At 73.4% G+C, this 55,211-nt stretch carries 54 protein-coding genes and 2 tRNA genes (1 of these 56 running past the window's edge); 28 read left to right on the top strand and 28 right to left on the bottom strand.

Translation table 11 applies throughout. The features are described 5' to 3' along the window. Positions 1–1,462, top strand: the 3' portion of a protein-coding gene (locus tag EOE48_RS22810; RefSeq protein WP_127733185.1) for a monovalent cation:proton antiporter-2 (CPA2) family protein. 296 nt of this gene lie to the left of the window's left edge; the window shows 1,462 of its 1,758 coding nt (coding positions 297–1,758); the start codon falls outside the window, past its left edge; the stop codon is at positions 1,460–1,462. 18 nt (positions 1,463–1,480) lie between these two features. On the opposite strand, the gene EOE48_RS22805 is transcribed toward EOE48_RS22810, so the two are convergent. Further along, complete coding sequence (locus tag EOE48_RS22805; RefSeq protein ID WP_127733184.1) at positions 1,481–1,963, bottom strand: peroxiredoxin; 483 nt, start codon at positions 1,961–1,963, stop codon at positions 1,481–1,483. 143 nt (positions 1,964–2,106) lie between these two features. Between EOE48_RS22805 and EOE48_RS22800 the strand changes: the two genes are divergently transcribed. Further along, positions 2,107–2,742, top strand: coding sequence for a YqgE/AlgH family protein (locus tag EOE48_RS22800; protein WP_425463684.1), 636 nt, complete (start codon positions 2,107–2,109; stop codon positions 2,740–2,742). Positions 2,743–2,760: 18 nt separating this feature from the next. Here the strand turns inward: EOE48_RS22800 and EOE48_RS22795 are convergent, their stop codons facing one another. Continuing rightward, positions 2,761–3,714 carry a hypothetical protein gene (locus tag EOE48_RS22795; RefSeq protein WP_127733182.1) on the bottom strand — a complete coding sequence of 318 codons (954 nt, stop codon included), beginning with the start codon at positions 3,712–3,714 and terminating at the stop codon, positions 2,761–2,763. A 419-nt stretch (positions 3,715–4,133) separates the two neighbouring features. Between EOE48_RS22795 and dnaK the strand changes: the two genes are divergently transcribed. The 3 genes from dnaK to EOE48_RS22780 all read left to right on the top strand — a co-directional run bounded on the left by dnaK (position 4,134) and on the right by EOE48_RS22780 (position 8,290). Further along, positions 4,134–6,065, top strand: a complete 1,932-nt coding sequence (dnaK, locus tag EOE48_RS22790; protein WP_127733181.1) for a molecular chaperone DnaK — start codon at positions 4,134–4,136, stop codon at positions 6,063–6,065. A gap of 167 nt (positions 6,066–6,232) precedes the next feature. After that, positions 6,233–7,411 carry a molecular chaperone DnaJ gene (gene dnaJ, locus EOE48_RS22785; RefSeq protein ID WP_127733180.1) on the top strand — a complete coding sequence of 393 codons (1,179 nt, stop codon included), beginning with the start codon at positions 6,233–6,235 and terminating at the stop codon, positions 7,409–7,411. Positions 7,412–7,657: 246 nt separating this feature from the next. Further along, positions 7,658–8,290: a class I SAM-dependent methyltransferase gene (locus tag EOE48_RS22780; protein WP_127733179.1), complete on the top strand. Its 633-nt coding sequence runs from the start codon at positions 7,658–7,660 to the stop codon at positions 8,288–8,290. Positions 8,291–8,320: 30 nt separating this feature from the next. Here the strand turns inward: EOE48_RS22780 and EOE48_RS22775 are convergent, their stop codons facing one another. The 6 genes from EOE48_RS22775 to EOE48_RS22750 all read right to left on the bottom strand — a co-directional run bounded on the left by EOE48_RS22775 (position 8,321) and on the right by EOE48_RS22750 (position 12,930). Further along, a complete protein-coding gene (locus EOE48_RS22775) occupies positions 8,321–9,364 on the bottom strand; it encodes a hypothetical protein (protein WP_127733178.1) in 1,044 nt (347 codons plus the stop codon). A gap of 64 nt (positions 9,365–9,428) precedes the next feature. After that, positions 9,429–10,157, bottom strand: a complete 729-nt coding sequence (locus tag EOE48_RS22770) for a recombinase family protein (RefSeq protein WP_127733177.1) — start codon at positions 10,155–10,157, stop codon at positions 9,429–9,431. A gap of 15 nt (positions 10,158–10,172) precedes the next feature. After that, positions 10,173–10,445: a hypothetical protein gene (locus EOE48_RS22765; RefSeq protein WP_127733176.1), complete on the bottom strand. Its 273-nt coding sequence runs from the start codon at positions 10,443–10,445 to the stop codon at positions 10,173–10,175. After that, a complete protein-coding gene (locus tag EOE48_RS22760; RefSeq protein WP_127733175.1) occupies positions 10,442–11,080 on the bottom strand; it encodes a nucleotide-binding protein in 639 nt (212 codons plus the stop codon). Before EOE48_RS22760 ends, EOE48_RS22765 begins: the two co-directional genes overlap by 4 nt. Before the next feature lie 57 nt (positions 11,081–11,137). Next, positions 11,138–11,638 carry a CinA family protein gene (locus EOE48_RS22755; RefSeq protein ID WP_127733174.1) on the bottom strand — a complete coding sequence of 167 codons (501 nt, stop codon included), beginning with the start codon at positions 11,636–11,638 and terminating at the stop codon, positions 11,138–11,140. Beyond that, positions 11,635–12,930: a bifunctional 2-C-methyl-D-erythritol 4-phosphate cytidylyltransferase/2-C-methyl-D-erythritol 2,4-cyclodiphosphate synthase gene (locus EOE48_RS22750; RefSeq protein WP_127733173.1), complete on the bottom strand. Its 1,296-nt coding sequence runs from the start codon at positions 12,928–12,930 to the stop codon at positions 11,635–11,637. Before EOE48_RS22750 ends, EOE48_RS22755 begins: the two co-directional genes overlap by 4 nt. Before the next feature lie 243 nt (positions 12,931–13,173). Between EOE48_RS22750 and dusB the strand changes: the two genes are divergently transcribed. The 9 genes from dusB to EOE48_RS22705 all read left to right on the top strand — a co-directional run bounded on the left by dusB (position 13,174) and on the right by EOE48_RS22705 (position 24,989). After that, the gene (gene dusB / locus EOE48_RS22745; RefSeq protein WP_127733172.1) at positions 13,174–14,178 is read left to right on the top strand and encodes a tRNA dihydrouridine synthase DusB; all 1,005 of its coding nucleotides are present in this window, start codon (positions 13,174–13,176) and stop codon (positions 14,176–14,178) included. Between the two features lie 47 nt (positions 14,179–14,225). Continuing rightward, complete coding sequence (locus tag EOE48_RS22740) at positions 14,226–15,329, top strand: two-component system sensor histidine kinase NtrB (RefSeq protein WP_187371515.1); 1,104 nt, start codon at positions 14,226–14,228, stop codon at positions 15,327–15,329. A gap of 2 nt (positions 15,330–15,331) precedes the next feature. Next, positions 15,332–16,786: a nitrogen regulation protein NR(I) gene (ntrC, locus tag EOE48_RS22735; protein ID WP_127733170.1), complete on the top strand. Its 1,455-nt coding sequence runs from the start codon at positions 15,332–15,334 to the stop codon at positions 16,784–16,786. 659 nt (positions 16,787–17,445) lie between these two features. After that, positions 17,446–17,883 (top strand): Ros/MucR family transcriptional regulator, encoded by a 438-nt coding sequence (locus tag EOE48_RS22730; RefSeq protein WP_127733169.1) that lies wholly within the window; start codon positions 17,446–17,448, stop codon positions 17,881–17,883. A 154-nt stretch (positions 17,884–18,037) separates the two neighbouring features. Further along, the gene (locus EOE48_RS22725; RefSeq protein WP_127733168.1) at positions 18,038–20,329 is read left to right on the top strand and encodes a sensor histidine kinase NtrY-like; all 2,292 of its coding nucleotides are present in this window, start codon (positions 18,038–18,040) and stop codon (positions 20,327–20,329) included. Positions 20,330–20,429: 100 nt separating this feature from the next. Continuing rightward, the gene (gene ntrX, locus EOE48_RS22720) at positions 20,430–21,800 is read left to right on the top strand and encodes a nitrogen assimilation response regulator NtrX (RefSeq protein WP_127733167.1); all 1,371 of its coding nucleotides are present in this window, start codon (positions 20,430–20,432) and stop codon (positions 21,798–21,800) included. Positions 21,801–22,050: 250 nt separating this feature from the next. Further along, the gene (gene hfq, locus EOE48_RS22715; RefSeq protein ID WP_048429571.1) at positions 22,051–22,305 is read left to right on the top strand and encodes an RNA chaperone Hfq; all 255 of its coding nucleotides are present in this window, start codon (positions 22,051–22,053) and stop codon (positions 22,303–22,305) included. Between the two features lie 115 nt (positions 22,306–22,420). Continuing rightward, on the top strand, positions 22,421–23,818 hold the full coding sequence (gene hflX / locus EOE48_RS22710; protein ID WP_127733166.1) for a GTPase HflX: 1,398 nt from the start codon (positions 22,421–22,423) through the stop codon (positions 23,816–23,818). A 10-nt stretch (positions 23,819–23,828) separates the two neighbouring features. Then, positions 23,829–24,989, top strand: coding sequence for an AAA family ATPase (locus EOE48_RS22705; protein WP_127733165.1), 1,161 nt, complete (start codon positions 23,829–23,831; stop codon positions 24,987–24,989). 173 nt (positions 24,990–25,162) lie between these two features. Here EOE48_RS22705 and EOE48_RS22700 read toward each other — a convergent pair whose 3' ends face one another. Genes EOE48_RS22700 through EOE48_RS22690 form a run of 3 tightly spaced genes read right to left on the bottom strand, consistent with a single transcriptional unit; the run spans position 25,163 to position 27,423 of the window. Next, a complete protein-coding gene (locus EOE48_RS22700) occupies positions 25,163–25,768 on the bottom strand; it encodes a Uma2 family endonuclease (protein ID WP_127733164.1) in 606 nt (201 codons plus the stop codon). Between the two features lie 57 nt (positions 25,769–25,825). Continuing rightward, a complete protein-coding gene (locus EOE48_RS22695; RefSeq protein WP_127733163.1) occupies positions 25,826–26,953 on the bottom strand; it encodes a carboxylate-amine ligase in 1,128 nt (375 codons plus the stop codon). Positions 26,954–27,003: 50 nt separating this feature from the next. After that, positions 27,004–27,423: an RNA polymerase sigma factor region1.1 domain-containing protein gene (locus EOE48_RS22690; RefSeq protein WP_127733162.1), complete on the bottom strand. Its 420-nt coding sequence runs from the start codon at positions 27,421–27,423 to the stop codon at positions 27,004–27,006. 238 nt (positions 27,424–27,661) lie between these two features. Here EOE48_RS22690 and EOE48_RS22685 point away from each other — a divergent pair, with 238 nt between their 5' ends. Further along, positions 27,662–29,050 (top strand): cytochrome P450, encoded by a 1,389-nt coding sequence (locus EOE48_RS22685; RefSeq protein ID WP_127733161.1) that lies wholly within the window; start codon positions 27,662–27,664, stop codon positions 29,048–29,050. Here EOE48_RS22685 and pip read toward each other — a convergent pair. The 6 genes from pip to EOE48_RS22655 all read right to left on the bottom strand — a co-directional run bounded on the left by pip (position 29,001) and on the right by EOE48_RS22655 (position 33,299). Then, a complete protein-coding gene (gene pip, locus EOE48_RS22680) occupies positions 29,001–29,987 on the bottom strand; it encodes a prolyl aminopeptidase (RefSeq protein WP_127733160.1) in 987 nt (328 codons plus the stop codon). The genes EOE48_RS22685 and pip overlap by 50 nt on opposite strands. A gap of 131 nt (positions 29,988–30,118) precedes the next feature. Next, positions 30,119–30,310, bottom strand: a complete 192-nt coding sequence (locus EOE48_RS22675; protein ID WP_127733159.1) for a hypothetical protein — start codon at positions 30,308–30,310, stop codon at positions 30,119–30,121. Positions 30,311–30,598: 288 nt separating this feature from the next. After that, positions 30,599–30,895, bottom strand: a complete 297-nt coding sequence (locus tag EOE48_RS22670) for a hypothetical protein (protein WP_127733158.1) — start codon at positions 30,893–30,895, stop codon at positions 30,599–30,601. A 238-nt stretch (positions 30,896–31,133) separates the two neighbouring features. Then, complete coding sequence (locus EOE48_RS22665; protein WP_127733157.1) at positions 31,134–31,319, bottom strand: YegP family protein; 186 nt, start codon at positions 31,317–31,319, stop codon at positions 31,134–31,136. Between the two features lie 79 nt (positions 31,320–31,398). Continuing rightward, positions 31,399–32,346 carry a helix-turn-helix transcriptional regulator gene (locus tag EOE48_RS22660; RefSeq protein ID WP_127733156.1) on the bottom strand — a complete coding sequence of 316 codons (948 nt, stop codon included), beginning with the start codon at positions 32,344–32,346 and terminating at the stop codon, positions 31,399–31,401. A gap of 194 nt (positions 32,347–32,540) precedes the next feature. Continuing rightward, positions 32,541–33,299, bottom strand: coding sequence for a DUF502 domain-containing protein (locus tag EOE48_RS22655; RefSeq protein ID WP_127733155.1), 759 nt, complete (start codon positions 33,297–33,299; stop codon positions 32,541–32,543). Positions 33,300–33,379: 80 nt separating this feature from the next. Here EOE48_RS22655 and EOE48_RS22650 point away from each other — a divergent pair, with 80 nt between their 5' ends. Beyond that, positions 33,380–34,240, top strand: a complete 861-nt coding sequence (locus EOE48_RS22650; RefSeq protein WP_127733154.1) for a DUF6925 family protein — start codon at positions 33,380–33,382, stop codon at positions 34,238–34,240. Positions 34,241–34,340: 100 nt separating this feature from the next. Here EOE48_RS22650 and EOE48_RS22645 read toward each other — a convergent pair whose 3' ends face one another. The 6 genes from EOE48_RS22645 to EOE48_RS22620 form a co-directional block, all read right to left on the bottom strand. Beyond that, the gene (locus tag EOE48_RS22645; RefSeq protein WP_127733153.1) at positions 34,341–34,538 is read right to left on the bottom strand and encodes a DUF2283 domain-containing protein; all 198 of its coding nucleotides are present in this window, start codon (positions 34,536–34,538) and stop codon (positions 34,341–34,343) included. Positions 34,539–34,562: 24 nt separating this feature from the next. Continuing rightward, the gene (locus EOE48_RS22640; protein WP_127733152.1) at positions 34,563–37,274 is read right to left on the bottom strand and encodes a valine--tRNA ligase; all 2,712 of its coding nucleotides are present in this window, start codon (positions 37,272–37,274) and stop codon (positions 34,563–34,565) included. A gap of 182 nt (positions 37,275–37,456) precedes the next feature. Beyond that, positions 37,457–37,996: a PopZ family protein gene (locus tag EOE48_RS30535; protein ID WP_127733202.1), complete on the bottom strand. Its 540-nt coding sequence runs from the start codon at positions 37,994–37,996 to the stop codon at positions 37,457–37,459. 189 nt (positions 37,997–38,185) lie between these two features. Further along, complete coding sequence (locus EOE48_RS22630; protein ID WP_127733151.1) at positions 38,186–39,583, bottom strand: TolC family outer membrane protein; 1,398 nt, start codon at positions 39,581–39,583, stop codon at positions 38,186–38,188. A gap of 265 nt (positions 39,584–39,848) precedes the next feature. After that, on the bottom strand, positions 39,849–40,505 hold the full coding sequence (locus EOE48_RS22625; RefSeq protein ID WP_127733150.1) for a protein-L-isoaspartate O-methyltransferase family protein: 657 nt from the start codon (positions 40,503–40,505) through the stop codon (positions 39,849–39,851). Between the two features lie 158 nt (positions 40,506–40,663). After that, positions 40,664–40,737, bottom strand: a tRNA-Cys gene (locus tag EOE48_RS22620). A gap of 234 nt (positions 40,738–40,971) precedes the next feature. Between EOE48_RS22620 and EOE48_RS22615 the strand changes: the two genes are divergently transcribed. Continuing rightward, positions 40,972–41,047: transfer RNA gene (locus EOE48_RS22615), tRNA-Asn, on the top strand. Here the strand turns inward: EOE48_RS22615 and EOE48_RS22610 are convergent. Together EOE48_RS22610 and EOE48_RS22605 are read right to left on the bottom strand one after the other, a co-directional pair. Next, on the bottom strand, positions 41,006–43,360 hold the full coding sequence (locus tag EOE48_RS22610) for a xanthine dehydrogenase family protein molybdopterin-binding subunit (protein ID WP_246154718.1): 2,355 nt from the start codon (positions 43,358–43,360) through the stop codon (positions 41,006–41,008). The genes EOE48_RS22615 and EOE48_RS22610 overlap by 42 nt on opposite strands. A gap of 290 nt (positions 43,361–43,650) precedes the next feature. Then, positions 43,651–43,947 carry a hypothetical protein gene (locus EOE48_RS22605; RefSeq protein ID WP_127733149.1) on the bottom strand — a complete coding sequence of 99 codons (297 nt, stop codon included), beginning with the start codon at positions 43,945–43,947 and terminating at the stop codon, positions 43,651–43,653. A 311-nt stretch (positions 43,948–44,258) separates the two neighbouring features. Here EOE48_RS22605 and EOE48_RS22600 point away from each other — a divergent pair, with 311 nt between their 5' ends. From EOE48_RS22600 to EOE48_RS22575, 6 genes are all read left to right on the top strand, one after another. Next, a complete protein-coding gene (locus EOE48_RS22600; protein ID WP_127733148.1) occupies positions 44,259–45,236 on the top strand; it encodes an aliphatic sulfonate ABC transporter substrate-binding protein in 978 nt (325 codons plus the stop codon). Between the two features lie 80 nt (positions 45,237–45,316). Further along, a complete protein-coding gene (modA, locus tag EOE48_RS22595) occupies positions 45,317–46,123 on the top strand; it encodes a molybdate ABC transporter substrate-binding protein (protein WP_127733147.1) in 807 nt (268 codons plus the stop codon). A gap of 160 nt (positions 46,124–46,283) precedes the next feature. After that, positions 46,284–47,126 (top strand): transporter substrate-binding domain-containing protein, encoded by an 843-nt coding sequence (locus EOE48_RS22590; RefSeq protein ID WP_127733146.1) that lies wholly within the window; start codon positions 46,284–46,286, stop codon positions 47,124–47,126. Between the two features lie 17 nt (positions 47,127–47,143). Continuing rightward, complete coding sequence (locus EOE48_RS22585; RefSeq protein WP_127733145.1) at positions 47,144–47,848, top strand: aspartate/glutamate racemase family protein; 705 nt, start codon at positions 47,144–47,146, stop codon at positions 47,846–47,848. A 34-nt stretch (positions 47,849–47,882) separates the two neighbouring features. Further along, positions 47,883–48,542, top strand: coding sequence for an amino acid ABC transporter permease (locus EOE48_RS22580; protein WP_127733144.1), 660 nt, complete (start codon positions 47,883–47,885; stop codon positions 48,540–48,542). A gap of 11 nt (positions 48,543–48,553) precedes the next feature. Beyond that, a complete protein-coding gene (locus EOE48_RS22575) occupies positions 48,554–49,402 on the top strand; it encodes an amino acid ABC transporter ATP-binding protein (RefSeq protein ID WP_127733143.1) in 849 nt (282 codons plus the stop codon). Positions 49,403–49,409: 7 nt separating this feature from the next. Here EOE48_RS22575 and EOE48_RS22570 read toward each other — a convergent pair whose 3' ends face one another. After that, entirely contained in the window at positions 49,410–49,643 is a 234-nt protein-coding gene (locus EOE48_RS22570; protein ID WP_127733142.1) for a hypothetical protein, read from the bottom strand. Between the two features lie 180 nt (positions 49,644–49,823). On the opposite strand from EOE48_RS22570, the gene EOE48_RS22565 reads away from it, so the two are divergent. The 4 genes from EOE48_RS22565 to EOE48_RS22550 all read left to right on the top strand — a co-directional run bounded on the left by EOE48_RS22565 (position 49,824) and on the right by EOE48_RS22550 (position 53,591). Beyond that, complete coding sequence (locus EOE48_RS22565; protein ID WP_127733141.1) at positions 49,824–50,066, top strand: hypothetical protein; 243 nt, start codon at positions 49,824–49,826, stop codon at positions 50,064–50,066. Positions 50,067–50,516: 450 nt separating this feature from the next. After that, positions 50,517–50,765 carry a hypothetical protein gene (locus EOE48_RS22560; RefSeq protein WP_127733140.1) on the top strand — a complete coding sequence of 83 codons (249 nt, stop codon included), beginning with the start codon at positions 50,517–50,519 and terminating at the stop codon, positions 50,763–50,765. 125 nt (positions 50,766–50,890) lie between these two features. After that, positions 50,891–51,694 (top strand): pentapeptide repeat-containing protein, encoded by an 804-nt coding sequence (locus EOE48_RS22555; protein WP_127733139.1) that lies wholly within the window; start codon positions 50,891–50,893, stop codon positions 51,692–51,694. A 217-nt stretch (positions 51,695–51,911) separates the two neighbouring features. Beyond that, entirely contained in the window at positions 51,912–53,591 is a 1,680-nt protein-coding gene (locus EOE48_RS22550; RefSeq protein ID WP_187371514.1) for a sensor histidine kinase, read from the top strand. A gap of 23 nt (positions 53,592–53,614) precedes the next feature. On the opposite strand, the gene EOE48_RS22545 is transcribed toward EOE48_RS22550, so the two are convergent. Both EOE48_RS22545 and EOE48_RS22540 read right to left on the bottom strand, forming a co-directional pair. After that, positions 53,615–54,064, bottom strand: a complete 450-nt coding sequence (locus EOE48_RS22545) for a pyridoxamine 5'-phosphate oxidase family protein (RefSeq protein ID WP_127733137.1) — start codon at positions 54,062–54,064, stop codon at positions 53,615–53,617. Between the two features lie 27 nt (positions 54,065–54,091). After that, the gene (locus tag EOE48_RS22540) at positions 54,092–54,799 is read right to left on the bottom strand and encodes a pyridoxamine 5'-phosphate oxidase family protein (protein ID WP_127733136.1); all 708 of its coding nucleotides are present in this window, start codon (positions 54,797–54,799) and stop codon (positions 54,092–54,094) included. A 131-nt stretch (positions 54,800–54,930) separates the two neighbouring features. On the opposite strand from EOE48_RS22540, the gene EOE48_RS22535 reads away from it, so the two are divergent. After that, positions 54,931–55,211: GntR family transcriptional regulator (locus EOE48_RS22535; protein WP_425463683.1), on the top strand; the 281-nt coding region annotated here is incomplete at its 3' end.

The raw sequence follows: 55,211 nt of genomic DNA, 5'->3' as shown, positions 1-55,211 counted from the left end.
CGGCGCCTGCATCGCCGCCCTGACGCTGGTCGGGATCGGCCTCGGCTTCTCGCCGGCGGTCGCCTTCGTGGCCGGCACCGGCTTCGTGCTGACCTCGACCGCGATCGTGATGCAGCTCCTGGAGGAGCGCGGCGCGCTCTCGACCCCGAAGGGCCAGCGCATCGTCGCGATCCTGCTGCTGGAGGATCTGGCGATCGTGCCGCTGCTCGCGGTGGTGGCGCTGCTGGCGCCCGGCGGGGCCGGAACGACCGGGACCGAGCGCGCCGTGGCGGTCCTCATCGCGCTGGCTTCGGTCGGCGCCCTCGTGGCGGCCGGGCGCTGGCTGCTCAACCCGCTGTTTCGCCTCCTCGCCGCCGCGAAGGCCCGGGAGGTGATGACCGCGGCGGCGCTGCTCGTCGTGCTCGGCGCCGCGCTGGCGATGCAGCTCGGCGGCCTGTCGATGGCGATGGGCGCGTTCCTGGCCGGCGTCCTGCTGTCCGAATCGAGCTTCCGCCACCAGCTCGAAGCCGACGTCGAGCCGTTCCGCGGCATCCTGCTCGGGCTGTTCTTCCTCGGAGTCGGGATGTCGCTCGACCTCGCGGTGATCGCGGCGAATGCCGGCCTGATCCTCGCCAGCGTCGCCGCCTACATGGCGGTGAAGAGCCTCGTGATCTACGCGGTCGCCCGGGCCCTGCGCGCCGCGCACGCCGAGGCGCAAGAGCGCGCGGCCCTGATGGCGCAGGGCGGCGAGTTCGCCTTCGTGCTCTACGCCGCGGCGGCCGGCGCCGGGATCCTCGACGCCACGACCAACGCGGTCCTGACCGCGACCGTGATCCTGTCGATGGCGGTGACGCCGCTCATGGTGATCGCCTTCGACCGCCTCGGGCCGAAAGCCGCCCCGTCGACCGACGGCGTCGAGGCGCCGGAGAACCTCGCCGGCAGCGCGCTGATCGTCGGCTTCGGTCGCTTCGGGCAGATCGCGACCCAGCCGCTGCTGTCGCGGGGCTGCTCGGTCTCGATCATCGACACCAACGCCGAGAACATCCGCCTCGCCGAGTCGTTCGGCTTCAAGGTCTATTACGGCGACGGCACGCGGCTCGACATCCTGCGGGCGGCCGGGGCCGGGACGGCGCGGGCGATCCTGGTCTGCGTCGACGACGGCGCGACCGCCACGCGGATCGCCGAGATCGCCCGGTCGGAATTCCCGCTGGTGCCGGTCCTGGCCCGCGCCCGCGACCGCGAGCACGCCATCGCGCTGATCGAGGCGGGGGTCGCCTACCAGATCCGCGAGACGGTCGAGTCGGCCCTGGCGCTCGGCGAGCGGGCGCTGGTGACGATCGGCGACGACCCGGACGCGGCCGGGGAGGTGATGGAGGAGGTCCGCCGCCGCGACGCCGAGCGCCTCGCCCTCGAGACGGTCGGCGGGATCTATGCCGGCCGCGAGCTGATCCGCGGCAACGCGCAGGCGCACCGGGCCGGCTGAGGCCGGCCCGGTATCGGCTCAGAGCGACTTGAGCAGGGTCTCGGCGCCGGACAGCTCGGCCTTCGAGGGGGTGTCCTCGACGTTGAGCACCCGCACCACGCCGTCGTCGACGAGCATCGCGTAGCGCTTCGAGCGCACGCCGAGGCCGAAGCCGGTCCCGTCCATGTCGAGGCCGAGCGCCCGGGCGAAGTCGCCGTTGCCGTCGGCGAGGAACTCGACGCCCTCGGCCGCGGCGCTCTTCGACCAGGCGTCGAGCACGAACACGTCGTTGACCGCGGTGACCAGGATCGCGTCGACGCCGCGGGCGAGGATCTCGTCGCGCTTGGCGACGTAGCCCGGCAGGTGGTTGCGGTGGCAGGTCGGGGTGAAGGCGCCGGGCACCGCCACCAGCACCACGCGGCGGCCCTTGAACAGGTCGTCGGTGGTCTTGGCGGCCGGGCCGTCCGGCGTCATCGTGCGGAAGGTCGCCTGGGGCAGCGCGTCGCCGACCTGGATCGTCATGGGGCTCTCCTGAGGAAATGGGCGGGCAGGCAGGGTCCGGGCTTAGCGTGGCGGTTCCCGGGTGTCGAGGCTCGGCCCCGGCGCGGGAGCGGCGGGCTCCGGCGCGCGTTTCCGGGATGGACAACGCCGGATCGGGGCGTAGCATGGTTCGTATGCGCAGCAGACCGCTTCAGGACGCCGCCTCCGGCGGAGGGCCGGCCCCCACCTATCTCGACGGGCAGCTCCTCGTCGCCATGCCGGGCATGGCCGACGAACGCTTCGCCCGCTCGGTCATCTACCTGTGCGCGCACTCGGCCGAGGGGGCGATGGGGATCATCGTCAACAAGGCGGCCGCCGACCTCAACATGCCCGATCTCCTGGTCCAGCTCGACATCATCGGCCAGGACGACGCCATCCGGCTGCCGAACCGGATCGGCCACATGCCGGTGCTGATGGGCGGTCCCGTGGAGGCGAGCCGGGGCTTCGTGCTGCACTCGCCCGACTTCCACATCGACCAGTCGACCCTGCTGATCGACGAGGGCATCTGCCTCACCGCCACCGTCGAGATCCTGCGGGCGATCGCCCACGGCCAGGGGCCGGCGAGCGCGGTGCTGGCGCTCGGCTATGCCGGCTGGCAGGCCGGCCAGCTCGAGAGCGAGATCCAGGCCAACGGCTGGCTGCACTGCCCGGCCGATCCGGACCTGATCTTCAACCCCGCCCTCGACTCCAAGTACGACCGGGCGCTGCGCACCATCGGCATCGAGCCGGCGATGCTGTCGGCCAGCATCGGGCACGCCTGACGGATCACGGCTCCACGGTCACTGGTCCGCGGCGCCCTCGAAGCCGCCCGGATTGGCGCCCTCCACCGTCGGAGCCGGCCGGCGCCGGGCCGGGCGCGGGGCGGCGCTGGCGGTCGGGGCCGCACCGGCCATGCCGAGCCGGGCGGCGAGCGCCAGGGCGCGGCCCTCGGTGAAGCGCACGTGGCAGTAGCCGTGCGTCCCCTCGCGGACGTAGGAGCGGCACATCAGCTCGCGGTCGGACGAGAACGCCGCCTGCTCGGTCACGATCGGGCGCACGTCCTCGCGCCGCGCCCGCTGGGTCATCACCTTGTAGTTCTCGCGCACCGCCTTGTCGGCGACGCCGCGGGCGGTGTCGAATTCCTGCGCCCGCGGAACCAGGGCGGCGGCGCCCGGCCCCCACAGGCCCTTCGGCGTCGCGGCGCAGTCGGCGGCCTGGAACACGCAGGTCTCGGATTCGGCCCCGCTGGTGACGAGGACGCTGCCGTCGAGAAGGTCGAACCGCAGCGGGCAGACCGCGTCGGCGCTGGTGAGGCGGGTGACGCCCTCGGCCCGGCCGCCGTCGTTGAGGACGATCGGGCTGCCGCCGGCGAGGGGCACCTGACACGATTCGGTCGGCTGCGAGACCTTGGTTCCGGCGAGCGTGATGCGGGCGCTGAAGCCGGCGGCGCCGCGCTCCAGCCGCAGGGAGCCGGCATTGCCGTTCTGCTGCAGGTCCTGGCCGAGCACGCTGTCGTCGGAGGGCGCCTTGAGCACCACGGGCTTGGGCGGCGCCGGCGGCGCCGGGGCGGGGCGGGGCGCGTCGGCCGGGGGCGCCTCGCCCGGCGCCCGGCCGCCGGGCACCGGGGCCGGCGGCACCGGGGGACGGGCGGCCCTGCCGATCCCGAACAGCTCCTCGAAGAAGGACTGCGCCGCGGCCGGGCCCGGCACCGCCATCAGGACGGCGAGGAGGGGGAGGAGGCGGAAGGGCTGCATCAGGCTCGGGCGCGTTTCCAGGCTTCGGGGCGGGCGGCTGCCCCCGTTGCGGGCCTCGGGGCCGAGGCCGGAGCGCCGCCCGAGGCGGGCGGGCCCGGCCGGTCCCTAAGCCGCCATCGGCGGTCTGTCACATGGTTTGCGCAGGAAATGACGCGATTCCAAGGCAGAAGCGCCACCCGCCGGCCTCCCGCCCACCGGCGCAAAGCCGGCTGGAACGAGCCCGCGGCCTCGCCTTGCGGCCCCTGAAGGGCCTTCTTATATCGGGTCCGGCACGGGCAGCGCCCTCGATCCTCGCTCTCAGCCGGATCGGGGTCCGGACGCAGCCCGCACCGGTTCAAGCACTCATTCGGAACCGCCATGGGCCGAGCTGCTTCGGGGCTCGGCGGTCTGCTTCAAGAACACCAACGAGGGATCCCACCATGGGTAAAGTGATCGGTATCGACCTTGGCACCACCAACAGCTGCGTGGCCGTGATGGAAGGCACGCAGCCCAAGGTCATCGAGAACGCGGAAGGCGCGCGCACCACCCCGTCGATCGTCGCCTTCACGGACGACGGCGAGCGTCTCGTCGGCCAGCCGGCCAAGCGCCAGGCGGTGACGAACCCCGAGCGCACCTTCTTCGCGATCAAGCGTCTCATCGGCCGCACCTTCGACGACCCGATGACGCAGAAGGACAAGGGCCTCGTCCCCTACAAGATCGTGCGCGCCGGCAACGGCGACGCCTGGGTCGACGCCGACGGCAAGCAGTACTCGCCGTCGCAGATCTCCGCCTTCACCCTGCAGAAGATGAAGGAGACCGCCGAGTCGTATCTCGGCGGCCCGGTCACCCAGGCGGTCATCACCGTCCCGGCCTACTTCAACGACGCCCAGCGCCAGGCGACCAAGGACGCCGGCAAGATCGCCGGCCTCGAGGTGCTGCGCATCATCAACGAGCCGACCGCGGCGGCGCTCGCCTACGGCCTCGACAAGAAGAAGTCCGGCCTGATCGCGGTCTACGACCTCGGCGGCGGCACCTTCGACGTCTCGGTCCTCGAGATCGGCGACGGCGTGTTCGAGGTGAAGTCGACCAACGGCGATACGTTCCTCGGCGGCGAGGATTTCGACAACCGCATCGTCGAGTACCTGTCGGCCGAGTTCAAGCGCGAGCAGGGCATCGACCTGACCAAGGACAAGCTCGCCCTCCAGCGCCTCAAGGAGGCGGCCGAGAAGGCCAAGATCGAGCTGTCCTCGGCGACCCAGACCGAGATCAACCTGCCCTACATCACCGCCGACGCGAGCGGGCCGAAGCACCTCGCGCTCAAGCTCAGCCGGGCGAAGTACGAGTCCCTCGTCGACGACCTCGTGCAGCGCACGATGGAGCCGTGCCGCAAGGCGCTCAAGGACGCGGGCGTCACCGCGGCCGAGATCGACGAGGTGGTGCTGGTCGGCGGCATGACCCGCATGCCGAAGGTGCAGGAGGTGGTGAAGACCTTCTTCGGCAAGGAGCCCCACAAGGGCGTCAACCCGGACGAGGTCGTGGCGATCGGCGCCGCGGTGCAGGCGGGCGTGCTCCAGGGCGACGTCAAGGACGTGCTACTCCTCGACGTGACCCCGCTGTCGCTCGGCATCGAGACCCTCGGCGGCGTGTTCACCCGCCTCATCGACCGCAACACCACCATCCCGACCAAGAAGTCGCAGGTGTTCTCGACGGCGGAGGACAACCAGAACGCGGTCACCATCCGGGTCTTCCAGGGTGAGCGCGAGATGGCGGCCGACAACAAGCTGCTCGGCCAGTTCGACCTCGTCGGCATCCCGCCGGCGCCCCGCGGCCTGCCGCAGATCGAGGTGACCTTCGACATCGACGCCAACGGCATCGTCAACGTGACGGCCAAGGACAAGGCGACGGGCAAGGAGCACCAGATCCGCATCCAGGCCTCGGGCGGCCTGTCCGACGCCGACATCCAGCGCATGGTCCAGGAGGCCGAGGCCAACGCCGCCGACGACAAGAAGCGGCGCGAGCTGGTCGAGGTGAAGAACCAGGGCGAGAGCCTCGTCCATGCCACCGAGAAGTCGGTGAAGGAGTACGGCGACAAGGTCTCCGAGGCCGACCGCGCCGGCATCACCACGGCGATCGACGCCCTGCGTCAGGCGCTCGCGGCCGAGGACGTCGAGACCATCAAGTCCCGCACCACGGACCTGATGCAGGCCTCGATGAAGCTCGGCGAGGCGATGTACGCGGCGCAAGGCGCGGCGGCGGCGGCCGGCGAGGGCGCTCCGGGCGCCGGGGCCGGCACCGGCGAGGCCAAGAAGGACGACGTCATCGACGCCGACTTCCAGGAAGTCGACGACAAGGACCAGAAGAAGCGGGCGTAACGGCCGCTCGCGGCGGGCGCAGGACTTGCAGGTCCTGACTTGCAGGTCCCGCGCCCGCGGCTCTTGTTCAGGAACCCGACGCGACCGCGATCCCCGGGACGAGCCGTGCCGGGGATCGCGCCGCGTCATCGAGAATGACGACCCGAGCGGGGGTTTGGGGACGGGGAATGTCGAAGCGCGACTATTACGAGGTGCTGGGCGTCGCGAAGACGGCGAGCGACGGTGAGTTGAAGGTGGCCTTCCGCAAGCTCGCGATGGTCCACCACCCCGACCGGAACCCCGGCGACAAGGAGGCCGAGCTCAAGTTCAAGGAGCTCAACGAGGCCTACCAATGCCTCTCCGACGGGCAGAAGCGCGCCGCCTACGACCGCTTCGGCCACGCCGCCTTCTCGCAGGGCGGGGCGGGAGGACCCGGATTCGGCAACGAGTTCGGCGACTTCATGTCGGACATCTTCGACACCTTCTTCGGCGACGCCCGCGGCGGGCCCGGCGGCGGTGGCGGCGCCCGGGCGGGTCGCGGCGGCGGCGCCTCCGGCCGCGAGCGCGGCGCCGACCTGCGCTACAACCTCGAGATCACCCTCGAGGAGGCGTTCTCCGGCAAGACCGAGACGATCCGGATGCCGACCGCTGTGACCTGCGAGGTCTGCGGCGGCTCGGGCGCCAAGGCCGGCTCCAAGCCCAAGACCTGCGGCACCTGCGGCGGCTACGGAAGGGTGCGGGCGGCGCAGGGCTTCTTCGCCATCGAGCGCACCTGCCCGACCTGCCTCGGCCGCGGCGAGATCATCGAGGATCCCTGCACCGCCTGCAGCGGCGCCGGGCGGGTGACCCGGGAGCGCTCGCTCTCGGTCAACGTGCCGGCGGGCGTCGACGACGGCCTGCGCATCCGGCTCGCCGGCGAGGGCGAGTCGGGCCTGCGCGGCGGCCCGGCGGGCGACCTCTACATCTTCCTGTCGATCAAGCCGCATCCGTTCTTCCAGCGCGACGGCGCCGACCTCTTCTGCCGGGTGCCGATCTCGATGGTGACGGCGGCGCTCGCCGGCGAGATCACCGTGCCGGTGATCGACGGCTCGAACACCCAGGTCCGCATCCCGGCCGGAACCCAGACCAACAAGCAGTTCCGCCTCAAGGGCAAGGGCATGCCGGTCCTGCGCTCGCGCGACGTCGGCGACCTCTACATCCAGGTCTTCGTCGAGACGCCGCAGAACCTCACCCGGCGCCAGCGCGAGCTGCTGCAGGAATTCGACCAGCACGGCACCGCCGCCGACAACCACCCCGAGAGCACCGGCTTCTTCTCCCGGGTGAAGGAGTTCTTCGACGGCCTGAGCGGCGGCGCCGGCCGGAGCTGATCCGGCACCATTCCGCCGGGTCGCGACGGACCGGCGGAATGTTGCGCGTTCCCGCCGCAACCGTGGGCGCTCCGGTGCGTTCTACGCCGCAGGGCGCCGGAGCCCTCCTTCAGGCACGACCGCTTGTGGCCGCCGGGCATCTCGGACGGGTGGGGATTTTCCCGCCGCCGCACCCAGGCTTGACGGCAGCATTCGTTTAGCCGACAGGCGTTCCGTCCTGCGCGTGTTTCTCAAGGGTCTCGGGTCTTGCCGCTGCCTCGCCGAACGAATGCCAAAGCGGTTGCGGTCTCGCGCAGCGCCTTTCCCGAGCGGCGCGACCTTCTGGAGGACGAGGCGCGCTTCCTGCGCTCCTGGTTCGAGCGCCCGCTGGTCACCGGCGCGGTGACCCCGTCGGGGAAGATGCTGGCGCGGACCATGGCGTCCTACGTCGATCCGCAATGCCCCGGGCCGGTGATCGAACTCGGTCCCGGCACCGGCCCGGTCACCGATGCCCTGGTGCGCCGCGGCATCAGCCCCGACCGGCTGGTGCTGGTCGAGTACAATCCCGACTTCTGCGAGTTGCTGCGCCGCCGCTTCCCCGGCGCGCGGGTGCTGCGCGGCGACGCCTACAACCTGCGCGACACGCTGGCCGGCCTCCTCGACGAGCCGGGCTGCGCCACGATCTCCAGCCTGCCGCTGTTCACCAAGCCGATGGAGCAGCGCCTCGGCCTCCTGCGCGACGCCCACGACCTGATGCACCCGGACGCGCCGTTCATCCAGTTCACCTACGCGGTGGTGCCGCCGATCCCGGAGCGCTCCTCGGCCTACACGGCGAGCCGCTCCAACAAGGTCTGGCTCAACCTGCCACCGGCCCGGGTCTGGGTCTACCGGCGGCCCTGACGGCCGCGGCAGCGGCAGCGGCCCCTGCCGTCAGCGCCCCTGCTGGCCGATCGCCGCGAGCACCTTGGCGTTGAGGCTGAGGTCGAGGTCGACGAGCGGGAACACCGACTTCACCTTGCGCAACCGGTCGGCGAGCTGGAGCACGCCGGCCGGGATCGGCCGCGGCTCCGGCGGAGCCGCGTCGAGGCCGAGCGCGTCGTAGACCATCGCGGCGTAGTCGTCCCAGTGCTGCTGGTGCCCGACCACGTCGAAGCGCGACAGGGTCTCGATCGCGCCGACCCAGTGCTTGGGCGCGAAGGCCTCGTCGGGCCGCGCGCAGGCCAGGGCCCGGGTCATCGGGTTGGCGAGCCAGGCGAAGCTCTTCTGCTCGATCTGGTCGAACGCCTTCTTCATCGCGGCGGCGTCCTCGAGGTTCAGCTCGACCGCGAACAGGCACGGGTCGAGGACGTGCTCGACCCGCCACCATTGCGAGCGGTCCTCGGCCACCTGGGCGAACCGGCGCAGCCACAGCAGGCGCTTGGCCAGCTCGACGTAGGGATCGACCACCAGGATCGTGCGCAGGAACTCGTTCTTGCTGACGAGGTCCTCGTAGCGCTTGAACAGCACATTGCCGTGCAAGTACAGCGAGTTGGTGTACTGCACGTCGAAGACACAGCGCAGGACGTCGTGGTGCATGGCGTCGAGGCCGAAATACGACGCCTGGAACCGGGCGTGCAGGTCGTCGCGCAGCCCGTTGGCCTGGTCGATGGTGTAGTCGAGCGCCAGCAGCCGGCGCGGCGTCGCGCCGAGCAGGTCCGAGCGGCTGTAGAGCAGCACGTTGGTGTCGGTGTCGTGGATCTCGACGTGCCGCGCCCCGGAGAGGTCGGGGCAGGTCTCGCCGTTGAGGTCGAACCCGCACCGCCCGGTGGCGTGCCAGCCCCACTCCTTGAGCTGGGTGAAGTCGACATGCGCCTCGATGGTGCGATGCCGGCTCCGGTCGAGGCTCACGCGGATGCTCGGGACCTTCCGCATGTCGACCGGCGCGACCCAGAGATTGATGTGGCTCGGGGTAATCGCGTTGATGTGGAACAGCATGGTCCGGCTTGTACCAGCGATGGGGGAGGCTGACAGCCAGGAGGCGCGAAAAACGGGGTCCGGTTCACTCGCCCGCCGTCGGCGGTCGCGGGTCCGGCGCGGGGAGCGCCGGGGGCAGCCGCTGCAGGACCCGCTGCACCTGCAGCGCGCTCCAGGTCCCGCCGCGGGCCGCCGGGATGCCGCGCGCGTCGAGGGCGGCGGCGATCTGGCCGGGCGACCGCGCACCCTCCCGGCGCACCTCGGCGATGATCGGCGCGAGGTCGGCGGCGCGGTCGTTGCTGAGCTGCGTGCGCCGGGCGCGGCCGCGGATCCGGCCCTCCTCCTGCCGCGACAGGTTCTGCGGGCTGCCGAGCCGGACGCCCCGGGCCTTGGCGGCGGCGAGCGCCTTGCGGGTCCGGTCGGAGACGAGCCCGGCCTCCAGCTCGGCCACCGCCGCCATCTGGGTCAGCAGGAAGCGGCCGGTCGGCCCCTCGATCTGCGGCAGGTCGCAGAACCGCACCTCGATCCCGGCCTCCAGCAGCGAGGACAGGAACGCCACCGAGCGGGTGAGGCGCGAGACGTTGGCGACGATCAGCACCGCGCGCATCGCCCGGCAGCGGGCGAGGGCGGCGGCGAGTTCGGGCCGGTCGGCCCGCTTTCCGCTCTCGACCTCGATGAACTCGCCGACGAGGTCCCAGCCCCCGCCGGCGAGGTACTCGGCGACCGTCCGGCGCTGGGCCTCGAGGCCGAGGCCGGAGACCGCCTGCCTGCCGGTGGAGACGCGCAAATACGAGATGAAGCGGGTCTGGGCCATGGCGGTGCCTCGGGCTCAGCTCGCGGGCTTGGAGCCGATCTTCAGCGCCTCGACCGAGGGATGGCCGTGCTTCCGCAGGGCGGCGTCGATCCCCTCCATGATGACGTCGTGGATCTTCACGTCGCGGGCGAAGGCGATCTCGCGCAGCCGGCGGTGCACCTCCCGGGGCAGGTAGATCGAGGTGTGCACGATGTCGGGCCGCGCCCGGCGGGCCGGCGCGGCCTTCTCCGGCTCCGGCGCGCCGTTCGGCAGGTCGAGGCCCCCGATGATGCTCGGCCGCTTGGTCATCTCGCCTTCGCCTTCCTGTCGATCCAGTTCCACAATGCGCGGATCTCGCCGGCCGCCTTGCCGGCCGGCGCGTATTCGGTGACGCCCCGGCCCGCGGCCATGGCGTCCTGGTGGTCGGCCCGCAGGGTCAGGGCCGGCTCGGCCAGGACGCCGAACATGCCGAGCCCGTTCGCCGCCTCGGCGGCGCGGCCCGAGCGGCCGGGCGGGCACTGGTTGAGCACGAAGGCGAAGCGGTCGCGCATCCCGAGCCGCAGCAGCGCCTCGATCGTCGGCATCGTCGCCTGGAGGTCGAGGCGCGACGGGCGGGCGGGGACCAGGGCGAGGTCGGCGGCCTGCATCGCGAGGTTGCCGCCGGTCGAGGCGATGCCGGCGGTGTCGAGCACCGCCAGGGTGAAGCCCCGGCCCTTCAGCGCCGCGAGGATCGCCGGCAGGTCGGCGAGCCGGTCGGGGCCGAGGCGGTCGACCGCCGGCGCCTCGGCCTCGCGCGCCTCGCCCCAGGCCGAGAGCGAGCCCTGCGGGTCGAGGTCGAGGGCGACGACGCGCTCGCCGGCCTGCGCCGCGGCAGCCGCCAGGGAGGCGGCGAGCGTCGTCTTGCCGGCTCCGCCCTTCTGGGTGACGAACACGACCGTCCGCATGATCCCCCGCGCGATGCTGTCGCGTCGTCGAGCCGTGATGCTGTGCCGTCGAGGGTGCTAGACCTCGGCCAGGGCCGTCTCCAGCAGGCCCAGCGCCTCGGCGACGGCCCGGCGCCGGACCTCGCCGCGGCCGAGGTCGCCGTAGCGGCATTCGAGGTGCCGGGTCGCCCGGCCGGCGGCCAGAAGGCCGAAATGCACCAGCCCGACCGGCTTGGCCGCCGACGCGCCGCCCGGGCCGGCGATGCCGGTGATCGCGAGCGCCACGTCGGCGCGCGACTGCGCCAGGGCGCCCTCGGCCATCGCCCGCGCCACCGGCTCACTCACCGCGCCGTGCTCGGCGATCAGCCCGAAATCGACGCCGAGCACCTCGGCCTTCGCTTCGTTGGAATAGGTGACGAAGCCGCGCTCGACCACCGCCGAGGAGCCCGCGACCTCGGTGAGCAGGCCGGCGAGCAGGCCGCCGGTGCAGGATTCCGCCGTGACGATGCGGCGCTGGCGCTCGCGATAGGCGGCGATCAGCACGCCCGCCCGGGTGACGAGGGCCGCGTCGGCGATCACGCGGCGGCTCCCGCCGGAGCGGCGCCCGCGAGGGGGGCGTCCTCGGCCGGCAGCCGCAGGGTCGCGGCGGCCTGGGCGGCGAGCCCCTCGGCGCGGCCGACGAAGCCGAGCTGTTCGGTCGTGGTCGCCTTGATCGACACCGCCGAGACCGGCACCCCGGCGACCTCGGCGATGCGGGCGCGGATCGCCTCGCGGTGCTGGCCGACCCGGGGCGCCTCGGCCAGCACCGTGACGTCGAGGTGGTCGATCACGCCGCCGCGCTCGCGCACCCGGCGCACCGCGTCGGCGAGGAACCGGTCGGAGGAGGCGCCGCGCCAGCGCGGGTCGCTCGGCGGGAAGTGCACGCCGATGTCGCCGTCGGCGAGGGCGCCGAGGATCGCGTCGGTCAGGGCGTGCAGCACCACGTCGCCGTCGGAATGGGCGAGCACGCCGCGATCGGCCGGGATGCGCACGCCGCCGAGCCAGACGTGGTCGCCCTCCGTGAAGGCGTGGACGTCGAAGCCGGTGCCGAGGCGGGTCAGGAGGGTCATGGCGGATCCGTCGGATGCGGGCGAGGGCAGGGCGGCGGGACCGGCGGGCGCCGAGAAGACGGGCGCCGAAAAGGCGCGGTCCGCCTCGTCGAGGTCCGACGCCTGGGTGATCTTGCGGTTGCGCGGGTCGCCGTCGAACACGAAGACCGGCAGCCCGGCCCATTCGGCGAGGGCGCCGTCGTCGGTGAAGCCCTCGAGCCCCTCGGCCGCGGCGGCGCGGTGGGCCTCGACCAGGGCCGCGAAGGCGAAGGCCTGCGGGGTCTGGACCGCCCGGAGCGCGTCCCGCGGCGGCGTCCCGCGCACCCGGCCGTCGGGATCGACGATCTTGATCGTGTCGGTCACCGCGACCCCCGGGACCGCGGCGCGGTGGGCGCGGGCGGCCGCGATCGCCCGGTCGATCAGCGCCCGGTCGACGAAGGGGCGGGCGGCGTCGTGGACGAGGACGTGGTCGGGCGCGCCGGCGCCCGCGAGGGCCTCGAGCCCGGCCCGCACCGAGATCTGCCGGGTCGCGCCGCCCTCGACCGGCGCGGCGAGGCGGGAGCGGACCGCCTGCGGCAGGTCGGCGAGGCACTCCCCGTAGAACGCCGCGGCGTCGCCGGCGATCACCGGCTGGATCCGCGCGATCTCCGGATGCGCGGCCAGCGCCGCGAGCGTGCGGGTGAGGACCGCCTGCCCGGCGACCCGCCGGTACTGTTTCGGGGTGCCGCCGCCGACGCGGATGCCGCGTCCCGCGGCGACGACCACCGCGGCAGTCTGTGACATGGATGCGGACGCCTCTCGGGCCTTCTCCGTCACGGCGCCGTCGGCGCTCCGTCACGAAAAATGCGGGATACGGTGTAACCTGGGGCGGGGCGCATTCCAACCTGCCGCCCGCTCCGGGCGCTCGGCGGGGCCTCGGCCCCGGGACGCCCGCTCCTTACGGGCGGCTCCGCGCAAAATCAAATCGGTGCGCCGCTCCCGAACAGTGCTTGCGTCCGGACGGCTTTTGGCTATTTGCTAGGCACAATGACGATTGAACATTATTTGAGCGGGAAGGGGACGCGGGATCGGCTGGCAGCGCTGCCGCCCGCCGTCCTGCTGGCACCCCTGTCCGGCGTCACCGACCTTCACCTGCGCCGCATCGCGCGCCGCCTCGGCGCCACCGCCGTCGTCTCCGAGATGGTGGCGGCGGAGGATCTGGTGCGCGGCGATGCCGAGTCGCGCCTGCGCGCCGAGGGCGAGGGCGTGCTGCCGCACGTCGTCCAGCTCGCCGGCTGCGACCCGCACTGGATGGCCGAGGGCGCCCGCCTCGCCGAGGCCAACGGCGCCGACGCGATCGACGTCAACATGGGCTGCCCGGCCAAGACCGTCACCGGCGGGCAGGCCGGCTCGGCGCTGATGCGCGACCTCGACCACGCCGAGCGGCTGCTGGCGGCGGTGCGCGGGGCGGTGCGGGTGCCGGTCACCGTCAAGATGCGGCTCGGCTGGGACCACGCCTCGCTCAACGCGCCGGACCTCGCCCGGCGGGCGGAGCGGCTCGGCTACGCCGCCGTGACGGTGCACGGCCGCACCCGGCAGCAATTCTACACCGGCCGGGCCGACTGGGCGGCGATCCGCGCGGTCGCCGGGGCGGTGGCGATCCCGGTCGTCGCCAACGGCGACATCGCGAGCCTCGACGAGGCCCGCGCCTGCCTGTCCGCCTCGGGGGCCGCCGCGGTGATGATCGGGCGGGCGGCGGTCGGCCGGCCCTGGCTCGTCGGGGCGGTCGCCGCCGGGCTCGCCGGACGCCCGGCCCCGGCGCTGCCGCCCGGCGAGCGGGCGGCGCTGGCCGCGGAGCATTACGAGGGCCTCCTCGCCCTCTACGGCGCCCGGATGGGGGTGCGCCATGCCCGCAAGCACCTCGCGGCCTATGCCGACCACGGCGGCGGCCTCGACGCCGGCGAGCGCCGCGCCCTCGTCACCACCACCGAACCCGCGGAGGCCCTGCGCCTGCTCGGCCGCGCCTTTTCCCCGGCGGCGCTGGCGGCATGACGGCCGATGTCCAGTCCCGCCGCCCCCGAACCCGGAGAGCCGACGCGATGAGCGCGCCGACGAGCGAGCTGATCATCAACGCGCTGCCGCTGCCGGTGCTGACCATCGGCCCGGACGAGCGCATCCTCCAGGTCAACATGGCGGCGGAGCACTTCTTCGACCATTCCCGCCGCCTGATGCAGCGCCAGCGCCTGCGCGACATCATCCCGTTCTCCTCGCCGATCATCGCGCTGGTCGCCGAGGTGCGCCGGCGCCGGGCCAGCGTCAGCGAGTACCGGGTCGATCTCGGCCTGCCGCGCTCCGGCCAGGAGCGCAGCGTCGACGTGTTCGCGACCCATCTCGACGACGACACCGTGGTGCTGATGCTCCAGGAGCGCACCATCGCCGACAAGATGAACCGCCAGCTCACCCACCGGCAGGCGGCGCGCTCGATGGTGGCGCTCGGCGCGATGCTCGCCCACGAGATCAAGAACCCGCTCGCCGGCATCCGCGGCGCCGCCCAGCTCCTCGAACAGTCCGGCAGCGAGGACGACCGCCTGCTCACCCGGCTGATCTGCGACGAGTCCGACCGCATCGTGCGCCTCGTCGAGCGGATGGAGCTGTTCGGCGACGAGCGCCCGGTCGAGCGCGGCGCCGTCAACGTCCACGGCGTGCTCGATCAGGTGAAGCGCTCGGCCCAGTCGGGCTTTGCCCGCCACATCCGCTTCGTCGAGAACTACGATCCGTCGCTGCCGCCGGTGCTCGGCAACCGCGACCAGCTCGTCCAGGTGATCCTCAACCTGGTCAAGAACGCCGCCGAGGCGGTCGGGGCCGACGCGGTCGACGGCGAGATCACCCTCTCGACCGCCTTCCGCACCGGCCTGCGCCTGCAGGTGCCGGGCTCGCGCGAGCGGGTCAGCCTGCCGATCGAGGTCGCGGTGCGCGACAACGGCCCGGGCGTCCCGCCCGAGCTGCTGCCGGACCTGTTCGACCCCTTCGTCACCACCAAGGCGCAGGGGTCGGGCCTCGGCCTCGCCCTCGTCGCCAAGATCGTCGGCGACCACGGCGGCATCGTCGAGTGCGATCCCGCCCCCCGCCGCACCACCTTCCGCGTGCTCCTGCCGATGTCCCACGCCCGCGACGGACGTGAATCGGCGCCGGATTCCGAGTGACCATGCCCAACGGACACATCATCGTCGCCGACGACGACGCCGCCATCCGCACCGTGCTCAACCAGGCGCTGTCGCGCGCCGGCTACGAGGTGCGCTCGACCGGCAACGCCGCCACCCTGTGGCGGTGGGTGGCTCAAGGGGAGGGCGACCTCGTCATCACCGACGTGGTGATGCCCGACGAGAACGCCTTCGACCTCTTGCCGCGCATCAAGCGGGTGCGGCCGGACCTGCCGATCATCGTGATGAGCGCCCAGAACACGTTCATGACGGCGATCCGGGCCTCGGAGCGCGGGGCCTACGAGTACCTGCCCAAGCCCTTCGACCTGAAGGAGCTGATCGCCATCGTCGGGCGCGCCCTGTCGCGCCCCCGCGGCACCGCCGCCCCGGGCGCCGCGCCGGAGAACGAGGACATCCCGCTCGTCGGCCGCTCGCCGGCGATGCAGGAGATCTACCGCGCGCTCGCCCGGCTGATGCCGACCGACCTCACCGTGATGATCACCGGCGAATCCGGCACCGGCAAGGAGCTGGTCGCCCGCGCGCTGCACGATTACGGCCGGCGCCGCTCCGGCCCGTTCGTGCCGGTCAACATGGCGGCGATCCCCCGCGACCTCATCGAATCCGAGCTGTTCGGCCACGAGAAGGGCGCCTTCACGGGCGCCACCGCCCGCTCGGCCGGGCGCTTCGAGCAGGCCGAGGGCGGCACGCTGTTCCTCGACGAGATCGGCGACATGCCGATGGAGGCCCAGACCCGGCTGCTGCGGGTGCTCCAGCAGGGCGAGTACACCACCGTCGGCGGCCGGGTGCCGATCAAGACCAACGTCCGCATCATCGCGGCGACCAACAAGGACCTGAGGATCTCGATCCAGCAGGGCATCTTCCGCGAGGACCTGTTCTTCCGCCTCAACGTCGTGCCGCTGCGCCTGCCGGCCCTGCGCGAGCGCTCGGAGGACGTCCCCGACCTCGTGCGCCACTTCTTCACCCTGGTCGAGCGCGAGGGCCTGAGCCGCAAGCAGCTCGACAACGACGCGATGGAGCGGCTGAAGCGCTACCGCTGGCCGGGCAACGTGCGCGAGCTGGAAAACCTCGTGCGCCGCCTCGCCGCCCTCTACCCGCAGGAGACGATCACCGGCCCGGTGATCGAGGCCGAGCTCGACACCCTGCCGCTCGCCGCCCCGGCCCAGGGCAACGCCCGCAAGACCGGCCCGGACGGGGAGGGGCTGTCGGCGGCGGTGGAGCGCCACCTCGCCGACTACTTCTCGGGCTATCGCGACACCCTGCCGCCGCCCGGGCTCTACCACCGCATCCTGCGCGAGATCGAGGGGCCGCTGATCGGCGCGGCGCTCGCCGCGACCCGGGGCAACCAGATCCGCGCCGCGGAACTGCTCGGGGTCAACCGCAACACCCTGCGCAAGAAGGTCCGCGACCTCGACCTGCAGGTGTTCCGCACCCCGCGCTGAGCCGGCGAGCGCCCCTATCGCGGGGTGCCCACGGACCCGACGGGCATGCGCCGCCGCGGCGGCAGCCAGCTGCAATCGTCGTTCGCCGCCCGGTCGGGGCAGGGGTGATACTCGTCGACCAGCCCGCCGGCGGACAGGAGCGTCCATCCGTGCGCCGTGAGCCGGGGAGCCGGCCCCGCCACCGTTCCGTTGCCGCGCCGCGCGCGCCGCGCGCCCGCCGTCCTCCTGGTGATCTTCGACATCTCCGTGCCGCGCCTCGGTTGTCCGCCGTTCTGTCGTGCCGCAACGATTGGGTGGCCGCGCCGCGCGCCCTGTCAACACGCCCGCCCGGCCCCTGAGACGGACAGACAAGAAGTTCGGACGCTCGGACGCATCCGCGCGGGCGCGGCGGACGCCTGTGGCCGAAAGCCGTCATACGAAATCCGGATGATCGCTTCGCGACGCGGATTTCGACTCCGCTCGGGCGCCGCGCCGCGGCGCGCGCCCGACGCACCTGCCGTAGAGGACTGTGGCGAGATGCCGTGCATTGTTCGCAGGCACATGACCGGGCGAACTGCGGGATCGAAATAATGACTGTCCGATGAGGCGGCAGCTTGCAGCTTTCCTTAAGTCGTATATGATAATCGGGACTCGGAAGCCGCCTCATCCCAGGAAAAGACATGGACCCGCACGATCCCGCCGATCCATCCGCGACCCTCGCGCTGGTCTCCGACATCGTGTCCGCCTACGTGGCGAACAACAGCGTCCCCATGGGTGATCTTGCCGGCCTGATCCAGGGTGTGCACGACGCGCTCGCAAGACTCGGAACCGAGCCCGCACAGGCCGCCGAGAAGCCGGTTCCACCGGTGCCGATCCGCAAGACGATCACTCCGGACTACCTCATCAGCCTCGAGGACGGTCAGCGCTACCGCACCCTCAAGCGCCATCTCTCCGGCCGCGGGCTCACGCCCGAGCAGTACCGCCGCAAGTGGGGCCTGCCGCCGGACTACCCGATGGTCGCCGCCAACTACGCCGCCCAGCGCTCCGAACTCGCCAAGAGCATCGGGCTCGGCCAGAAGCCGGTTCCCCGCCGCTCCCGGTCGACCGAGGCGGCCTGAGCGACGCCGGTTTCCGCATCGCGAATCGATCCTGCAGGGATCGCCAAGCGATCAACCGGAAACCGTCTGACGCCGCGAGGGACCCGGACCGCTCTCCTCGTCGGCGGCCCGACCCGTATTAATTTCGCCACACTGTAGTGGCCTCGCATCATGAATGCTGTTCTCCCGCCGCATCCGTGATTCGGGCCCGACCGCCGCCCCGGAGGCCGCGCCCCCCCGGGGGCCGGGCTGGTTCGGGGCCCTCGTGGCCGTGGTGGCGCTGGCGCTGGCGCTGGCCACCTTCCTGATCCTCGTCGGTGCGACGCCGATCACCCCGGTCCATCAGGTCGTGGTGGCGCTGCTGCTCGGCAACGTCGCCCTGGTGATCGGCCTGATCGTGGTGATCGCCTGGGAGGCGCGGGTGTTCCTGCGCGCCCGGCGCGGCAACGCCGCGGTCGCGCGCCTGCACACCCGCATCGTCGGCCTGTTCAGCCTCATCGCGACCCTGCCGACGATCCTGCTCGCCGTCGTCGCCTCGATCACCCTCGAACGCGGCCTGTCGCCCTGGTTCTCCGACCGGATGCGCAACGTCGTGCTGATGTCGGTCGACGTCGCCGACGCCTACCTCACCAACCAGTGCCAGAGCCTCGCCCGCGAGGCGCGCATCCTCAGCGACGACCTCACCCGCGCCCGCCCGGCCTTCGAGGTCGAGCGGGTGTGGTTCGAGGCGTTCCTGACCACCCGCGCCGCCGCCCTCGGCCTGCCGGTCGCCCGCATCATGCGGTCGCCCGAGGAGACCGTGGCGCGGGCCAACATCGACGTGCTGACCAACCCGCCGATCCCCTCGCAGGCCGATTTCGAGGACGCGGCCAAGTCCCCCGACCCGACCTGCCTGCTGCCGCGCACCGGGCGGATCTTCGGCGCGCTGCTGAAGCTGCCGGCCTACGGCGACGCCTTCCTGCTGATCGAGCGCGAGGTGACCCGCCTCGCGGTCGAGTTCCCGGGCGTGTCGCGGGCGGCGGCGACGGAGTTCCTCACCATCGATGCCGGGCGGCGCAGCGTGCAGATCGCCTTCGCGACGATGTTCGCCCTCATCGCGTTGATCGCCCTGCTGTCGGCGGTGTGGTTCGGGCTCAACTTCGCCAACCGCTTCGTCGCGCCGATCCGCCGGCTCATCAACGCCGCCGATCAGGTCGCGTCGGGCAATTTCTACGCCCAGGTGCCGTTCCGCAAGACCGAGGGCGACCTCCAGCACCTCGGCGAGAGCTTCAACAAGATGACGCAGGAGCTGCGCCGCCAGCGCAACGACCTCGTCGAGGCCCGCGACCAGATGGACCGCCGCCGCCGCTTCACCGAGGCGGTGCTCGCCGGCGTGCCGGCCGGCGTCATCGGCATCGACGGGGCCGGCGTGGTGACCATCGCCAACCCGTCGACCGAGCGGATCCTCGGCCTGAGCCGCGGCGAGCTCGTCGGCCAGCCGCTCGCGGCCGCCCTGCCGGAACTCGCCGAGGCCGGCGAGGGCCGCATCCGCCCGGGCCAGAAGCAGATCCAGATCGTGCGCAACGGCCGCGAGCGCACCATCGACGTGCGGGTGGCGAGCGAGCAGGCCCAGAACGGCGACACGAGGGGCGGCGACCGCAGAGGCGGCGACGGCGGCGGCGACCGCGGCCACGTCGTCACCCTCGACGACATCACCGACCTCGTCGCCGCCCAGCGCACCTCGGCCTGGGCCGACGTCGCCCGCCGCATCGCCCACGAGATCAAGAATCCGCTGACCCCGATCCAGCTCTCGGCCGAGCGCATCCGGCGCAAGTACGGCAAGGTCATCACCACCGACAAGGAGGTGTTCGACCAGTGCACCGCCACGATCGTGCGTCAGGTCGACGACATCAAGCGGATGGTCGACGAGTTCTCGTCGTTCGCCCGGATGCCCAAGCCGGCGATCGCCCGCAACGACCTGACCGAGATCGCCAAGCAGAACCTGTTCATGATGCGGGTCGCGCATCCCGACATCACGTTCACGATGCGCGAGGGCGGCGAGCGGGTCAGCGCCGCCTTCGACACGCGGCTGCTGTCGCAGGCGATCACCAACATCCTCAAGAACGCCGTCGAGGCGGTGCAGGCGGTGCCCGAGGACGTCCGCGGCCAGGGCCGCATCGACCTGCGGCTCGCCGAGGAGGGCGAGGCCGTGGTGATCGAGATCACCGACAACGGAAAAGGCTTTCCGGCGGAAGGGCGCCAGCGGCTGCTGGAGCCCTATATGACGACCCGCGAGGGGGGAACCGGCCTCGGATTGGCGATCGTGAGCAAGGTCTTGGAAGAGCACGGCGGCGGCATCGAGCTGAACGACAACCCGCAGGGGCGGGGAGGGCAGGTGCGCCTGCGCCTCCTGCGCGAGGTCCGGCCCGCCGCGGCAGGGGCGGCCGCGGCGCGCGGCGCGGGGCGGCCGGAGACGATCGGCTCGTGACGGGCCGCCGGTTCGCTCCGCGGGCGGCGGTCCCGCGGATTTCACACGACGACAGGGAGCGGGCCGGCCACCCGCCGGGCGGGGGAGGCACGAGACAGCGATGAGCGCCGATATTCTGATCGTGGACGACGAGGCCGACATCCGCGACCTCGTCGCCGGCATCCTCGACGACGAGGGCCACCGGACCCGCACCGCCGGCTCCTCCGACGAGGCGCTGGCGGCGATCGAGTCGCGCCGGCCCCACCTCGTCTTCCTCGACATCTGGCTCCAGGGCTCGCGCCTCGACGGGCTGCAGGTGCTCGACCTCGTCAAGGCCCAGCACCCGGACCTGCCGGTGGTGATGATCTCGGGCCACGGCAACATCGAGACCGCGGTCTCGGCGATCAAGGCCGGCGCCTACGACTTCATCGAGAAGCCGTTCAAGGCCGACCGGCTGATCCTCGTCGCCGAGCGGGCGCTGGAGGCCTCGCGGCTCAAGCGCGAGGTGCGCGACCTCAAGGCGCGCTCGGGGCAGGCGAGCCGGATCGTCGGCGCCTCGGTGGCGGCCAACCAGTTGCGCCAGACCGTCGAGCGCGTCGCCCCGACCAACGCCCGGGTGATGATCTCGGGCGCCCCGGGCTCGGGCAAGGAACTGTCGGCGCGCACCATCCACGCCGCCTCGACCCGGGCGAGCGGGCCGTTCGTGGTCATCAACGCCGCCACCATCACGCCGGACACGATGGAGGCCGAGCTGTTCGGGATCGAAGCCGCCGAGGGCCGGTCCCGGCGGGTCGGCGCCCTCGAGGAGGCCCATGGCGGCACCCTCTACATCGACGAGGTCGCGGACATGCCCCGCGAGACCCAGAACCGCATCCTGCGGGTGCTCGTCGACCAGAACTTCCAGCGCGTCGGCGGCACCACCCGGGTCCATGTCGACGTGCGCATCATCTCGTCGTCGTCCCGCGACCTGCAGGAGGAGATCGCCGGCGGCCGCTTCCGCGAGGACCTCTTTCACCGCCTCAGCGTCGTGCCGATCCGGGTGCCGTCGCTGGCCGAGCGCCGCGAGGACGTGCCCGAGCTGATCGCGTTCTTCATGGAGCAGATCTCGGGGGCGAGCGGCCTGCCGCAGCGGCGCATCGCCGCCGACGCGATGGCGGTGCTGCAGTCGCACGACTGGCCCGGCAACGTCCGCCAGTTGCGCAACAACGTCGAGCGGCTGATGATCCTCACCCAGGGCGACCCCGAGACCGAGGTGACGACCGAGATGCTGCCGAGCGAGGTCGGCGCCCTGGTGCCGACGACGCCGAGCGGGGCGGGGGGCGAGAAGCTGATGAGCCTCGCCCTGCGCGAGGCCCGCGAGATCTTCGAGCGCGAGTACCTCGTCGCCCAGATCGCCCGGTTCTCCGGCAACATCTCCCGCACCGCCGAGTTCATCGGCATGGAGCGCTCGGCCCTGCACCGCAAGCTCAAGTCCCTCGGCATCGGCGCCTGAGCGACCGCGCCGGCTGCCCGTGCGGGAGCCGGCGCGATCTGCTACAAGCGCCGAATGGTCGCGCCTGCGCGGCCATGCCGGCCGGAAGCCCCGGACGACGCCGCGCCCGCGCAAGTCCCCCCTTGCGCCGGGGCGAGCTTCGCCGTGTAATGGTCTCCGCCGGGTCCCGGGCCGCGCGCCGCGCGGTCCGCACACATCACGGAGCGACCCGTCATCCGGGACCGGCAGCGGGTTCAAAAGGACAAGAAGAATGGCGGGCGAACGCGCTCAGAACCTCCAGGACACCTTCCTCAACCACGTTCGCAAGAACAAGATCCCGCTCACGATCTTCCTGGTCAACGGCGTCAAGCTGCAGGGCGTGGTGACCTGGTTCGACAACTTCTGCGTGCTGCTGCGTCGGGACGGGCACTCGCAGCTGGTCTACAAGCACGCGATCTCGACGATCATGCCCGGGCATCCGGTGCAATTGTTCGAGCAGGGCGAGGAGGGCGCCGAGAAGGCGTAGCCCTTCGGCGGTTTTCCGGGGCGGGACGCTTGATCGCGGCCCGTCGCCTCCCAACCTCATCGTGAGGCGCGGTCTCCCGTCGGAGCGCACGCCGGCGGGAGGAACGAACACCACGATGGACGCGCAGACACCGGGCGAGGCCCGCCTGCAACGGATGGCGGAGCCGGAGGGCGCCGTCGCCGCCGAGACCCGGACCCTCGTGATCGGGCCCTACCAGACCCGCCGCGCCGCGTCCGGGCGGCCGGGCGAGAGCCGGGCCGCCGAGGCCCGCCTCGACGAGGCGGTCGGACTCGCCGCCGCGATCGAGCTCGACGTCGTCGACCGGCTCGGGGTCTCGCTGTCGGACATCCGGCCCTCGACCTATCTCGGCAAGGGCCGCGTCGAGGAGATCGCCGGGCGCATCGCCGCCGACGAGATCCGCCTCGTGGTGATGGATTGCGCCCTGTCGCCGGTGCAGCAGCGCAACCTGGAGAAGGCCTGGGGCGTCAAGGTCATCGACCGGACCGGGCTGATCCTCGAGATCTTCGGGCGCCGCGCCTCGACCCGCGAGGGCACGCTCCAGGTCGAGCACGCGCATCTCGCCTACCAGCGCAGCCGTCTGGTGCGGTCCTGGACCCACCTGGAGCGCCAGCGCGGCGGCTTCGGCTTCCTCGGCGGCCCCGGCGAGACCCAGATCGAGGCCGACCGCCGGATGATCCAGGAGCGGATGACCCGGATCGAGCGCGAACTGGAAACCGTCACCCGCACCCGCGGCCTGCACCGCCGCTCCCGCCGCCGGGTGCCGTACCCGATCGTCGCGCTCGTCGGCTACACCAATGCCGGCAAGTCGACGCTGTTCAACCGCCTCACCGCCGCCGAGGTGAAGGCCGAGGACATGCTGTTCGCGACCCTCGACCCGACCGCCCGGGCGATCCGGCTGCCGCACGGCGAGACCGCGATCCTGTCCGACACCGTCGGCTTCATCTCCGAACTGCCGACGATGCTGATCGCCGCGTTCCGGGCGACGCTGGAGGACGTGATCGAGGCCGACATCCTGCTCCACGTCCGCGACATCTCGCACGAGGACACCGAGGCCCAGGGCCAGGACGTGGCCGAGGTGCTCGGCGAACTCGGGATCGAGGCCGAGGCCGGGCGGGTGATCGAGGTCTGGAACAAGGCCGACCTCCTCGACGGCGCCGAGCGCGAGCGGCTGCTCAACCTCAGCCGCGCCTCCGGGACCGGCCGGAACGCCGCCGGGCCGGTGCTGATCTCGGCGCTGACCGGCGAGGGCATCGACCGCCTGCTGGCCCGGATCGAGGCCCGCATCGCCGAGACCCGGGCGAGCTTCGCCGTCGTGCTCGACCCGGCCGAGGGGGCCGGGCTGCACTGGCTCTACGAGAACGCCGAGGTGCTCGACCGCCGCGAGGACGCGTCGGGCGCCCAGCACCTCGTGGTGCGGGTCGCGCCCGAGAAGGAGCCGCGCTTCCTCAACCGCTTCGGCGCGGCGCGGCGGCTGCGGGCGGCGGGGGACTGACGGGGACGGCATGGCGATCGGGCGCCTCGCCGTCGCCGGCTACCGCTCCCTGCGCGACTTGCGCCTGTCCCTCGACCGGCTCACGGTCGTTACCGGGCCGAACGGCAGCGGCAAGTCGAGCCTGTACCGCGCCCTGCGGCTGCTCGCCGATTGCGCCCAGGGGCGGGTGATCGCCTCGCTCGCCCGCGAGGGCGGCTTCGGCTCGGCCCTGTGGGCGGGGCCGGAGGCGATCGGGCGCGCGGTCCGCTCCGGCGCGCACCCGGTCCAGGGCACGACCCGGCGCAACGCCGTCGCCCTGCGCCTCGGCTTCTCCGACGACGATTACGGCTACGCCATCGACCTCGGCCTGCCGGTCCCGGTGCCCGGCAGCGCCTTCTTCCGCGACCCGGAGATCAAGGTCGAGAGCGTGTGGACCGGGCCGCTCATCGGGCGGGCCAATGGTCTCGCGGAGCGGCGCAACGCGCTGATGCGCCTGCGCGACCGCGACGGGATCTGGCGCGAGGTGCCGCATCCGCTGGCGCCGTTCGACAGCCTGATGACCCACGGCGCCGACCCGCGCGACGCGCCCGAGGTGCTGCTGCTACGCGAGCGGATGCGCGGCTGGCGGTTCTACGACCATCTCCGCACCGACCCCGAGGCGCCGGCCCGCCGGCCGCAGGTCGGCACCCGCACGCCGGTCCTGGCCGGCGACGGATCGGACCTCGCCGCGGCCCTGCGGACGATCATCGAGATCGGCGACGAGGCCGGGCTGGCGCGGGCGATCGACGACGCCTTCCCGGGCACGCGCCTCGACGTCGCCGAGCAGGGCGGACAGTTCGCCCTCGACCTCTACCAGCCCGGGCTGCTGCGCCCGCTCAAGGGCGCCGAACTGTCGGACGGGACCCTGCGCTACCTCCTGCTCGCCGCCGCGCTGCTGACGCCGCGCCCGCCCGACCTGATGGTGCTCAACGAGCCCGAGACCAGCCTGCACGCCGACCTGCTCGGCCCGCTCGCCCGCCTGATCGCGGGTGCCGCGCGCCACGCCCAGATCATCGTCGTGACGCACGCGCCGGCCCTGGCCGACGCCCTGGCGCGGGAGCCCGGCGCCGGTCTCGTGACGCTGGAGAAGAGCTTTGGGGAGACCGCGGCGGTGGAGCACGATCCGCCGTCATGGGTGTGGGCGAAGCGGTGAGGCCGGATCAAGCAGGTGAAGCGGACCCTCACAGGCCGTGTTTTAATAGTTCGGTCATCCGCTCATGATGCACGTGATGGCCGCGGGATCCCGGCTTGCCACTCGTTTGAGTTCCATAACGTACATTATGCGAATCAAATTCCGTGGCCGTCCGGCGCGCACCAGACCCGCCGTCAGGCCCTCTCCTCCCGGTCCTCCCCCTGGACCAGCCGCGGCGCGGCCGGGACGCTCACGCCGTCATAGATCGCGGCCATCGTCAGGGTGACGCCGACCGTCGGCAGCGCGATCCCGGCTTCCAGTCCCTCGACACGCCGGCTCGACCACGACCCCTCGTCCGACCGCTCCCACACCACCACGAGCGGCTGGTTGGGCTCCACGATCAGGATCGCGTCGAGGCCTGGCATCGCACGGTACTCGTCCAACTTCTCGAACGTGTCGAAGTCGCGCGTGCTCGGCGACAGCACCTCGACGATCAGGCGCGCCTCCGCCGCCACGGTCGCGCGCGGATCGCGCCGGCCGCAATCGAGGCCGACATCCGGGCGCCGGATCTGGCCGGGCCGCGTCTCCACGGCGCCATCGCCGGTGAAGGGTCGGCATCCGCTGCCGCGGGTCTGGGTTTTCAGTTCCGCGACGAGGTTCACGACGATGTCGTCGTGGACGTTCGAGGCTCCCGCCATCAGCCTCGGCTCGCCCGAGACCAGTTCGTAGAGGTCCGGCTGGCGCGCCTGCCAGGCGAAGAACGCCTCTACGGTCCAGATGCGGCGTGCCGGCTCAGCCATCGCGGCCTCCGTTGCGGTGGCGGCGACGATAGCCGGCCCGGCGCTCCGCCGCCACGCTCAGCCCTCCCGCCCCTCGGTGAGCACGGCGAGATCGTCGACGACCGCCGCGAGCGCGTCGACCTCCGGCGCTCCGGCCGAGCGGGCACGGGCGAACACCGCCCGCTGGCGCTCGCTCGCGGTGCCGTCGCGGGCGATGCTCCGGGCGTGGTCGAGAGAGTCGGCGCAGCCGAGCGCGGCGGCGTCCTCGGCGACCAGGGCCAGGATCTCGTCCAGCGCCTCGGCGAACGGCCGGGCGCCGCCGGCGGCCTCGTCCACCGGCGCCATCCGCACACCGTCGCGCTGGGCCCGCCACTGGTTCTCCCGGGCCAGCGCCCGGGCGACGCCGTCGATCCCGGCATTCAGGTCGGGCCGGCGCTCGGCGCAGCGCACGAGGCAGCGGTAGAGCCCGGCGATGGCCAGCGCGTCCTCGACCCGCGGGCAGGAATCGGCGATGCGCAGTTCCAGGGTCGGGAACCGGATCGACGGGCGCAGGTGCCACCACAGGAAGCTCGCATCCTCGATCGCGCCGGCGGCCGTCATCACCCGCACGTAGCGCGCATAGGCGTCGGGCCCGTCGAACAGGTCGGGCAGCCCGGTGCGCGGCATCTCGCCGAAGGCGCTGAGCCGGTAGCCGGCGAGCCCGGTGTCGCGGCCGTGCCAGAACGGCGACGACACCGACAGGGCGAGCAGCAGCGGCAGGAACGGCAGCAGGCGGTTCATCAGGTCGACCCGGGCCTCCGGGTTCGCGACCTCGACATGGACGTGCAGCCCGCCCACCACCGAGCGCCGCCCGACCATCCGCACCGCGTCGAGGATGCCGTGATAGCGCTCCCCGTCGGTCGGCCGCTGGCTCTCCCAGGCGGCTTTCGGATGGGTGCCGGCGGCGAAGACCAGCAGGCCGTGGGCGCGGCCGATCTCGGCGAGGCCCCGGCGCTGGCCGGCGAGCGAGGCCCGGGCCGCCTCCGTCTCGGTGCAGGGCGGCGTCGCGATCTCGATCTGGCTCTGGAGCAATTCGCGCTCGGCCGGCAGCAGCGCGCGGGCGGCGGCGTGGAAGCCGGCCACGCCCCGGCGCGGGGTGTCCCGGGTGGCGGCGTCGGCGAGGAAGAACTCTTCCTCGATCCCGAAGCGGTAGGCGGTGTCGGACATGCGGCGGGTCTCTCCGGAAACGGGAACGGGCGCTCCGGCCCGGGCGGGCCTCAGCGCAGGATCAGCACCAGCACGAGGGCGAGAACCACGGCCGCGAGCCCGGCGATCGCGACCGCCCGGTGCGCGCCGGCCCGGCCCGGTCCCGGCGCCGGCGCGGCGCTCGCGGGAGCCGCACCGCGCGGGGCGGCGGTCGCCGGGGCCGGCGGTCCGGCCGGAGGCGGCGGCACCTCGGGCACGGGCATCGCCGGCATCGGGGCGGCGGTCGAGCCGGGCCGGCCGCCGAGCAGGCTCTCGTCCAGGTCGACCGGGATCCCGGCATCCTCCAGCTCGATCACCACCAGGGCGATCGCGTCGGCGCTCATCCCGCCGATCGGCAGCGCCTGCCGCAGGTCCTCGGTCGTCAGCCCGTCCCGGCGGCGGCCGAGGGCGATCAGCCGGTCGAGGGTCGCGCGGTCGATGCCGGCCTCCATGGCGCTCGTCCTCCCGGTGTCCGGCCGGCGTCCTGCCGCCACGGCTCCCCTCAGACATGATGCACGGGGGCGGGAATCCAAGCGGCGATTGTCGGGCCCGAGGTGCGATCGGCCTTGCCCCCGCCGCGATCCGGTGGGAGGCAGCGGGGACGCCCGGCTCCCGCCGGGCCCGGGCCCGAGGACCGCCGCCCACCATGACCCCTCCGCCGAGGTCCGCTCTCGCAAGGTCCGTTGCCGCATGAACGCCCATCCGTCGTTTCCCCGCAGCGGTGCCGTGCCGCTGGCCCGGGTCGTCCCGCCCGCGGGCCCCCTCGGAACCCTCGCCCTGCTGCGGACGGTGGTGCGCAACCCGATCGAGGCCTGGCCGCGCGAGGTCTTCCACGAGCCGCTGCTGCCGACGACCTTCCTCGGCCGCGCCAGCCTGTTCGTCATGGATCCGGCCCTGGTCCGGGCGGTGCTGGTCGATCAGGCCGACGGGTTCGAGAAGTCGGAGGCGTTCCGGCGCTCGCTGTCGCCGGCGCTCGGCGACGCGATCCTCACCGCCGACGGCGCGCGCTGGCGCTGGCAGCGCCGGGCGGCGGCGCCGATCTTCCGCAACGAGCGCATCCGCGGCTTCCTGCCGGCGATGGTCGGGGCCGCCGAGCGGATGCGCGACCGCCTCGCCGCCCTCCCCGCCTCGGCCGAGGTCGACCTCTCCGCCGAGCTGATGCGGACCACCTTCGACATCATCGTCGAGACGATGCTGTCGGGCCACGGCCGGATCGACGTCGCCCGCGTCGCCAAGGGCGTGACGGACTACCTCGAATCGACGAGCTGGGTCTTCGCCCTGACGCTGGCCGGCGCCCCGGCCTGGATGCCCTATCCCGGCCGGCGCCGGGCCGAGACCGCCAAGCACTACCTGCGCGACGAGCTCGCCCGCCTCGTCGCCGAGGGGCGGCGGGACGGGACGGAGGGGCGCAGCGACCTGCTCAGCCTGCTGCTCACCGCCCGCGACCCCGAGACCGGCCGGGCGATGGACGACACCGACGTCGCCGACAACCTGCTCACCTTCGTCACCGCCGGCCACGAGACCACGGCGCTGGCGCTCACCTGGGCGCTCTACATCCTGGCCCTGCACCCGGAGACCGAGGCGGCCGTGGCCGAGGAGGTGCGGACGGTGGTCGGCGACGGCGCCCCGACCGCCGACGACGTCGACGCCCTGACCTACACCCGGCAGGTGATCCAGGAGGCGATGCGGCTCTACCCGCCGGCCCCGGTGGTGGTGCGCGCCGCGCTCGACGACCTCGACCTCGGCGGGCACCGGATCCTCAAGGGCACGCCGATCACGATCCCGATCTACGCCATCCACCGCCACGCCCGCCTGTGGAACGAGCCCGACCGCTTCGACCCGGCGCGGTTCGCGCCCGAGGCGGCCAAGGCCCGCGACCGCTACAGCTACCTGCCGTTCGGCGCCGGCCCGCGGATCTGCATCGGCCTGAGCTTCGCGATGATGGAGGCGGTGGCGATCCTGGCGGTGCTGGTGCGCGACCTGCGCTTCCGCCTGCGCCCCGGCTTCGTGCCGACGCTCAAGCAGCGCATCACCCTGCGCCCGGCCGAGGGCATGCCGATGCGGGTCGGGCGGCGGTAGGGTCGGCCGCGAAGGCATCGGTCGCCTCGCGCATCCGCGCCGTCATCTCGGGGCCGCCATGGCCCTCGGTCTCGACCACGACGAGGCGGCTCGCCGGCCATTGCCGGTGCAGGCGCCACGCCGTCACCGGCGGACCGCTCACGTCGCGGCGACCATGGATCAGGACGGCGGGGATGTGCCGGATCGCATCCATGCGGTCGAGGATCGCCTGCCCGGCGGGCAGGAAGCCATCGTGAGCCCAGTAGTGTGTCACCAGGGTCGCGAAGACCGCGTGGTGCTCCGGGCCTTCGTCTGGGATGGGCGGAGATTTCCCGCCGGAGTCGAAGGCGATGTGCGCCGCTTCCCAGGCGACCCAATCGGAGGCCGCCCGCACTCTGTCCTCGGCATCGGCACCGGCCAGACGCCTCGCATAGGCATCGACGATGCGCTCTCCATCGATTCGACGGGATCCACGCTCGAAGACCTGCCACGCCTCCGGGAAGATGCGGCCGACCCCCTCGGTGATCCATTCGACCTCCTCGGGGCTGGTCGTGGTGACGGCCGCGAGAACCAGTTCGGTCACCCGGTGCGGGTGGGTCTGGGCGTAGGCGAGCGCGAGCGTCGAGCCCCACGAGACGCCCGAGACGAGCCAGCTTTCGACGCCGACATGCCTCCGCACGGCCTCGATGTCCGCGATGAGAGTCTGGGTGGTGTTGCGGTGCAGCCGCTCCAGCGCGGCAGTCGCGAGCGGGCGGCTGCGTCCGCAGCCGCGCTGGTCGATCGCGATGACGTGGTAGGCTGCCGGATCGAACAGCCGCCGGTAGCCACCATGGCCGAGTCCGCTGCCGGGCCCACCATGCAGGTACAGCGCGGGCCGCCCGAGACGATTGCCGCTGACCTCGTAGTGGATCTGGTCGCCGTCCGCCATGCGGAGGTGCCCGGTGGCGAGGGCGGTCATCGGGCCATCCTCCGGTGACCTGCCTGGAGGAAACGCTCCATCCAGACAGGTATTTGCAGGCAGATGTCGAGAGGCCGCACGAGGCGCCCTCCCCGTCCTGGCCGCGGCTCCTTGGCGAGCCGGTGAAAGGTTCAGGCCCGCGCCGGCTCGGCGTCGAGGGCGGCGAGCTCGGTGCGGGCGCGGGCGATCAGCCGTGCGTGCTGGAGCTGGAGGGCGCGGCTGTTGGCGCCGCGCCCGGCGGAACTGCGGATGTCGGCGAGCGCCCGTTCGTAGTGCCGGAGTTGGTCCTCGACACGGCGGCGCTGTTCGATGCGATGCGGCATCCGGTTTCTCCTCGGTGGCGGCCCGGGCGCCGGCGCCGGTTCACGCAGCGGATCGCGAACCCGGACCAAACCCCTGACCCTGCATCGGATGTCCCGCAAGTCGCGCCGCCTCCGGCGGCACCGCTCGCGGCACGAGGCCCGCCGCCTCCGGCGTCCGGGTGGTTACAGCCAAGGTTACGAAGATGGCGGGAATGCGGCGCCCCTGCCCGACCTGCGGCGGCGGCCCACGCGAAAAGGGCCGGCGCGAGGCCGGCCCTTCGGGATCGAGGCGGTCGTGGAGGGTGACGGTCAGAACCGGCCGTAGCCGCGCGGCCCGCCGTAGAAGCGGCGGCCGTGGCCCGGGTGGTAGCCGTAATGGTGGTGGCGGCGGAAACCGTAGGCGCGGCCGTAGGGCGGGCCGAAATGGCGGCGATAGCCGTAGGGGCGGCCCCAATGGCCATGCCGGCGGTGATAGCCGTACTGCGCCCAGGCGGTCGGGGCCTGCGCCTCGACGGCGGGAGCCGCCGCGGCGGCCGGCGTCGGGGCGGTGCCGCCCAGGGTGGCGCCCAGGATCAGGCCGGCGGCCAGCATCATCGGTTTCAGCACGGGATCGGCTCCTCGCGGATGGAAGGAGCGACCCCAACGCGGTGGTCCCGCGGATGGTTGCGCTGCCAACCGCGCGATCCGGCATCGGATCGCCTGATACGGGATCCGGAAGATTGCTTCCGGATCCCGTATCGTCAGCCCGCGCGGCGCATGAGCGAAGCCGATTTCCGCATCGCGAAGCGATCCGCCAGGATCGCCTGAAGCGATCGATCGGAAATCGTATGATCCGGTGCCGGGATCAGGCGATCTTCAGGGTCATGTCGACCACCGGGGCCTCGCCGGCGCCCCTGACCAGGGCGATGCCGTGCTCGCAATCCTCGCGCCGGACGTAGCCCTCGGCCGAGTCGGCGACCGTCTCGCCGTTGGCCGCCCGCAGGCGCCAGCGCCACTGGCCGGGGGCATCCCGGTAGATCTCGAACCGCATCCTGTCCTCCTGCCTGCGCCGTTCCGGCGCCGACACAGATGGGGCGGGCCGGCGCCGGCGCAATCCGGCGGGGACGCGCTCAGCGCGGCAGCGTGCTGCCGAAATGCCGCTCGACGAGGCCGGTGAGGCGCGCGGCGGTCTCGGCCACGGTCTGGTCGGCGGTGTCGAGCACCGCCCGGGCGCGGCCGTAGAGCGGCTCGCGGCTGAGCAGCACCGCCCCGAGCTGGCGCAGGGCGTCGTCGTTGTCGGGCAGGCGCGGGCGGGCGACGCCGCGGGCGGTCTGCTCGCGCACCCGGCGCATGTGCTCCTCCGGCCGCGCCTTGAGCCAGACGGTGAAGAACGACGACAGCAGCAGGTCGAGGGTCAGCGGCTCGGCGACGATGCCGCCGCCGGTGGCGAGCACCATCGGGCCGGGCTGCTCGACGAGGCGGCGCAGCGCCCCCTGCTCCATCCGGCGGAAACCCTCCTGGCCGTAGATCGCGAAGATCTCCGACACCTGGAGGCCGTTCTCGCTCTCGATCTCGCGGTTCAGCTCGACGAAGGGCCAGTCCAGCCGCTCGGCGAGGATGCGCCCGAGGGTCGACTTGCCGGCGCCGCGCAGCCCGATCAGGGCGACGCGCTGCGGCCCGGTCCCGTCGGGGGCGGCGCCCCCCGTGAGCACGCGCTTGGCCTCGGCGACCTGCGCCGGCGAGGCGTCGCGCAGGAGGTCGCGCAGCACCGGCCAGTCGGGCGGGCTCTCGACCGCGGCGATCAGGTCCTCCAGCCGCACGCCCATGGCGGTCGCCACCCGGCGCAGCAGGATGATCGAGACGTTGCCCTGCCCGCCTTCGAGCTGGGCGATGTAGCGCTCCGACAGGCCGGAGGTCTGGGACAGCATCTTGCGCGACATCGCCCGCACGGCGCGCATGGTGCGCACGCGCTGCCCGAGGTCGGACAGGAACCGGGCCTCCTGGTCCTCGGCGGTGCCGGGCGCGGGAGCGCCGGCCGGGCCGGAGGGCGCGAAGGAGGGAGCCGGGGAGGATCGCATCGGGCATCGGGGGTTGGCAGGCGCGGTCCTGCGGCGCGGCGCCGTCGCGCCGGCCGGGCGCGCCCGGGGAACAAGGTGCCTGCTTTATCCCATCGGGAGGCGGCTGGCGACGTGACGGCGCGCACGGCCGAGGTGCCGGCGCTGCGCGGCTGCCCGCAAGAACCGGGCCGTCGTCCGGCTTCCGATGGATCGCTTCAGGCGTCCTGGCGGTCGCGGATCTCGACCGGCCCGACCTGCGCCACCCGCAGCCCCGCCGCCATCGCGTGCAGCCGGCTCTGCGGGTCCTCGGGCTGGATCACGCCGGCCGACATCACCAGCTTGGCGGCGTCGTCCACGCTCATCGGCACCTCGATCACCTCGCTGCGCGGCAGGTAGAAGAAGAACCCGGTGGTCGGGTTGGGCGCGCAGGGCAGGAACACGCCGACATAGTCGCCGGCCGGCGGCAGCGCGTTCTGCACGTCCGGGCCGGCCGGGGCCGACAGGAACACCACCGACCACGTGCCCTTGACCGGGAACTCGACCAGCCCGACGGTGCGGAACGAGGTGCCGCTGGTCGAGAACAGGGTCTCGAACACCTGCCGCAGGCCGCGATAGAGCCCGGAGATCACCGGGGTGCGGGCGAGCAGCACCTCGCCGAACTCCACCACCGAGCGGCCGACGAGGTTGGCGGTGAGCGCGCCGAGCGTCGTCAGCGCCACGAACGCGATGACGAGGCCGAGGCCCGGGATGCTGAACGGCAGGTAGTGGTCGGGCAGGTAGGCCGACGGCACCAGCGGCTTGACCCAGCCGTCGATGAGGCTGATGCACCACCAGGTGATGTAGATCGTGATCGCCAGCGGCCCGGCCACGATGACGCCGGTGAAGAAGTAGTTGCGCAGCCGCCCGCGGACGCTGACGCGCGTGCGGGCGTTCGAGAGGTCGGGCTCCTGGATCAACGGCGACGGTTCCGACACGCTCGGGCTCTCAACACCGCAGGCGCCCCCTGCGGGACCAGAGGTAGCGGGTTGCTGCGCTGCGCTCAAGGCGGCCCGGCATGAGCCGTTCGGACCCCGTCCGCGCCCTGCTGGGCGAGGCCCTCGCCGATCCGCGCTGGGGCTGGAGCGTCGGGGCCTACGGCGCCGGCGCCACCCTGCGGCGCGAGCCGCCGGAGGTCTCGTGCGCCCCCGCCTGCGGCCGGCCCGGCTTCGTCGCGGCGGGCGGCGCGCTGGTGCTCGGCGACGGTTCGTGGGTGCGGCCGGTCGCCTACGAGACGGCGTTCGGCGACGGGTGGAGCCACGCCGTCGCCCTGTGCCTGCCGCAGGACGCGCTGGCGCCCGCCGGCCCGGACCGGATCACGGAAGCTGGCCCGGACCGGGCGGCGATCCGCCCGGCGGCGCGCGACCGGCCGCTGTTCGACCTCGGTCTCGCGGTGCCCGGCATCGCGGTCGGCCTGCGCCCGGCGACGGCGCAGGCGCGGGCCGCGCTCGATGCCGTCCGCGGCCGGTCCTGTGTCGCCGTCTGGCCCGCCCTCGCCGAGCTGGACGGCGACGCCGTCGTCCAGGTGCCCTGCGGCCGGGCCGAGGTGCGGCTCGCGGGCGCGAGCGGATTCCGCTTCCACCTGTTCGCGCGCCTGCTGCGCCTCGGCCGCCGGCACGCCGCCACGGCGCCGATCCCGGCCGGCCTCGTGCCGGTGATGCACCTGCATCCGCCCCACCCGCTCGGCCCGGCGGGTTTCGACCGCCGGCACCACGACCGCTTCCAGGCCGTGCTCGCGCGGTTCGGCGATCCGGACCTGGTGGCGCTGAAGCGGGCGGTGTGGTCGGGCGGGGAGCCGGCGGCACCGCACCGGGCCGGGCGGGCGGCGGTGCGGGTGGCGCGGGCGCAGGCGCGGTGGCTCGCGCAGGACGGGTGGTGAGGGCGCTCGGATCTTTGGGTTTGGACAGAACGACATGCCCGGCGCGAACCTTCCCCCTTTGCGGGGGGATGGTCAGGGCCGCGGTTCCTTCAGGCTGCCATCATCGATCGTCGAGCAGTTCGAACCCGGCGTTGCCGGCGATCTGCTCGGACGCGTCGAGGATTTCGATCGCCACGATCCGGCCCTCGGCGTCGAAGTCGAACACGACGCCGGGACGGATCTCTTCGCTCTCCACGATCGCGGCCTCGGCGAAGCGCAGGTACAGCGCGTCGGTCTCGCGATCGTACCGGCTCCTCATCGCCGCCTCCCCGACACGACCACCCTACCCTTCCAGCCGCGCCAGCGCCTCGCGCACCTTGGCGAGGCGGGCCGCGGCGGTCTCGCGGCGCTCGCGCTGCTCCTCCACCACCTCCTCCTTGGCCCGGGCGAGGAAGTCGGCGTTGCCGAGCTTGGCGTCGATCTTGGCGATCTCGCCGACGAGCTTGGCGTCCTCCTTCTTCAGCCGCGCCACCTCGGCCGCGAGGTCGACCACGCCTTCGAGCGGCAGGGCCGCCACCTCGCCGCGGACGATGAGCTGCACCGACTTGGCCGGGCTGGTCTCCGCGACGTCGATCGAGGCGAGTCGGCCGAGGCGGCGCACGGTCTCGCCCCAGCGCTCCGCCCGCTCGCGCACCGCGGCGCTCGGGGCCACCAGCACCAGGGGAATCTGCGCCGAGGCCGGCACGTTGGTCTCCGAGCGCGCGGAGCGGATCTCGGACACGAGATCGACCACCCAGCCGATCTCGGCCTCGGCCTCCGGCCGCGCCAGGGCGGCGAGGTCGGGCCAGCGCGACAGCACCAGCAGCCCGCGGTCGAGCCCGGCTTCGCGGCCCTTGATCGCCCACAATTCCTCGGTGAGGAACGGCATGAACGGGTGCAGGAGGATGCAGATCTGGTCGATGAGGAACGCCACCGTGCGGCGGGTCTCCTCCTTGGCCGGCCCGTCCTCGCCCTGAAGCACGGGCTTGGCCAGTTCGAGGTACCAGTCGCAGAAGACGTTCCAGACGAAGCGGTAGGCGGCGTTGGCGGCGTCGTTGAAGCGGAACGCATCGAGCGCCGCGGTGATCTCAGCCGCGGCGCGGGCGGCCTCGCCGAGCGCCCAGGCGTTCAGCGTCCCGCTCACCGCGGCCGGGTCGAAGGCCGGGTCGAGCCGGCAGCCGTTCATCTCGGCGAAGCGCGAGGCGTTCCACAGCTTGGTCGCGAAGTTGCGGTAGCCCTCGACCCGCTGCACCGCGAGCTTGATGTCGCGCCCCTGCGCCGCCATCGCCGCCAGGGTGAAGCGCAGGGCGTCGGCGCCGTAGCGGTCGACGAGGTCGAGGGGATCGACGACGTTGCCCTTCGACTTCGACATCTTCGCCCCCTTCTCGTCGCGGACGAGGGCGTGGATGTAGACGGTGCCGAACGGGACCTCGTCCATCGCGTGAAGGCCGAGCATCATCATCCGGGCGACCCAGAAGAAAATGATGTCGAAGCCGGTCACCAGGGTGCTGGTCGGGTAGTAGCGCGCCAGTTCCGGCGTCGCGTCGGGCCAGCCCAGCGTCGAGAACGGCCACAGGCCGGACGAGAACCAGGTGTCGAGCACGTCCTCGTCGCGGCGCAGCGTCACCGGGCGGCCGTGCTTCGCCGCGGCCTGCTCCAGCGCCGCCTCCTCGCTCTCGGCGACGAAGACGGCGCCGTCGGGGTCGTACCAGGCCGGGATCTGGTGGCCCCACCAGAGCTGGCGCGAGATGCACCACGGCTCGATGTTCTCGAGCCACTGGAAGTAGGTTTTTTCGTAGGTCTCCGGCACGAAGCGCGTGCGCCCGTCGCGCACCGCCTGCATCGCCCGCTCGGCCAGCGGCTTGACGTCGACGTACCACTGATCGGTGAGGTAGGGCTCGATCACCACGCCGGAGCGGTCGCCGTGCGGCACCGCGTGGGTGTTGGGCTCGATCTGCACGAGCCGGCCCTGCTCCTCCATCAAGGCGACGACGCGCTTGCGCGCCTCGGCCCGGTCGAGGCCGTGGAGCGCCAGGGTCTCGGGCGCCGGCTCGACTCCAGCCAGGAAGGCCTCGTTGCCGTCGAGGCTGATGCGGGCTTCCTCGTCCAGCACGTTGATGAGCGGCAGGCCGTGCCGGCGCCCGACCTCGAAGTCGTTGAAGTCGTGGGCCGGGGTGATCTTGACCGCGCCGGTGCCCTTCTCGGGGTCGGAATACTCGTCGGCCACGATTCCGATCAGGCGGCCGACCAGCGGCAGGCGCACGCGCCGGCCGACCAGCGCCCGATAGCGCTCGTCGTCGGGGTGGACTGCGACCGCGGTGTCGCCGAGCATCGTCTCGGGCCGGGTCGTCGCCACCGTGATCGTCTCGCCGGTCTCGGCGCCGGCGTCGTCCACCACCGGGTAGGCGAAGTGCCAGAGATGGCCCTTCACCTCGACCTGCTGCACCTCAAGGTCGGAGATCGCGGTCTGGAACTTCGGATCCCAGTTCACGAGGCGCTTGTCGCGGTAGATCAGCCCTTTCGCGTGCAGGTCGACGAACACCTTGAGGACGGCCTTCGACAGGCCCTCGTCCATGGTGAAGCGCTCGCGCGACCAGTCGCAGGAGGCGCCGAGCCGCTTCAACTGGTTGACGATGGTGCCGCCGGACTCGGCCTTCCACTCCCAGACCCGGCGGACGAATTCCGGCCGGCCGAGCGCCCGGCGGTCGGGCTGCTGGCTCTCGGCGAGGCGGCGCTCGACCACCATCTGGGTCGCGATGCCGGCGTGGTCGGTGCCGGGCTGCCACAGCACGTCCTTGCCGCGCAGGCGCTCGAAGCGCGCCAGCACGTCCTGCAGCGTGTTGTTGAGGGCATGGCCCATGTGCAGCGAGCCCGTCACGTTCGGCGGCGGGATCATGATGCTGTAGGGCGCGGCGCCGGCGCGGTCGGGGCGCCCGGCCCGGAAGGCCTGGGCCTCCTCCCACTCGGCGGCGATGCGCGCCTCGACGGCGGCGGGATCGAAGGTCTTGTCCATCATGGCGGGGCCGCTCGCGCGGTCCGGGCCTCGACCCGGGCCGCGCCTCCTTGAGGGTTGTGGCGGTCGGGCGCGCGGGCGCACCGACGGCGCGGAAAACGAAAAAACCGGCCGCACGGGCGACCGGCTCCATGCCGTGCTTTCAACCGGACGCCGCCGCGTCCGTCAACTCCGGCCGTGCCGCCTCAGCGGCCGCGGGCGACGCGCTCGATCTCGGCCCGCACCAGCCGCTCGACCATCACCGGCAGGTTGTCGTCGAGCCACGCCTTCAGCATCGGCCGCAGCATGTCCTGGACGAGGTCCTCCAGGGTGCGGGCGTTGTTCGACAGCACGGTGTTGGCGAGCAGGTGGAACGCCTGGCTGACGCTGGCGTCGGCGGCGTTCGACAACAGCCGCTCGTCGGCCGGCGGCGGGGGCGGCGCCACCGCGACGCGGGGCGGCTCCGGCGGGGGCTCGGGCGCCTTCGGGGGGGGCGGGGGAGGCAGCGGATCGGGCTCGACCTCGAGGGAATCGAAGTCGATCGGCTCGTCCTTGAACGCCACCTCCGCCATGTCGAAGTCGAGCGGCGGGATCCGCTCCGGGGCCGGCGGCGGGGCGACGTCGGCGAGGTCGAGCACGTCATCCGGGTCCGGCACCGGGCGCGGCTTCCTGGGCGCCTCCTGCACCTCGGCCGGCTTCTGGTCGTCGGCGATGATGCGCCGGATGGAGGCGAGGATCTCCTCCATCGACGGCTCGTTCGCCTTGTCGGGCGACAGGTCCTGCTTGGGGCTCGCGGCGCTCATCCGGATCAACGCTCGGCAGAAGGGTTCGTGAGGCGGTCGAAGCCGGCAGTATTCCACGGGCCGCCGGCCGCACAAGCGGCCCGGCCGGCTGCCAACAGGAGAAGCGCGTGGCGGGACCGCCCCGGCGTCACGTCAGCGGCCGTCCGGGATGCCGACCCCGTACCACAGGTCCTTGACCTGATCGTAATGCTGCTTGGCGCTGTACTGCGCGACCGGGATCGCGATGAACCGGGTGGTGAGGCGGCCGATCGACTGCACGACCTGATACGAGCCGACCACCCGGTCGCGCTGGGCGGCGATGAGGTTGACGCGGGCGTTCAGCAGCTCCTGCTGCGCGTTCAGCACGTCGAGGGTCGTGCGCTGGCCGACCCGGGCCTCCTCGCGCACGCCGTTCAGCGCCACCTCGTTGGCCTGGACCTGGGCCTGCGAGGCGATGACGCGGGCCTTGGCGGCCTCCAGCGCCCCCCAGGCGGTGACGATGGCGGCGCGGACCTGATCGCGCACGAACTCGGCCTGGATCCGGGCCTGCCCGACCTGCTCCTTGGCCTGCCGAATCTGGGAGTACTCCGCCCCGCCCTGGTAGATCGGGACGGTGACCTGACCGATGATCGAGCCCTGGAAGAACCGGGTGTTGGCGATCTGCTGATCGAACAGCTGCGCAGCGGTGCCGCTGACGCTCACCTGCGGGTAGAGCGCGCTCTCGGCGACCTTCACCTGCGCCTCGGCGACGTCGACGGCGTGCAGCGCCGAGAGGATCTGCGGGTGCTCGCGGAGCCCGGCGTCGATCGCGGTCCCGAGAGCGGCCGGCACGTAGCGGTCGAGGGGCCGGCCCGGGGCGAGCTGGCGCGGCTCGACGCCGACGATCTGGCGGTAGGTGGCGATGCTGGTGCGCAGGTTGGCCTCGGCGACGCTGACCTGGGCGCGGGCGCCGGCGAGGCGGGCCTCGGCCTGGGCGACGTCGGTGCGGGTGACCTCGCCGACGTTGAAGCGGTCGCGGGTCTGGCGGAGCTGCTCCTCGAGCACCTCGACGTTGTTGCGGTTGAGTTCCAGCGTCGCGGTGTCGGCGAGCACGTTCATGTAGGCCTGGGCGGCACCGAACAGCGTCAGCATCTCGGTGTTGCGCAGCGCCTCGCGCTGGCCGAGGACCTGGGATTCCGCCGCCCGGGTCTGGCTGTCGGTGCGAAAGCCGTTGAACAGGGACTGGTTGACGGTGAGGCCGGCCTGTCCGGGGATCAGCGTCTGCTCGCCGTCGCCGAGGAGGACGCCGCTGCGGCCGGCGAGGTGCGAGACGCCGATATTGGCGGTCCCGCTCACCGTCGGACGGTAGCCGGCCTTGGCCTGGGCCACGGATTCGTCGGTCGCGCGCAGCCCGGCCCGCGACGCGTTCAGTTGCGGATTACCGCCATAGGCCCGCGCCAGCGCGCTCTCCAGGGTTTCCGCCGAAGCGCCCTGCACCGCCATGACCAGCGTCGCGGCGGCGAGGCCGCCGAGCCGAAGCCCGCGGAACGCCCGAGTTGGTGTGTCACTCACGCCTGTCTACCCTGTGCGGCTTGAAGTGCCGCCCGCGGGGTCGGCCGACCGACGTGGCCAGGACCCGACGGGCCGCACGGCCCACCTCGATTCCGACCTTAGCCGAGGGGCCCGTCCGGCAACATCGTCCGGATCCGGGAGGTGCCGAGTTTGGCCCCCGGTGCCGCATAAAAGCGACACTGCCGCCGGGGCGCAGGACGGCGTGCCGCCGCCCCGGCGAAGGCGGCGGACGGCCAGGGCCGGCCCTGCGCGGCGGGGGTGATTCCTAGAACGCGAAGCCGGCTTCGGCCGCGAAGGCGCGCAAGGGCGGCAGGGCGGCGTCGAAGAGCGGACGCGACCCGAAGGCGTCGCCGGCGCGCACCCACAGGGTGGCCTTGGCGGTGCGGCCCTCGCCCTGCACGCAGGCGAGCCGGCCGCCGTCGGTGAGCTGGTCGAGGAGCGTCTGCGGCCGCGTCGCCACCCGGCCCTCGATCAGGATGAGGTCGAACGGCGCCCGCTTGGGCGCGCCGGCCTCGATCGGGCCGGTCTCAACCGCGACCCCGAGGGGGGCAAGGCGCTCCGCCGCGGCGGCGGCCAGCCCGGGCAGCGATTCGAGCGCCGTGACCTCGGCGCCGAGGCGGTGCAGCAGCGCGGCGCCGTAGCCGAGGCCGGTGGCGACGTCGAGGGCGCGGGCGCCCGGCTTGACGACGAGGGCCTGGAGCAGGCGCGCCAGCACCATCGGGGCCGGGGCGTAGCGGATCTCGCCGTCCTCGCTGCCCAGCGCCACCGGCTGGTCGATATAGGCGAACATCTCGCGGTCCGCGGGCACGAACCGCTCGCGCGGGATCGCGTCGAAGGCGTCGAGCACCGGGATGTCGGTCACGTCAAAGGTTCGCAGCTGGCAATCGACCATGAGGCGGCGCGCTTGCGCGTAGTCGAGCATTGACGGTCCCTGACAATCGGGGGCGGCCGTGCCGCCGGGCGTGGCGGTTTTGGTCAATCGCCGGACAAAAGGCAAGAATGCCGTACCGGGCCCGCGGGGGACCGGGACGAACCGCGATCCGGCTGCGATTCCGGCGATGTCCGATTTGAAACTCGTTTTGGAGGCCTCGCCCGGAATCGAACCGGGGTGCAAGGATTTGCAGTCCTCTGCGTAACCACTCCGCCACGAGGCCATCCGGCCGGTTCGGTCCCGGCTCCGGTCGCGTGCGGCCTTCGGAAGGCGGCGCGGCGACCGCCCGGATCGGGCGGCCGACCCGGGAACGAGGCTGTCTTACAGAGCCGGCTCCGGCTCCGCAACTGCCCTGATGCGAAATCCGGCTCTCCGGCGGCGCTCGCCCGAAATCCGCCCGCCCTCCGCGTCCGGGGCTTGCGCCGCCGGGCGGTGCCGGCTATGCACCGTCCCGCGATCCCCGATAGCTCAGTTGGTAGAGCAGGCGACTGTTAATCGCCTTGTCGCAGGTTCGAGTCCTGCTCGGGGAGCCATCCCGCCATCGCTACAGCATCGCCTCGACCCGGATCGGCAACCGCCGCTCCCGGCGCCCGGTGGCGTGGAAGACCGCGTTGGCGATCGCCGCGTTGACCCCGATGATCCCGAGTTCGCCCAGGCCCTTGAGGCCGAGGGGGATTCACCCGTTCGTCCTCGTCCGGCACCAGCACCGCCTCGACCCGGGGGGCGTCGGCGGCGCTCGCCACGAGGTACTCGGCGAGGTCGGGATTGCGGTAGTGGCCGCGGTCGACCTGCGTCTCCTCCAGGAGCGCCGAGCCGAGGCCCCACACCATGCCGCCGGTGAGCTGGCTGCGGGCGGCGAGCGGGTTCAGCACCCGCCCGGCCGCGAAGGCGCCGAGCAGCCGCGGCACTCGGATCTCCCCGGTCAGCGCGTGGACGTGCACCTCGGCGAACTGCGCCCCGAACGCCCAGGCAAGCGCCCCCTCGGTCTGTCCGAGGGCGAGGCGGCCCGTGCGGGTGCGCTCCCAGGCGTCCGGCCCGCTGCCCTCCGGCACGAACACCGCGACGGTCCCGGCCGAACCCGGAGCGAGCCCCTGGACCAGGGCGGCGAGGTCCGCCCGGCGGCCGTCAGGGGCCGCGGCGACGCCGTCCGCCAGGATCAGGCGCGCCGGATCGGCCCCCGCCAGCGCGCCGCCCGGCGCCACCGCCCGGGCGGCGAGGCGGGCGCGCAGGGTGGCGCAGCCGCGCTCCAGGGTGTGCATCAGGCTGGTGGTGGTCGACGAGCCGCCCGACAGGCCGGCGGGCGGCAGGTCGGTGTCGCCGAGCACGACCGAGACCGTCCCGACCGGCACCCCGAGCCACTCGGACGCCGCCATGGCGAGCAGGGTCGTGATGCCGTTGCCGATCTCGTGATGCGCGGTCTCGATCCGGGCGCCGCCCTCCGGCGTCAGGGCGACGCGCAGGCTCGCCGGGGCGATCTTCACCGGCCGGGCAGAGCTGGCGCAGCCGAACCCGACCCGCCAGTCGCCCGCGCGCATCGCCCCGACCCGCGCCTCCCGGCGCGACCAGCCGAACGCCGCGGCCCCGGCCTCGAAGCAGCGCAGCAGCGGCCGGGTGGTGAACGGCCTGCCGGTCACCGGGTCGGCGGCGGTGTCGTTGCGCCGGCGCAGCTCGATCGGGTCGAGGCCGAGCGCCCAGGCCATCTCGTCGACGGCGCTCTCCAGGGCGAACAGGTAGGGCACCTCCGGCGGCGCCCGCATCGGCCCCGGCGTGTTGCGGTCGAGGCGCACCGCCCGCTCCGCGGTGGCGATCGCCGGGCAGGCGTAGAGGCTCGCGGTGACGTCGGTGCCCTCCATCGCGAAGGCGTCGAAGCGCGAGGCGCCCATCGCCGCCTCGTGCACCAGGGCGGTGAAGCGCCCGTCCCGGTCGGCGCCAAGGCGCAGGTCGTGCCGGGTCTCCGGCCGGTGATTGGCGATGGTGAAGCACTGCCGGCGGCTCGGCACCAGGGAGACCGGCCGGCCGAGCCGGCGCGCCGCGAGCGCCACGAGCGCGGTGTGCTGCGACAGCGCCAGCCGCGCCCCGAAATGCCCGCCGATCGGCCCGCACACCACCCGCACCCGCACCCGCGCCGGGTCGAGGCCGAGCTGCGCCGCGAGCCCGTGGCGCAGGGCGCCGACGTGGCGGGTCGGCTCGTGCACGGTGAGGCGGTCGCCGTCCCAGGCGCACAGCGTCGTGAACAGCTCGATCGGGTTGTGGTGCTGCACCGGGGTCTCGTAGCGGCCCGAGACCCGCACCGGGGCCGCCGCGAAGGCCGCCCCAGCCTCGCCCCGGCGCGGGTCGCGGTGCGCCGGCTTGAGGTCGGCGAGCCGCACCGTCTCGGCCCCGGGATCGTCGAGGGCGGCGGCGAACGGCGCGGCCGCGTAGGCGACGCCGACCCGGGCCGCGGCGGCCGCCGCCGTCTCGCGGGTGTCGGCCACCACCAGGGCGACGATCTGGCCGGAATACGCCACCGCGTCGGAGTCGAGCGGCCGGTGCGAGCTGTTGGCCCAGCCGCCCTCCATCAGGTGCTTCACCGGGCGGACGGCGCCGGCGAGGTCGCGGTGGGTGAGGATCGCGAGCACGCCCGGCATCGCCCGGGCGGCGTCGAGGTCGAAGCCGGCGACGCGGCCGCGGGGAATCGCCGCGGTGACGAGCGCGGCGTGGGCGAGGTCCGGCAGCGCGGCGTCGGAGGCGTAGACCGCCCGGCCCGTCACCTTCGCGGGCCCGTCCAGCCGCGGATGCGGCCGGCCGAGGACGGCGGAGGCGCGGTCGGCCGGACCGGTGTCGGGCGTCGTGATGTCGTGCGTCATGGCGCAACCCTCCCGGACGGGACGCAGGCGGGCGCGGAAGCGGGCCGCGGCCGCCGCCGCAGGTCCTACGCACGGTCGCTGGCAGCGACCGCCTCCGTTCCCGAATGTTCGCCGGGCCTCCGGCCCGGTCTCGGACAATCGAGATGGCTCGACGGCCCGATGCGTCGGCGCCCTGGTCTGCTGGAATCGTACGGTTTCGGGACGATCGGTTCCGAAGCCGTCTCGTCAGCCCGCGCGGCGCCTGAGCGAAGCCGATTTTCGCATCGCGAAGCGATCGATCGAAAATCGAATCAGTTGTCGAGCCCGGCGCCGCCGGCCGTGCCGCCGGTGCCGGGCGGTCCGCCGGTCGGCGAGCCGCCGATCCACACGCCCGGCGTCGTGCCGGGGACGCTCGAATTGCTCGGGTTGGCGCCCCCGGGCACGTTGACCGGCGGGGGGCGCCCGCGATCGCCCGTCCGGGTGCCGCCGGTGCCGGGACCCGGCGCTCCGAGCGCGTCGCTCGGCGGAAGGCCCCCGGCGGTCTGGGCCGTGGCGGCGCCGGCCAGCGACAGGCCGAACGCGGCGGCCAGAATGATCCCGGATCTCATCGTCGGTGGTATCCTCGGTCGGTGGTATCCCCGTGGTCCGACACAACCCGCGGGCGGCGCCGGATGTTCACCACGGCGTTCACGCCCCGGCGGGCGGCACCCGGTGCCGGCAGGCCCGCGCCCTGTCGCAGCCTCCCCGCGGCGCTGCCCCCGCCCGGGCAGACCCTTCTCCGGCGCGCCGCCGGAACCACCGGTCCGTCCTCCGAAGCGGCCTGTCTTTGACAACCGGTTTTCTTGACCGCCCGACCCTGGACGGCTCGAATACTTGTGGCCGTCCTTCACGACGAGCCAGCCCCCAAGGAGATCCCGAAATGCCCGCCCTCGCCCGCGCCGTCGCGCGGCCCCGCTTCGCCGACGCCGCCCGGACCGCCCTCGCGGCGCTCGCGCTCCTCGTCCTCACCACGCTGCTGGCCCGGGCCGACGACAGGGTGATCCGCATCGGCTACCAGAAATACGGCACCCTGGTGCTGCTCAAGGGCAAGGGCCTGCTGGAGCAGCGGCTCAAGCCGCTCGGCTACCGGGTGACCTGGGCCGAGTTCCCGTCCGGCCCGCCGCTGCTCGAGGCGCTCAACGCCGGGGCGATCGATCTCGGCTCCACCGGCGAGGCGCCGCCGATCTTCGCCCAGGCGGTCAACCCGAACCTCGTCTACGTCGCGGCCGAGCCGGCGGCCCCCCTCGGCGAGGCGATCCTGGTCGGCCGCGACAGCCCGATCCGCAGCCTCGCCGACCTGCGCGGCCGCACCCTCGCCCTCAACAAGGGCTCGAACACCCACTACCTCGTGGTGCGGGCGCTGGAGCAGGCCGGCCTGCCCTACGACGCGGTGACGCTCGCCTTCCTGGCCCCGGCCGATGCCGGCGCCGCCTTCGCCCGCGGCGCCGTCGACGCCTGGGCGATCTGGGACCCGTTCCTCGCGTCGGCCGAGCGCACCACCGGCGCGCGCACCCTCGCGACCGGCGAGGGGCTGGTGCCGAACCGCCAGTTCTACCTGTCGAGCCGGAGCTTCGTGCAGGCCAAACGGCCGGCCCTCGACGCCGCCCTGGCGGCGATCGCCGAGATCGACGCCTGGGCGCGCGCCAGCACCGACGCCGTGGCGGCGGAACTGGCGCCGGCGGTCGGCATCCCGGCGCCGGTCCTCACGCTCGCCCTGCGCCGGCAGACCTTCGGCGTCGCCCCCCTCGACGCGGCCGCCATCGCCGACCAGCAGCGCGTCGCCGACGCCTTCCTGCGCCTCGGCCTGCTGCCGAAGCCGATCACCGTCGCCGACGCGGTGCTGCGCCCCGGCTCCTGAGCGGGGTCTCGGCCGCGGCGCCCCCGCGGCTATATCGGTCGGGCCGGGGCGGGAACGCGCCCCTTCGGGAGGCCCTCCGCATGAGAATCCTGCGCCGCCATCTCCTCGCCGCCGCTCTGCTCGCCCTGCTCCCGTCCTCCCTGGCCCCCTCCGCCCGGGCGGCCGAGACCACCACGGTGTTCGCGGCGGCGAGCCTGAAGAACGCCCTCGACGACGCCGCCAGGGCCTTCACCGTCCAGACCGGCATCGAGGTCAAGGCGAGCTACGCCGCCTCCTCGGCCCTCGCCCGCCAGATCGAGCAGGGCGCGCCCGCCGACCTGTTCGCCTCGGCCGACCTCGAATGGATGGACTACCTCGCCGCCCGCAGGCTGATCCGGCCGGAGACGCGGGTGAACCTGCTCGCCAACCGCCTCGTCGTGGTGGCGCCGAAGGACGCGCAGCCGGGCGAGGCGGCGTTCACGCCCGAGTGGTTCGCCCGGGCGCTCGGCGCGGACGGGCGGCTCGCCACCGGCGAGGTCAATTCGGTGCCGATCGGCAAGTACGCCAAGGCGGCGTTCGAGACGCTCGGCCTGTGGGGCGGGCTGCGGCCACGGCTCGCCCAGGCCGACAACGTCCGGGCCGCGCTCGCCCTGGTCTCGCGCGGCGAGGCGCCGCTCGGCGTGGTCTACGAGAGCGACGCGAGAGCCGATCCGGGCGTGAAGGTGGTGGGCGTGTTCCCGGCCGGCAGCCACCCGCCGGTGGTCTATCCGTTCGCCGTCACCGCCGAAGCCCGGGGCGCCGTCGCGGCGCGCTTCCTCGACTTCCTCAAGGGCCCGGCCGGCCGGCCGTTCTTCGAGGCGCAGGGCTTCACCCTGGCCGACCAGGGACGCGGCGGCGCCTCGCAATAGTGCCGCCCCGCGGGAGGCGCCGCCCGCCGTAGCGCCGCGGCCACGGCCGGACGCGGGACGCCGCCGGGAGCGTTGCCGGCCTCGAACTTGCGACGCGGGCGTGCCAAGGACGGACGCATCCGCCGGGCCGCCGCGCCCGCGCCGCAGGGGGACGGGAAGCATGGTGTCGCGCAGAGAGATGGCGGGCCTCGTCGGCCTCGGGTCCCTCGGGGCCGGTCTGGCGGTGTCCGCCGCCCGGGCCCAGACGCCGCCGGCCGAGGGCACCTTCGCCCGGGTGCGCCGCACCAAGGTCCTGCGCATCGCCGGCATCGTCGGCACCGAGCCGTACTACCGCAAGGACATCGTCACCGGGGCGTGGTCGGGCTTCTGCATCAGCATGGCCCAGGACCTCGCCAAGTCGATGGAGGCCGAGGTCGAGATCCTGGAGACGACCTGGGGCAACGCGGTCCTCGACCTCCAGGCCAACAAGATCGACGTGATGTTCGGCCTCAGCCCGACCCCGTCGCGGGCGCTGGTGGTCGAGTTCACCCGGCCGATCATGAACAACACCTTCACGATCATCGCCAAAGCGGGGTTCGACCCGAAGAGCTGGGCCGACCTCAACAAGCCGGAGGTGCGGGTCGCGGTCGACATCGGCTCGACCCACGACCTGTTCGCCCGCCGCATCCTGCCCAACGCCACCCTGATCGCCCTCAAGACCCCCGACGAAGCGACGCTGTCGCTCCAGTCCGGCCGGGCCGATTGCGTGATCCAGGTGGCGATGCTGTCCCTCGTCACGGTGAAGAAGAACCCGCGGCTCGGAAGGATCGTCGTGCCGACGCCGCTGAGCGCGCAGCCGACCTGCGCCGGGGTCCGGGTGGATCCCGACCAGCGCTTCCGCACCTACGTCGACAACTGGCTCGAATACAACCGCGCCCTCGGCGCGATGCGGTCGTGGATCACCGGCAGCCTCGAACTCGTCGGCATCCAGCCGCAGGACATCCCGCCCGAGATCAGCTTCTGATCCGCCGGCCCGCGGCCATGCCCGAAGCTCCACCCCCTGCCCCGCCCCTCGGCATCCTGATGCTCGACACCGCCTTCCCGCGCCCGCCGGGGGATGTCGGGCATCCGGCGACCTGGCCGTTCCCGGTCCGGTTCCGCACGGTCGCCGGCGCCACCGCCCGCCGGGTGGTGGACGGGGACGACGGCCTCCTCGACGCCTTCGTGGCGGCGGGGGCGGCGCTCGCCCGCGAGGGCGCGGTCGGGCTCACGACCTCGTGCGGGTTCCTGGCCCGGCACCAGCGCGCGCTGGCGGCGCGGCTGCCGGTGCCGGTCGCGACATCGAGCCTGCTCCTGCTTCCCCTCGTCGAACGCTGCCTGCCGGCGGGGCGGCGGGCGGGCGTCGTCACCTACGACGCGACCGCCCTCACCGACCGGCACTTCTCGGAGTGCGGCGCCGATCCCGCCACGCCGCGGGTCGGGCTTTCGGCCGACGGGGCGTTCCGCGCCCTGATCGAGGGCGGGGCGGCCTACGACCGGCCGGCGCTCGCCGCCGAGGCGGCGGAGGCGGCGCGAAGCCTGCTCGCCGGGCATCCGGGAATCGGCGCGATCGTGCTCGAATGCACCAACCTGCCGCCCTTCGCCCGCGACCTCGCCGCCGCCTTCCGGCTGCCGGTCCACGACGTCGTGACCCTCGGGCGCTGGCTCCATGCCGGCCTCGCCCCGGCGCCCTACGCCCTCTCCTGACCCGGCGGGCCGGAGCGCCCGCCACGGAGCCGCCATGCCCTACGAGTGGGATTTCTCGTTCCTGCTGCCCTACAGCCGGCTCATCGGCATCGGCGCCGCCTACACCGCCGGGTTCACGGTCGTCACCGCCGCCGCGGGCCTCGTCGTCGGCGGCGCCATCGCGATGGCGCGGCTCGCCGGGCTGCGGCTGGTCTCGATCCCGCTGATCGCCCTCGTCGAGGTCTTCCGCTGCACCCCGGTCCTGGTCCAGCTCGTCTGGTGCTACTACGCCCTGCCGATCCTGATCGGGGTCGAACTGTCGCCCGCCACCGCCGCCTTCGTCACCCTGACCCTCTACGGCGCCGCGTTCTACGCCGAGATCATCCGCGGCGGCATCGCGTCGATCGACCCGGGCCAGTGGGATGCCGGCCGGGCCCTCGGCATGCGCCGCGCCGCCCTCATGCGCCGGATCGTGCTGCCGCAGGCCCTGCGCCGGATGCTGCCGCCGCTCGTCAACCAGACCGTGCTCCAGCTCAAGAACACCTCGCTGCTCTCGGTGCTGGCGGTGCCCGACCTGCTCTACCAGGGCCAGCTCATCACCTCGGCGACCTACCGGCCGCTGGAGACCTACACGATGATCGCGGTGATCTACTTCCTGATCCTGTTCCCGCTCACCGCCTTCGCCCGCCATCTCGAGCGCCGGCTGGCCCGATGACGGAGGTCCCGATGGAATCCCCCTCGCCCGCGCCGGCGATGATCGAGGTCCGCCATCTGCGCAAGGCGTTCGGCGGCGTGCCGGTGCTGCGCGACGTCTCGCTCACCGTGTCCCGCGGCGAGGCGGTGGCGCTGATCGGGCCGTCGGGCTCGGGCAAGTCGACCCTGCTGCGCTGCCTCAACCTGCTCACCCTGCCCGACAGCGGCGCGGTCCGGGTCGGCACCCAGGCGATGGACTTCACCGGCGGCCAGCGGCTGCCGCGCGACCGCGACCTCGCGGCGTTCCGCGCCCGCACCGGGATGGTGTTCCAGGCCTTCAACCTGTTTCCGCACCTGTCGGTGCTCGGCAACGTCATGGAGGGGCCGGTGACGGTGTTGCGCACGGCCCCGGCCGAGGCGCGCGAGCGGGCGCTCGCCCTCCTCGACAAGGTCGGGCTCGCCGACAAGGCCGCGGCGTCGCCCGACCGGCTCTCGGGCGGGCAGAAGCAGCGGGTCGCCATCGCGCGGGCGCTCGCCATGCGGCCCGAGGTGATGCTGTTCGACGAGGCGACCTCGGCCCTCGACCCGGAACTGGTCGGCGAGGTGCTGGCGGTGGTGCGCCAGTTGGCTGCGGAAGGCATGACGATGGTGCTCGTCACCCACGAGATGGCCTTCGCCCGCGAGGTCGCCGACCGGGTGGTGTTCCTGCGCGACGGCACGATCGTCGAGGACGGCCCGGCCCGGCAGGTCATAGACGCGCCCCGGGAGGCGGCGACACGGGCCTTCCTGAGCCACTTCCACCGCGGCGCCCCGCTGGCGGCCGAGCCGGCCGCACCGGCCGAGCCGGCCGAGCCGGCCGAGCCGGCCGCACCGGCCGGGTGAGCCGGCCTCACAACCGCAGGGCGACCGGATCGCCGGTGAGGACGACGGCCCCGAGCTGGTGGCCGGTCTCGCCGGCGGCGTAGTGCAGCGCGTCGCGGCAGGTCCGAAACAGGCCGCCGGCGCGCCCCTGGGCCTCGACGGCGACCCAGTGCCCCGCCGGGTCCCGGCCGACGAGGAAGCGCGGCGGCGGGCTCGCGGGGCGCGGGATGGGGTGAGGCGCGGCCGGAAGGAGAGCGGGCATCGGGGTGTCGGGGTTCGCGCGGCGCTCGCGGCGCCGCGATGGGAAATCTGGCGGCGACCGCATCAGGGATCGAGCGGCGCCGGGCCGGCCCGGCATCAGGATTCCGTAAGGACCGGCACCGGCGGGAACAGTCGCCGCACGATCTCCGTTAAGCGCGCATCGAAATCCGGGAGACATCGCATGTCGTACCTGATCCCGCGGACCGCGAGCCGCTCGGTCCTGGCGCTCGCCGCCGCCCTCGCCCTGTCGGCCGGCGCCGGCATCGGCACCGCCGAGGCCAAGGGCTGCATCAAGGGCGCCGTCGTCGGCGGCCTCGCCGGCAAGGCGGTCGGCCACGGCGTCGCCGGCGCGGCGGCCGGCTGCGCCATCGGCCGCCACAATGCCAACAAGTCGGCCAAGACCGCCAACCCGCCGCCGCAGTAGAACCGCGCCGGCCGCGGCAGAACCGCGCCGGCCGCGGCCCGGTCTTGTGCGATGCAGCATCGCCGGGTCGGGCCGCCGCCCCGGGAATCGGACACGAGACCGCTCTCCCAAGTCTGCACTGCGCATCCTCACCCCGTCATCACGCGTTCGGAGGAGCTTGAGCAACCCGTCCGCATGATCGCCAGGATGACGGAAGAATGGGCAATCGGACCCCGATCGTCTCGTCCAGCGGCAACATCGCCGTGACGTGCGGCATTGGGTACGCCTCCTGGGCAACTCCGGGTTATCCAGAGGAATGCAGCAGGACGTCGCCACCGCGATTTGTTGCTGCGACGCAACATCGCGCCTCGGAGCCGCCCGCCCGGTGGATCCTGGCACGGTTATCGCCACGCCGAGCGGGCCGTCCGCCGCCTCCGCCCCCGGGAGCCGCGCGCGGCTGCTGGAGGTGGCATGGCCGATTTCCTCACCGTCGCGCTGATCTGCGCCAGGACGCTCGCCGCCCCGGACTGCTCCCGCGACACCGCCCTCGACGTCATCGTCGCCCCGGCCCCGACCCCGATCTCCTGCGTGATGCAGGGCGAGGCGCTGGCGGCGCGCAGCGGCCTCGTCGACCGCGCCGTCACCTACCTGAAGGTCGCCTGCGAGCGCCGCCGCACCGCCGCCCTGCAGCCGGCGCCGGACGACCGCCTGGAACACTGATCGCTCCCGCGGCCTGGGCCGAAAGGGGGCCTTGCCGGCAGCGCGCCCGTCGCGTCCAATGCCGGCAAGGCCCGCGGGGCGCGATTCGATCGCGCCCTCGTCACCAGGGCCGGGAGGAGCGTTCGATGCCGAACCGGCGGATCGTGGCCCTGGGCGGGCTCGCGTGCGGCCTCGCCGCCCTCGCGGCGCCGGCCGCGGCGCAGGACATGATGCGCCACGTCGACCTGACCTCGCCGGCGATGGCCGGCGCGGAGACCGACCGGGCGGCGATCGAGGCGATGATCCGCGAGGCCGGCGGGAAGCCGCTCGACCTGTCGGGCAAGCGCCTGTCGGGCCTCGACCTCTCGGGCCTCGACCTGCGCGGCGCCAACCTGCGCCTCGCCCGCCTCAACCGGACCCGGCTCGCCGGGGCGGACCTCACCGGCGCCGTCCTCGACCAGGCCTGGGCGCTGGAGGCGGACTTCGCCGGGGCCCGCCTGCCCGGCGCCAGCCTGTTCGCGATGCAGGCGCGCGGCGCCCGCTTTCCCGGGGCCGACCTCTCGGGCGCCCGCCTCGTCGCCGACCTGACCGGGGCCGACCTATCGGGCGCGCGCCTGCGCGACCTGCGCGGCGGCGCCGACATGCGCAACCAGTCGATGGGGCTGATCCGGGCGGTGCTGGTCTCGGCCCGGCTCCCCGGCGCCGACCTCGCCGGGGCCGACCTGTCGCGCGGCAAGCTCGACTTCGCGAACCTCGCCGGCGCCGACCTGTCCGGGGCCAGCCTCGCGGGCGCCGACCTGTCGGGCGCCGACCTCACCGAGGCGCGCCTGTCCGGCACGCTCCTGGCGGGCGCCGACGTCGCCGGCGCCCGGATGCTGCGGCTGCGCGACGCCGAGGCGATCCGGGGGCGCGACACCCTCGTCAATGCCGAGCGGGCGATCTGGCGCTGATCGGGTGTCGGGACGATCCCGTCCGAACCCCGGTCACCAGCCCGCGCGGCGCTTCAGCGGAGCCGGTTTCCGCATGGCGAAGCGATCCCGAAGGGATCGCCGAGCGATCGATCGGAAACCGGATGACCGCGGCCGCACGCCACACCGATTGGGACGATTGTCTTGCCCGCGAGCGACCCGGGACGGTACAATCCCGGGATCCCAGGAAGAACCGGGCGTGTCAGGGGCGATCACACTACCCTCCTACGAGGACCTCGCGGCCGAGAACGCGCGCCTGCGCGAGGCGTTGGGCCGGGCCGGCCACGACGCGCAGCAGGCGGAGGCCCGCTCGACCCGGCGCGAATCCGCCGCGCGGGCGGATACGCGGCTGATCCGGGCCGACCTCGCGGTGTCCGAGCGGCTCGTCGCCGATTTGCGCGCCGCCCAGGCGGCGGCGCGGATCTCGGAGGAGCGGCTGGCGCTCGCCTTCGAGGCGTCGGGCAGCCTCGGCTGGTGGGACTGGGACATCCCCGCCGACCGGCTCTATGCCGGACCGGTCTTCGCCCGGATGTTCGGCGTCGACCCGGCCCTCGCCGCGGCCGGGGTGCCCCTCGCCGCCTTCGAGGCCGGCATCCATCCCGACGACCGCGGCCGGATCGGCGAGCGCATCCGGCAGGTGGTCGCGGCGGCGGCCGACTTCGACGAGGAGTACCGGCTGCAGCACGCCGACGGCACGGTGTCGTGGATCCATGCCCGCGGGCGCTGCTACCACGACGAGGCCGGCCGGCCGCTGCGCTACCCCGGCGTCGCCCTCGACGTCACCGCCGCCAAGCGCGGCGAGCGCCGCCGGGACGCCCTGATGGCGCTCGGCGACCGCCTGCGCGACCTCGGCGAGGTCGGGCCGATCGCCCATGCCGGAGCCGAGGTCATGGCCCAGGCCCTCGATGCCGGGCGAGCCGGTTTCGGGCTGGTCGACCAGACCCACGGGACCGTGGTGGTGCAGCCGGACTGGTGCCGGCCCGGCATGGTCAGCGTCGCCGGCCCGCACCGGTTCCGGGATTACGGCAGCTTCGTCGACGACCTGGCGCGGGGCGAGCTGGTCGTCGTCGGCGATGCCGGGACCGACCCGCGCACCGACGCGGCCGCCCTGCGCGGCATCGGCGTCCGGGCGCTGGTCAACGTGCCGATCGTCGAACGCGGCCGGCTGGTGGCGGTGGTGTTCGTCCACGACGACCGGCCGCAGCGCTGGGATCCGGGCGACCTGCGCTTCATCCGCACCGTCGCCGACCGCATCCAGGCCGCGGTGGCGCGCGCCCGGGCCGAGGAGCGCCAGAGCGTCCTCAACCACGAGCTGAGCCACCGCCTCAAGAACACCCTCGCGCTCGTGCAGTCGGTCGCGGCCCAGACCCTGCGCAACGCCCCGACCCTCGCGGAGGCCGGCGCGGCGCTGGCGACCCGGCTGGTCGCGCTCGGCAAGGCCCACGACATCCTCCTGTCGGGCGACATCGCCGGGGCGGACGTGGCGGCCCTCGTCGCCGGGGCGCTCGCCCTGCACGACGGCGGCCCGGGGCGCTTCCGCCTCGACGGCCCGGCGCTGGAGATCGGCCCCTCGGCCGCCCTGTCGCTCGCTCTGATCCTGCACGAGCTCGCCACCAACGCCGCCAAGTACGGCGCCCTCTCGGTGCCGCACGGCACCGTGACGGTGTCCTGGGCGGTCGGGCCGGCGCCGGACCCGGCCTTCCGGCTGACCTGGACCGAGGCCGGCGGCCCGCCGGTGGCGCCGCCGCGCCGCAAGGGATTCGGCTCGCGGTTGATCGGCCGCGGCCTCGCCGGCGGCGGCGTCGCGCTGCGGTATCCCCCCGAGGGCGTGGTCTGCACCCTGACCGCCCCGCTCGCCGGGTTGCGGTCGGAGACGTAGCGGCGTCCGGGCGCGACGGCGGCTCACGGGTCGCCGAGCAGGATCCCGGCCCATTGCGCGCGCAGCTCGGCCTCGGTCGCACCGTCGTCGTAGGCGGGACTGGACAGGGGCGCGGCCGCCCGGACCTCGATCAGCACGATCGCCCGGATCCGGTCGGCGAGCGCCCCCCAGCGGTCGAAGCGCGGCCGGTGCGCCGCGAAGGCGTCGCCGCCGCGCTCGTGCACCGTGGCGCGGCCGCTCGCCCTGAACCCCTTGCGGCTCAGGGGATCGACCATGTTGACATCCAGCGCCGGGCGCTCGCGCAGGTTGGCGATCGTGGCCGGCGAGCGGATCTCGCCGAAGGCGAGGGTCCGGTCGTCGATCACCACGAAAGTGCCCTTCGGCGACAGGTTGGGTTCTCCGGCCGCCGAGACGGTCGCCACGAAGCCGAGCCGCTGCCGCTCGACGATCGCCTTCATGCCCGGCGTCAGCATCGGATCCTCCCGGTCGCGTCGCGGCAGTCACGGATAGGCGGTGCGGTAGGCGTCCGCGAGGGCGTCCTCGAGGGCGCGCCCCTCCCGGTAGGCGGCGAGGTTCTCCGGCCGCGCCACGTCCCCGGCCAGCCGCGGGCAGGGCTCGGGCGCGCCGATCAGCGTGCGCATCGGCAGGCGCTCGGCGTAGATCGGCAGCGCGTAATCCTCCTCGTCGTCGGCGACGCCCTTGGCGCGGATCTTCGCCGAGGCGCGCTCGATCTCCATCACCACCACCGCCGTCGCCTTGATCTCCTGGCCCGTGCTCGGGCGCAGGGTCGCGGTCCGGCCGGGAAAGAACCGGTCGACCATCATGGTCAGCGCCCGCGCCGTCTCGCCGGGCTCCTCGACGAGGCGGGCCCGGCCGAAGGCCATCACCGAGCGGTAGTCGGCCGAGTGGTTGAAGCCGCAGCGGGCCAGCACGAGGCTGTCGAGATGGGTCACGGTCAGGCAGGCCGGCTGGCCGTCCGACTGGTTGCGCAGCATCCGGCTCGCGCTCGACCCGTGCCAGTACAGGTGCGTGCCCTCGCGCCAGAACAGCGTCGGGGTGCAGTAGGGCTGCCCGTCGACGACGTAGGCGACGTGGCACAGGGCGGCGGCGTCGAGCAGGGCGTGGACCGTCGCGTGGTCGTAGCGGCCGCGATCGTGCCGGCGCTTCACGCGGTTGGTGGCGTCGACCGGATACGTCTCGCTCGTCATCGTCCGTCCCCTGGTTGATGCGGCGTCGTCGCACGGCCAGAGTGGTCGGAACGAGGACCAGTTCCGGGGCAATCATGCCGACCACTTCGCGGCCCGGCCGCCCAAGGTCCGGGCCTGGGCGCGGCCGGGCGGTGCTCGACCTGCCGCTGCGGCTGGAGCGGGCGGCCGGCAACCGGCCCCTCCAGGTCCATGCCGGCCTGCGGGCGGCGATCCTCGGCGGCCAGCTCCCGGCCGGCCTGCGGCTGCCGTCGAGCCGGGCGCTCGCCGCCCAGCTCGGCGTCGCCCGCAACGCCGTCGTGGTCGCGTACGAGCACCTCGCCGGCGACGGGCTGATCGAGACGCGGCCCGGCGCCGGCACCTACGTGGCCGCGCATCTGGCCGCGCATCTGCCGGCGCCGCCGGGGGCGGCCCC

Origin of the sequence: Methylobacterium oryzihabitans, from assembly GCF_004004555.2 — a bacterium.
Taxonomy (GTDB): Bacteria; Pseudomonadota; Alphaproteobacteria; order Rhizobiales; family Beijerinckiaceae; genus Methylobacterium; species Methylobacterium oryzihabitans.
This window is presented reverse-complemented; position numbering and strand designations above follow the sequence as displayed.

Coding starts and splice junctions, on each gene's coding strand:
- EOE48_RS22645 (WP_127733153.1), bottom strand. CDS start 34,538: ATGAGGAGCCGGTACGATCGCGAGACCGACGCGCTGTACCTGCGCTTC.
- EOE48_RS30535 (WP_127733202.1), bottom strand. CDS start 37,996: ATGGAGGAGATCCTCGCCTCCATCCGGCGCATCATCGCCGACGACCAG.
- EOE48_RS22660 (WP_127733156.1), bottom strand. CDS start 32,346: ATGCGATCCTCCCCGGCTCCCTCCTTCGCGCCCTCCGGCCCGGCCGGC.
- EOE48_RS22545 (WP_127733137.1), bottom strand. CDS start 54,064: ATGCTGACGCCGGGCATGAAGGCGATCGTCGAGCGGCAGCGGCTCGGC.
- EOE48_RS22750 (WP_127733173.1), bottom strand. CDS start 12,930: ATGTCACAGACTGCCGCGGTGGTCGTCGCCGCGGGACGCGGCATCCGC.
- EOE48_RS22575 (WP_127733143.1), top strand. CDS start 48,554: ATGGAATCCCCCTCGCCCGCGCCGGCGATGATCGAGGTCCGCCATCTG.
- hflX (WP_127733166.1), top strand. CDS start 22,421: ATGGACGCGCAGACACCGGGCGAGGCCCGCCTGCAACGGATGGCGGAG.
- EOE48_RS22570 (WP_127733142.1), bottom strand. CDS start 49,643: ATGCCCGCTCTCCTTCCGGCCGCGCCTCACCCCATCCCGCGCCCCGCG.
- EOE48_RS22795 (WP_127733182.1), bottom strand. CDS start 3,714: ATGCAGCCCTTCCGCCTCCTCCCCCTCCTCGCCGTCCTGATGGCGGTG.
- EOE48_RS22565 (WP_127733141.1), top strand. CDS start 49,824: ATGTCGTACCTGATCCCGCGGACCGCGAGCCGCTCGGTCCTGGCGCTC.
- EOE48_RS22760 (WP_127733175.1), bottom strand. CDS start 11,080: ATGCGGACGGTCGTGTTCGTCACCCAGAAGGGCGGAGCCGGCAAGACG.
- EOE48_RS22700 (WP_127733164.1), bottom strand. CDS start 25,768: ATGGCTGAGCCGGCACGCCGCATCTGGACCGTAGAGGCGTTCTTCGCC.
- EOE48_RS22540 (WP_127733136.1), bottom strand. CDS start 54,799: ATGACGAGCGAGACGTATCCGGTCGACGCCACCAACCGCGTGAAGCGC.
- EOE48_RS22730 (WP_127733169.1), top strand. CDS start 17,446: ATGGACCCGCACGATCCCGCCGATCCATCCGCGACCCTCGCGCTGGTC.
- EOE48_RS22765 (WP_127733176.1), bottom strand. CDS start 10,445: ATGACCAAGCGGCCGAGCATCATCGGGGGCCTCGACCTGCCGAACGGC.
- dnaK (WP_127733181.1), top strand. CDS start 4,134: ATGGGTAAAGTGATCGGTATCGACCTTGGCACCACCAACAGCTGCGTG.
- EOE48_RS22690 (WP_127733162.1), bottom strand. CDS start 27,423: ATGGAGGCCGGCATCGACCGCGCGACCCTCGACCGGCTGATCGCCCTC.
- EOE48_RS22560 (WP_127733140.1), top strand. CDS start 50,517: ATGGCCGATTTCCTCACCGTCGCGCTGATCTGCGCCAGGACGCTCGCC.
- modA (WP_127733147.1), top strand. CDS start 45,317: ATGAGAATCCTGCGCCGCCATCTCCTCGCCGCCGCTCTGCTCGCCCTG.
- EOE48_RS22580 (WP_127733144.1), top strand. CDS start 47,883: ATGCCCTACGAGTGGGATTTCTCGTTCCTGCTGCCCTACAGCCGGCTC.
- dnaJ (WP_127733180.1), top strand. CDS start 6,233: ATGTCGAAGCGCGACTATTACGAGGTGCTGGGCGTCGCGAAGACGGCG.
- EOE48_RS22675 (WP_127733159.1), bottom strand. CDS start 30,310: ATGCCGCATCGCATCGAACAGCGCCGCCGTGTCGAGGACCAACTCCGG.
- dusB (WP_127733172.1), top strand. CDS start 13,174: ATGACGATTGAACATTATTTGAGCGGGAAGGGGACGCGGGATCGGCTG.
- EOE48_RS22600 (WP_127733148.1), top strand. CDS start 44,259: ATGCCCGCCCTCGCCCGCGCCGTCGCGCGGCCCCGCTTCGCCGACGCC.
- EOE48_RS22610 (WP_246154718.1), bottom strand. CDS start 43,360: ATGACGCACGACATCACGACGCCCGACACCGGTCCGGCCGACCGCGCC.
- EOE48_RS22805 (WP_127733184.1), bottom strand. CDS start 1,963: ATGACGATCCAGGTCGGCGACGCGCTGCCCCAGGCGACCTTCCGCACG.
- EOE48_RS22640 (WP_127733152.1), bottom strand. CDS start 37,274: ATGATGGACAAGACCTTCGATCCCGCCGCCGTCGAGGCGCGCATCGCC.
- pip (WP_127733160.1), bottom strand. CDS start 29,987: ATGACCGCCCTCGCCACCGGGCACCTCCGCATGGCGGACGGCGACCAG.
- EOE48_RS22705 (WP_127733165.1), top strand. CDS start 23,829: ATGGCGATCGGGCGCCTCGCCGTCGCCGGCTACCGCTCCCTGCGCGAC.
- EOE48_RS22725 (WP_127733168.1), top strand. CDS start 18,038: ATGCTGTTCTCCCGCCGCATCCGTGATTCGGGCCCGACCGCCGCCCCG.
- EOE48_RS22665 (WP_127733157.1), bottom strand. CDS start 31,319: ATGCGGTTCGAGATCTACCGGGATGCCCCCGGCCAGTGGCGCTGGCGC.
- EOE48_RS22685 (WP_127733161.1), top strand. CDS start 27,662: ATGAACGCCCATCCGTCGTTTCCCCGCAGCGGTGCCGTGCCGCTGGCC.
- EOE48_RS22770 (WP_127733177.1), bottom strand. CDS start 10,157: ATGGCCCAGACCCGCTTCATCTCGTATTTGCGCGTCTCCACCGGCAGG.
- EOE48_RS22775 (WP_127733178.1), bottom strand. CDS start 9,364: ATGCTGTTCCACATCAACGCGATTACCCCGAGCCACATCAATCTCTGG.
- EOE48_RS22740 (WP_187371515.1), top strand. CDS start 14,226: ATGAGCGCGCCGACGAGCGAGCTGATCATCAACGCGCTGCCGCTGCCG.
- EOE48_RS22585 (WP_127733145.1), top strand. CDS start 47,144: ATGCCCGAAGCTCCACCCCCTGCCCCGCCCCTCGGCATCCTGATGCTC.
- EOE48_RS22695 (WP_127733163.1), bottom strand. CDS start 26,953: ATGTCCGACACCGCCTACCGCTTCGGGATCGAGGAAGAGTTCTTCCTC.
- ntrX (WP_127733167.1), top strand. CDS start 20,430: ATGAGCGCCGATATTCTGATCGTGGACGACGAGGCCGACATCCGCGAC.
- EOE48_RS22800 (WP_425463684.1), top strand. CDS start 2,107: ATGGTTCGTATGCGCAGCAGACCGCTTCAGGACGCCGCCTCCGGCGGA.
- hfq (WP_048429571.1), top strand. CDS start 22,051: ATGGCGGGCGAACGCGCTCAGAACCTCCAGGACACCTTCCTCAACCAC.
- EOE48_RS22605 (WP_127733149.1), bottom strand. CDS start 43,947: ATGAGATCCGGGATCATTCTGGCCGCCGCGTTCGGCCTGTCGCTGGCC.
- EOE48_RS22590 (WP_127733146.1), top strand. CDS start 46,284: ATGGTGTCGCGCAGAGAGATGGCGGGCCTCGTCGGCCTCGGGTCCCTC.
- EOE48_RS22625 (WP_127733150.1), bottom strand. CDS start 40,505: ATGCTCGACTACGCGCAAGCGCGCCGCCTCATGGTCGATTGCCAGCTG.
- EOE48_RS22555 (WP_127733139.1), top strand. CDS start 50,891: ATGCCGAACCGGCGGATCGTGGCCCTGGGCGGGCTCGCGTGCGGCCTC.
- EOE48_RS22650 (WP_127733154.1), top strand. CDS start 33,380: ATGAGCCGTTCGGACCCCGTCCGCGCCCTGCTGGGCGAGGCCCTCGCC.
- ntrC (WP_127733170.1), top strand. CDS start 15,332: ATGCCCAACGGACACATCATCGTCGCCGACGACGACGCCGCCATCCGC.